Source organism: Myroides odoratimimus (assembly GCF_004337635.1).
In the GTDB taxonomy this organism is placed as follows: Bacteria; Bacteroidota; Bacteroidia; order Flavobacteriales; family Flavobacteriaceae; genus Flavobacterium; species Flavobacterium odoratimimum.
In genome coordinates, this window is the sequence record NZ_CP037427.1 from 760857 (window position 1) to 818527 (window position 57671).

Below are 57671 nucleotides of genomic sequence, written 5' to 3' on the forward strand. Positions count from 1 at the left end.
AGTGGTATATATCTTCTTACAGGATTTCCGTTCTACGTTAATTCCTTTAATTGCTGTACCAGTTGCAATTATAGGTACGTTCTTTTTCTTAAGTGTATTCGGGTTCTCAATTAACTTGTTAACACTGTTTGCACTTGTACTGGCCATCGGTATTGTGGTGGATGATGCCATCGTGGTAGTAGAGGCTGTGCATGCGAAGATGGAAGAGACAGGCCAAGATGCTAAAGAAGCGAGTTTAAACACCATGAGTGAGATTTCAGGTGCTATTATCTCGATTACATTAGTAATGTCTGCTGTATTTATACCTGTAACCTTTATTCCAGGTCCTACAGGAGTATTCTATAAGCAGTTCGGTATTACACTTATTGTTGCGATTTTAATTTCGGCTGTTAACGCCTTGACCTTGAGTCCTGCATTATGTGCACTGTTCTTAACTCAACATGGAGCTCATGGAGAAGGAAAGAAAAGAAACTTTGTTCAACGCTTCTTTGATGCATTCAACGTTGCATTCAACAAATTAACTCACAAATACGGTAACTCATTTAAGTTCTTATTAAAACATAAATGGACTACGTTTGCCATCTTACTTGCGTGTTTAGGTATTACATATTATGCTGCTAAAACAATGCCTAGTGGATTCGTACCAAACGAAGACCGTGGATTCATCATGGGTAATATCGAGTTACCTGCTGGTGCTTCTCAAGACCGTGTAACGAGTTTACAACAACAGTTCTCTAAAGTAGTACAGCAAATCCCAGGAGTAGAAGGGGTAACTATCGTATCAGGATTCTCATTCATCAACGGACAAGGTTCTAACTACGGTATGGCGATGATTAAGCTAGACGACTTTAAAGATAGAACTACACCTGAGTTAGCAACTGATGCGATCATTGGTAAACTGTTTGGTATCGCTGCTACACAGTTCCAAGATGCTAGAATGATTTTCTTCCAACCGCCAAGTATACCAGGTTTCGGTATGTCTTCAGGTTTTGAGATGAAATTATTAGATAAAACTGGAGGTGCACTTACTGACTTCGACCAAAAATCAAAAGAGTACTTAGCTGCATTAATGGATCGTCCTGAAATCTTGTATGCTCAGTCATCATTTAATACAAACTATGCTCAGTATGAATTAGATCTTAATATTCCTCGTGCAAAAGAATCAGGAGTATTAGTAAGTGATATTTTCTCTGCTCTTCAAGGGTATATCGGAGGTATCTATGCAGCTGACTTTACTCGTTTTGGTAAACAATACCGTGTAATGGTACAGTCTTTACCTGAGTACAGATCAGACAAAAATAGCTTAAACGAGATTTATGTAAGAACTGCTTCAGGAGAAATGACACCAGTAACTCAGTTCGTTGATTTGAAAAAAGTATATGGTCCACAGTCAGTGAACCGCTATAACTTATTTACATCTTCGAATATCACAGGAGCTCCTAAACCAGGATACAGTTCTGGAGACGCAATTAAAGCGGTACAAGAAGTAGCTGCTCAAACCTTGAGCACTGATTACGGTATTGACTTTACAGGTCTATCTCGAGAGGAGATTAGCTCTGGTAACCAAACTGTGATGATCTTTGCTTTATGTATTATTTTCGTTTACTTCTTATTATCTGCTCAGTATGAAAGTTACTTATTACCACTAGCTGTAATCTTATCATTACCTACTGGTATCATGGGAGCGTTCATCGCACAGAAATATGCAGGATTAGAAAACAATATTTACTTCCAGATTGCACTGGTGATGCTGGTCGGGCTTCTTGCTAAGAATGCTATTCTTATTGTGGAGTTCGCTTTACAGAGACGTCAGCATGGAGAGTCTATAGCAGAGTCTGCAATCAACGGTGCTAAAGCTCGTCTAAGACCGATCTTAATGACCTCTTTTGCCTTCATCTTAGGTATGATGCCATTAGTATTCGCTAAAGGTGTTGGAGATGTGGGTAACAGATCTATCGGTACTGGTGCAGCATTTGGTCTATTGATTGGTACTATACTTGGGGTATTCGTAATTCCAGTACTTTACGCTATCTTCCAATACATACAAGAAAAAATTAAACCGATTAAATTCGTAGAGCACAAGTCAGAATAATATGAAAAAACAAACTTTATATAGAGCTTTACCTATTGCTGTTTTAGCTGTTACTATGCAGTCTTGTATCGTATCTAAAAATTACGAGAGACCTGAAGTAACTAACGAAGCGCAATTCCGTACTGATAACATATCTCAAGATACTCTTTCTATGGCAAATATGTCATGGAAAGAGCTATTCTCTGATCAAACGCTTATTCAATACATTGAACACGGATTAGAAAATAACTTAGATATCAGAATCGCATTAGAGAATATCAATGCTGCTCACGCTTATATGCAACAAGGTAAATGGGGATACGCTCCTACATTAAACCTAGGTGCTAACTATACTCACTCAGTATTATCTAAAAACGGACCTCAAGGAATCGCTTTCGGAGATACTAGAGTTAAAAATGATATGTATGATGTTACAGGACAGTTCTCTTGGGAACTAGATGTATGGGGTAAAATCAGAAGTGATAAAAGAGCTGCAGGTGCTAGTTACCTACAAACTCTTTCTGCTCACCAAGCTGTAAAAACTCAGTTAATCTCTACTATCGCTACAACGTATTTTCAATTAGTAGCTTTAGACGAGCAAAAACGTGTAACAGAACAAACTATCGTAAACAGAACTAACAGTTTAGAAACGATTGAAGCTTTAAAAGAATCTGGACAAGTGAATGAGGTAGCAGTTAAGCAAACTCAAGCACAGTTATTCAATGCAAAAGCTCTTTTAGTTGATCTTGAAAACAATATCAAACTAACAGAGAACGCATTCAGTATTCTATTAGGTAATAATCCTGGTACAATCACTAGAGGAGAACTTAAGAGTCAAAAACTTAATGCAGACCTTTCTGTTGGTGTACCACTTCAATTATTAAGCAATAGACCTGATGTAAGAGCTGCTGAGTATGGATTAATTAACGCTTTTGAAATGACTAATGTTTCTAGAGCGAACTTCTATCCATCTTTCAGACTTACAGCGAATGGTGGTTTACAGAGTTTAGATTTTGATAACTTATTCAATACAAGTTCTTTATTTGCAAACTTCATCGGTGGTTTAACTCAACCTTTATTAAATGGTAGAAAAGTTAGAACTGCACATGAGGTAGCTAAAGCAAAACAAGAATCTGCTTACCTAAGTTATAAACTATCTATTCTTAATGCGTCAAAAGAAGTTTCTGATGCATTATACACTTACCACAGTTCTTCAGATAAGTTAAAACTTAAAAAGCAAGAATACGAAGCATATAACCTAGCTACTGAATACTCAGAAGAGTTATTAGTACAAGGTATGGCTAACTACCTAGATGTATTGACAGCTAGAGAGAGTGCACTTGCTGCAGAATTAAGTTACATTAATACAGAATTAGCACAACTTACCTCTATCGTACAGCTTTATAGAGCTGTCGGAGGTGGTATAAAATAATTTTATAGTTAATTGTTATTCATTAAAAGAGAGTAGTTATTTAGTTAACTACTCTTTTTTTATACATTTGACTTATGAATATCTCTAGATTACTTCTTCCTCTTCTTTTTCCAAAATACACTTGGAAAAGGCCAAATACTCAAAAGCACATTTACTTAACTTTTGACGATGGCCCTATACCCGAAGTCACAGAATGGGTATTAGATATACTGAAGCAGTATCAAGTAAAAGCCACATTCTTCTGCATAGGTGATAATGTGAGAAAACACCCTGCTCTATTCAATAGAATCTTACAAGAAGGACATCAGATAGGCAATCATACTTTTAATCACTTAAATGGCTGGAAAAACGCAAATGAAGTATATATAAACAACTTCTGCTTATCAACGGAAGAAATGGCCAAACACACTAGCTTTGAGAACAGAACACGTCTATTCAGACCTCCTTATGGTAAAATAAAAAAGCAACAAGCTAAACAAGTAATATCAGAAGGATATGACATCATCATGTGGTCACATCTTACCAAAGATTATGATAAGAACACCACTCCTGAAGAATGTTATAAAAGAGCCATAACGAATATGGCTCCTGGAAGTATTATTGTATTTCATGATAGTATCAAGGCCAGTCATAATTTATACTATGCCTTACCTAAGACTATCGACTACTTATTATCTAAAGGGTATACCTTCTCTACGTTATAGTGTCTTAGTGACATTGATAAGAGAGTTTGCATCCATAACACCACTTTGGCGCCAGATCATACTACCTCTTTTATACAGCATCATAGTAGGCACTTGCTTTATTCTTAAAGCCTCTACTAGTTCACCATTTTTCTCAACATCTATTTTTACTATACGCAACCTATCCCCCATAGCAGCTGCTACATCGATTAAGACAGGATTCATAGTAGTACATGCTTCGTTCCACTGTGCATAAAAGTGGATTAAAACAGGAACATCTGCTGTTACTAACTCTCCGAATTTTGACATATAATATAAATTAACTTTACTATAAACTTCTTTTAATATACAAAAATATCACTTTTTAGCAATATTCTTTACTTTTTTCGCCTTAATTCTATCACTGTGATTTCTGGCCAGATACCTGTACGTCCTTGATAAGCGTGATATCCAAATCCTCTATTTACATAAATATACTTACCCATCTTCTCATAAAGCCCTGCCCACTGCTTATACACGTACTGTATAGGACTCCATTTTATAAATCCAGGTATCTCTATACCGAACTGACTACCATGCGTATGACCAGCTAGAGTCAATTGAAAGTTCTTTTCATGCTCTAATACTTTAGCTTCCCAGTGTGATGGATCATGGCTCATTAAGATCTTAAAGTCTTTAGAGCTCACTCCTTCTGTAGACTTATCTAAATCACCAAGTTTCTGAAAGTGTCCACGTACTCCCCAGTTCTCTACCCCTACTACCGCTATACGTTGACCATCTTTCTCAAACCACACATGCTCATTTCTCAATAATCTGAAACCTAACTTTGGACTGATATCACAGATTTCCTTAAAGTTCTTTTGTCTATCTTCCTCTGTATCCCAATGTGCATAATCCCCATAATCATGATTTCCTAATATAGAGTATTTACCATATTTATAATGGCGTATTTTATTGAACACATCATACCACGGAATCATCTCATCTGCTAGACTATTCACTAAGTCTCCCGTAAATAACAGTGCATCTGATTCTTGACTATTAATTAACTCTACCGCATATCTAATCTTCTCTTCATTGTCAAAACTCCCACTGTGTATATCAGAAATATGGGTAAACTTAAATCCATCAAACGCCTCGGGCAAATCCTCAAACTCTATGATACTCTTCCTAACTTCAAATTTATATCGCCCTATCGTGATACCGTGTAATACTGAGATAAAAGGTATAGACGCTATCCCAAAGGCAAGGTGAGATACAAACTTTCTTCGCCCTGGCACGAAAGATTCTTTATCCTCTTTCTTTACTTTAACGCCTTTACTATAATTCCAGATACCTCTACCTATTCTTACTACATCCTCAGTAATTAGTAATATAGTAATAATCGCTTTAGGCAAATAGAATAAGATAACTAAAGCTCCTGCTACTAGCGACTGATGATTCCTAGCGTGATTGCGATCAAACTGTGAAAAACCATATATGATATATATAATACCCAATAAAGAGACCACCACATAGCCCCATCTCATTAGCTTATTTTTAGTCACCTGACGAACAGCCTGAAAACAATAAAACTCTATTATAATAAATACTAACAGTAATACTATAAATCTCCCCATTTCAATAATCTATAAATAACAAATTTAATTTTTTCCAAATGCTTTCAAAGTATCTTTAACAATATTTAATGATATTTATCAAACATCTAAATCACAAAACTTTTGTTCTCTCCTAAGTCCTACTACAAATTCATTATCTTTGAACATATAAATAATTACCCTTAATAAAAAACCACATTATAGATGGCTAATAAAAATCGTCTTTTCTTACTAGATGCCTATGCTTTAATATTTAGAGGATACTACGCATTTATAAAAAATCCTAGAATTAACTCTAAAGGTCTTGATACCTCTGCTATTCTAGGGTTTATGAACTCACTAATAGACGTTATAAAAAGAGAATCTCCTGATCACCTAGCTGTTGCTTTTGACAGAGGTGGTAGTGATTTAAGACTAGAATTATTTCCAGAATACAAGGCTAATAGAGATGAGACTCCAGAGGCCATCAAAATAGCTGTTCCGTATATTAAGCAAATCTTAGAAGCCATGCATATCCCTATCGTAGAAGTGAGCGGGTATGAAGCTGATGACCTTATCGGAACATTGTCTAAACAGGCAGAGAAAGAAGGCTTCGAAGTATATATGGTGACTCCGGATAAGGATTATGCTCAGTTAGTATCTGAGAATATCTTTATGTATAGACCAGCTCGTATGGGGAATGGTATCGAAATATGGGGAGTAGACCAAGTAAAAGAGAAATTCGAAGTAGACTATCCAGAACAAGTGATAGACTTCTTAGGAATGATGGGGGATGCTGTGGATAATATCCCTGGACTACCTGGTGTAGGAGAAAAAACAGCGAAGAAATTTATCAAGCAATACGGTTCTATGGAAAACCTATTAGCCAATACACATGAGCTAAAAGGTAAAATGAAAGAGAATATAGAAGCAAATAAAGAGAAAGGATTACTTTCTAAAAAATTGGCTACTATCATCCTAGACTGTCCTGTACAATTCAATGAAAAAGACTATATACTAGAATGTCCTGATATCGAGAAATCAGAAGCTTTGTTTATTGAACTTGAGTTCAGAAGAATGAAAGAACAATTCGATAAACTATTCAATAAAGGAAAAGAGGCTATCCCTACTCCAACAGCTACTGCTACAACTACAAGTGGAGCTGATGAGCAATTCTCTCTTTTTGGAGATGATTCGAGTAATACCTCTTCTTCTACTGAAGCTTATTTTGGTAATCTAAATACAACTAATCACGTATACCAACTGTGTAATAGCGGTATGGCTATTCGTTTATTAATCCAAAACTTACTAAACCAAAAGTCAGTGTGCTTTGATACAGAGACGACAGGTTTAGACCCTTTTACTGCAGAATTAGTAGGTATAGCTTTCTCTTTTGAAAAAGGGACAGCATTCTATGTACCTTTCCCAGAGAACCAAGACGAGGCAAAGGCGCTTGCACAGCAATTCGCTCCTTTCTTTGAAGCAGAAAATATTGAGAAAATAGGACAAAACCTTAAATATGATATCAAGATTCTAAAACAATATGACATTGTAGTAAAAGGTCCTCTCTTTGACACGATGATTGCTCATTATTTAATCAATCCTGATATGCGCCATAATATGGACGTATTAGCAGAGACTTACCTTAAATATACACCGCAACCTATCGAAGAACTAATCGGTAAAAAAGGAAAGAATCAAAAGACTATGCGTGACATAGATGCCGAGATAGTCAAAGAATATGCAGGAGAAGATGCTGATATCACTTATCAACTAAAAGAAACTTTTGCGCCTCAATTAGTTGCTACACATACACAAGAGTTATTTGACAATATCGAAATACCTCTAGTAAATGTATTAGCAGATATGGAGACAGAAGGTATACGCTTAGATACTGAATATCTAAAGTCGCTATCTGACACCTTATCTACTGACATTAAGCTGTTAGAACAACGCATATTCTTAGAAGCAGGAGAAGAATTTAATCTTGCATCACCAAAACAATTAGGTGACATTCTATTCGAAAAACTTCAAATAGGAGGCTCTAAACCTAAGAAAACAAAAACAGGTCAATATGCTACTGGTGAAGAAATATTAAGTGACTTAGCACCTAAGCACGAGATAGTACGAGACATATTAGAATGGAGACAGTTAGTAAAACTACAAAATACTTATGTAGATGCACTACCTGACCAAGTGAATATAAAAACGAATAGAGTACACACAGAATATATGCAAGCTGTAGCTGCTACAGGTCGTCTTAGTTCTAACAACCCTAACTTACAGAATATTCCTATTCGTACAGAGAGAGGTCGTCAGGTAAGAAAAGCCTTTGTAGCTCGTGATGAGAACTACGTTCTACTAGCAGCCGATTACTCTCAGATAGAACTGCGCATCATAGCAGCACTGAGTCAAGAGCCTAATATGCTAGAATCGTTCCAACGTGGAGAGGATATTCACCGTTCTACTGCTGCTAAGGTATTCAATGTACCTTTAGAAGAAGTAACTAAAGAACAACGTAGTCATGCCAAGACTGTTAACTTCGGTATTATCTATGGAGTATCTGCCTTCGGACTAAGTAATCAGACTAATCTATCCCGCGCAGAGAGCAAGGAGCTAATCGATGCTTACTATGCTACCTATCCTAAACTGAAGAGTTATATCGCTACTCAGATAGATTTCGCTCGTGAGCATGGATATGTACAGACTATCTTAGGTCGTAGAAGATATCTAAAGGATATTCACTCTCATAATGCTGTCGTGAAAGGGGCAGCTGAGCGTAATGCTGTCAATGCTCCTATACAAGGTAGTGCGGCAGACATTATAAAGATAGCGATGATCAATATCAACAAGAAATTGACTGCTGAGAATTGGAAATCTAAGATGCTACTACAAGTACACGATGAGCTTGTCTTTGATGCTCATAAAGAAGAACTTGAAGCATTAAAGACAATGGTTAAATCTGAAATGGAAAACGCTTATAAACTAGATGTACCACTAATAGTAGACCTAGGTACTGGTGATAACTGGTTAGAAGCACATTAATTAAAACATATATAATATCCCCTTGAAGTTTAAATATCTTCAAGGGGATTTCTTTTGTTCATATTTAGAATCAACTTATTGCATAATGATGAACATCACTTCTATTTTTAACTACCTACTCCACTACTGATAATAACATTAGCATATTATTACAATAATCATGTAATATAGACCTAACTAAATTATTCTATATTTGCCTCAAATAATTATTAAGATAAACAAGATGAAAAAGTTACTAGGCAAAATAATGTTAGGAATCACGGGATGGAAGTACGCTCCTAATAACTTTGACCCAAAAAAAGAAAGGAAGACTGTACTAATCTGTGTTCCTCATACTTCTAACTGGGACTTCTACTACGCATTAGCCTGCTTCTGGATTATGGGGGTACCTATACGCATGTTTATAAAAGATTATTATACTAAGGCTTGGTTTGGTTTTTTCTTTAAAGCACTTGGGTGTATCGGTGTAGATAGAACCAAAAGACAAAATCTAGTAGAATACGCAGTCAATGTCATTAATACCACTGACGATATCGCTATCATTAATACTCCTGAAGGTACCCGTGGGTATTCTGATCAATGGAAACAAGGGTTTTACCATATCGCCAAATCTGCTAATGTACCTATCGTATTAGGATATGCAGATTATAAAAAGAAAGAATGTGGTATCATTAAGCTTGTACATGTAGAAGATAAAACATTCGAACAAGTACTTGACGAAATCGCCCCTCACTATAATGCAGAGATGGCAAAATATCCTGAGAACTACAATTCTAAATTATATTAAAGACTTATAAAGGAAGTATATGATTATCATAGATAGGCAAGTAAAACCTCTTTACTTACCTGTCTTCTAGCAATAAACCTTCTGTTTTATAGTAGATAGATTAGGTATATGACCTCCTTGCATAACTATTATGTCTATAGTGACTCCGATAAATTGTACAAAATAACGGACTCACTACGGACTCATAACGGACTCACTACGGACTCATTCAAAATTAAAGCGCACTCCTACTCTATCGAAACTAAGAGGTAATCGAAGCAAAATCGCCAATCAAATGAATCACATAACTACCGTACTAGATTATAAATTTGTCTTTGTATAACCACTTCACTCATCTAACTTCATAATTAGTCATTCGCCATACTAGAATGTATCGCTCAGATAAGTTACGCTATCACAAAAACATACCTTACTTATAAAAAACAAATATAATTATATACCGAAAGTACACACTTGTAATGCTACTTAATCACAAACTCTACTTCCTTAGTAAAGCTACCGATATCGTTACCTAATTGTTTTATGATTTTATAAGTTCCTTTATCATACTTAAATTCCTTAGTGAACAAATCGATATCAAAACCAACTCCCTCGCCTGGTTCGATAGGATGTATCATACGATCAAATCCTATTCCTTCCATATCCATTACTTCCCAAGAATCTCCTTTTAGAACACTTATAGAATAGTCAGAACCAGTATTGACTTCTGATGAAGATTGATTAGTTATCGTTAAATGAAGTACTTCAGGTGCTTTATCATAAGCCACTTGCTCTAATACCATAGTTACTTGGTTACTTATACTATCTAGAGACTCTTTCTCATTAGGCGTTTTAGTAACTACTTCTTCGATTACTTCTTCATGTGTTGCCGCTTCTTTCTTTTGTGGACATCCCGCCATTATTAGCGCTAATGTAGCCATTATAGGTAATGTGATCTTTTTCTTCATATCATTTATTTTTATTTACTAAATTACTCAAAACAAACATTTTATAATTACAAAAATCAATGAATTTAGTGTACATCGTATCTAGTAAAAAATACTAACCTAAATAGAGCAATTGATATTGGAAGTAGAGTAGCGATACAATTGTTAGTCAAACAATTGAGCGCCAATATTTTCTAAAAAAGGGAGTAGAAATTTGTAAAGTACAGAAATAATTGTACTTTTGCACTCCCTTAATTGGGAATGGAATGTTTAATTAAATACAAATTTATTGTGGAAAGTTTAAGCTACAAGACAGTATCGGCTAACAAAGCAACTGCTCAAAAAGAGTGGTTAATTGTTGACGCTGAAGGTCAAAATTTGGGACGTCTTGCTTCAAAAGTTGCAGTACTTTTAAGAGGTAAGCACAAAACAAATTATACACCGCACGTAGACTGTGGAGACAACGTAATCGTTATCAACGCAGAGAAAATCAACCTAACAGGTAACAAATTAGATGACAAGACTTACATCCGTCACACAGGTTACCCAGGAGGACAAAGATCATTAACTGCTAAAGTAATGCAACAAAAAAACCCTGCATTATTAATCGAGAAAGCAGTAAAAGGAATGTTGCCTAAAAACAAATTAGGAGCACAATTATTCCGTAATTTAAATGTTAATGTAGGTTCTGAGCACAAACATGAAGCTCAACAACCTAAGGCCGTTAATTTAAACGAAATTAAGTAATGGGAGTTATTCACAAAATCGGTAGAAGAAAAACCGCTGTTGCTCGTGTTTATGTTTCTGAAGGATCAGGTAACATCACAGTTAACAAAAAAGATTTTAAAACTTATTTCCCAACTGGTACATTACAGTACAAAGTATTACAGCCTCTTACAATGACTGAGAACGCTGAGAACTTTGACATAAAAGTAAATGTATACGGTGGAGGAACAACAGGTCAAGCTGAAGCAGTGCGTATGGCTATCGCTAGAGCAATGTGTGAACTTGATGTTGAGAACAGAGCAGTTCTTAAACCAGAAGGATTATTGACTCGTGACCCTCGTATGGTAGAGCGTAAGAAATTCGGTCAGAAGAAAGCTCGTAAGAGATTCCAATTCTCTAAACGTTAATATTTATTTATTATTAAAAATCTGGGTTTTTGTTGCCCCACTTACAACATGCTGTAAGAGGTAGTTTAGCATCTAAATAATTGAGACCAATTTATTGCTACTCGATTATTGCTAAAGTAACAGAACGTAAACTATTAGAAAATGGCAAACAAAGTAGAAGTAAAAGATTTACTAGAAGCAGGTGTTCATTTTGGACACATGACTAGAAAATGGGATCCAAACATGGCTCCTTATATCTATATGGAGCGTAATGGTATTCACATTATCAATCTATATAAAACTGCAGCTAAAATAGAAGAAGCTAATGAAGCTTTGAAAAAAATCGCTGCATCAGGAAGAAAAATCCTTTTCGTTGCAACTAAAAAGCAAGCGAAAGACATCGTAGCTGAAAAAGCAGCTGCTGCTAACATGCCTTACATCACTGAAAGATGGCCAGGTGGTATGTTAACAAACTTCGTTACTATTCGTAAAGCTGTTAAAAAAATGGCTTCAATCGATAGAATGAAAAAAGACGGTACATTTATGACTCTTTCTAAGAAAGAGCGTTTACAAGTTGAACGTCTTCGTGCAAAATTAGAGAAAAACTTAGGTTCTATTGCTGACATGACTCGTCTACCAGCAGCTCTATTTGTTGTAGATATTAAAGCTGAACACATTGCGATAAAAGAAGCTCAAAAATTAAACATTCCGATCTTCGCTATGGTTGATACAAACTCTGACCCACGTCAAGTAGATTTTGTTATTCCAGCAAACGATGATGCTTCTAAATCAATCGATAAAATTTTATCATTAGTGACTTCTGCTATTATCGAAGGTAATGCAGAAAGAAAGTCTGAAAAAGAAGAAGCTACTAAAGTAGAAGCTCCTGCTGCTAAGGCATAATTTTTTAACAATATCATAAAGTCGTTATGCTGATAGTTGTCTACCTTTGTATACACTGTCGATAACGACTTTTTTTTATTAACTCATTAATACTCTTTTAAAATGGCAAATATTACTGCTGCAGAAGTAAATAAACTAAGACAACAAACAGGTGCCGGAATGATGGACTGTAAAAAAGCTTTAGTTGAAGCTGAAGGAGATTTCGATAAAGCTATCGAAGTTTTACGTAAAAAAGGACAAAAAGTTGCTGCTAACCGTTCTGACCGTGAGTCAAGCGAGGGTGCTGCTGTAGCTTTAGTTAATGCAGACAAAACTAGAGGTGTAGTTATCACATTAAACTGTGAGACTGACTTCGTAGGTAAAAACGAAGGATTCCAAGCTTTAGCAAAAGAATTAGCTGAGAAAGCTATCAACTTTAACACTAAAGAAGAATTCTTAGCTTCTCCATTCGACGCTACAATGACTGTTGCTGAAAAATGTGTTGAGCAAACAGGAGTTATCGGTGAGAAAATCGAGATCGGTTCTTTCGAAGTATTAGAAGGTGCTTTCATCGGTTCTTACGTTCACGGAAACAAAATCGCTGCTATCACTGCTTTATCTGAAGCTGTTGCTAAAGCTGACGAGATTGCTAAAGACGTATCTATGCAAGTTGCTTCAATGGGTGCTGAAACATTATCTTACAAAGATTTTGACGCAGAATTCGTTGCTAAAGAAACTGAGGCTCGTATCGCTGTTATCGTAAAAGAAAACGAAGAATTAGTACGTTTAGGGAAAACTCTTAAAAATGTACCTCAATATATTTCTTACGCTCAACTTACTGAAGAAGTATTAAAACAAGCGGAAGAAGATGCTAAAGCTGAATTAAAAGCTGAAGGTAAACCAGAAAACATTTGGGATAGAATCTTACCAGGTAAAATCCAACGTTTCATCAGTGACAACACTACTTTAGACCAAGAGAAAGCATTATTAGACCAAAACTTCATTAAAGATGAGTCTAAAAAAGTTGCTGACTATGTAAAAGGTTTCAACGTAGAAATCACTGGATTCAAAAGAGCTTCTTTAGGTTAATCAATAACCTTTTAGCAATATTTAGAAAAGCCTCAGTTAATTCTGAGGCTTTTTTTTATTACTTTTACCTGACACAACTAATTTTATTATGAAATTATTAAAGAACAATCTGCTAGTGCAGATCATTATCGCTATCGCATTAGGTAGTGTGTTAGGAAACTATCTACCAGAATCAATAGGTAGAATATTCAGTACTTTTAACAGTATATTCGGAGGCTTTCTAGGCTTCTCTATCCCGCTTATCATTTTAGGGCTAATCGTTCCTGCGATTGGTAACATTGGTAAAAATGCAGGTAAATTACTTATCATTACCACAGCTATTGCTTATGGTTCTACCCTATTCGCAGGTTTTATATCTTATGGAGTGAGTATATCGACATTCCCAAGTATACTAGCGACAGAACAAATGGGAGATATTACAGAATCAACTAAAAACTTAGCTCCTTACTTTAATATCGAGATGCCTCCGATGTTTGATGTCATGAGTGCACTAATCATATCATTTATATTAGGGATAGGAATCTCTAAAGGTAATTTCAAATACTTAGAGGGTGTTTTTAACGACTTTCAGAGTATTATCATGTCATTGATCAATAAGGCTATTATTCCTTTCTTACCGCTCTTTATTTTTGGTATATTTTTGAATATGACTTATAACGGACAAGTATTCATTGTACTAGACACCTTTATAAAAATCATAGGAGTAATCTTCTTACTACACATCTTCGTCTTACTATTCCAATATGTAATAGCAGGTACAATAAGTAAGCAGAACCCTATCAAGCTAATGAAAAATATGTTGCCAGCGTACTTTACAGCTCTAGGGACACAATCTTCTGCAGCAACAATACCTGTGACATTAGAACAAACATTAAAGAATAATGTAGATCCTAAAATAGCTGGATTTGCTATACCTTTGTGTGCGACAATACACTTAGCAGGTAGTACATTAAAAATTGTAGCGTGTGCTGTTGCATTAATGTTAGTACAAGGACAAGCTGTAGACTTTACATTAATGGTTGGTTTTATCTGTATGTTAGGAGTTGCGATGGTAGCAGCGCCTGGTGTACCTGGAGGTGCTATTATGGCTTCTTTAGGAGTACTAAGTTCTATCTTAGGATTTGATACAGAACAACAAAGTTTAATGATTGCACTATATATCGCTATGGACAGCTTCGGTACAGCTTGTAACGTTATGGGTGATGGAGCTATCGCTATTATAGTAAACAGAATATCTAAAAACACAGCTATAACAGAAGCATAATGTTCTAGCGAATTCACAATTATGTACGAGAAAACATATCCGAGTAAGAGATTTAAAAAGACAATGGAGTTTGTCAATAAGCACATTTCAAAAGACTCACAAATACTAGATCTAGGAGTAGTTAACCCACTAGCCAAAATAATGAAAGAAGATGGCTATAAAGTAATCAATACTTCTGGCGAGGACTTAGACGAAGATCAAAGTGTACTTTTAAATACTGATTATGATGTGCTAACAGCTTTTGAAATTGTAGAGCATTTACTAAATCCTTATACGGTATTAAAGTCATGTAAAGCTTCTAAAATAATGATTTCTGTTCCTTTGCGCTTGTGGTTTAGTACTGCATATAGAAGTAAAACAGATATGCTAGACAGGCATTATCACGAATTCGAAGCTTGGCAATTAGACTGGCTAGTAGAGAAAGCAGGGTATAAAATCATAGATAGAGATATGTGGACACACCCTATCAAAAAACTAGGGATACGTCCGATCTTTAGATGGTTTACTCCTAGATACTATATCGTTTATGCTGAAAAAATATAAGTATACAAACGCTGAGGAATTCCCTCAGCGTTTTTTTATTATACCATGTTATCCCTACACCTAATTTGCACAGTTCAAAAAAAGACCTATATTTGCCTCAAGCTTTAGGGGTGTCTACAAGACTTTGTAGGCTGAGACTTCACCCTTGGAACCTGATCTAGTTAATACTAGCGTAGGGAAAAGTAAGATGACTTCATTAGATAGGTACGTTCGTACCCTATTGTAGCCATTCCTAAAGTTATATATCAAAACGAAAAGGAATGGAACTAAAAATCAACAATCAACAAGTACTATTTGACACGGATACATTAAGTATTCAGGCTATGTTGGATATTTATTATCCACTGAAACAAAAAGGGATAGCGGTAGCTGTGAACCAAACTGTTATTGCTAAACCCCTATGGTCTACTTATCACTTATCTACTAGTGATGATATCTTAATTATAACTGCAACTCAAGGTGGTTGATTCCATTCGTTAAAAGAACAAAATAACTCATAAAACTAAAAGACAATGGAACAACACAGTATCTCGCAAACCCCTTTCCCTAACTCAAAAAAAGTATACATCAAGGGAGAGCTCTTCCCAATAGAAGTAGCGATGAGAGAGATATCTCTTAGCAACACTAAACTATCTAATGGTGGTACAGAAGAGAATCCTCCTGTAACCGTATATGACACATCAGGCCCTTATACTGATCCAAATATTACCATAGACATACGCAAAGGTATTCCACGTCTACGCGAAGAATGGATACTAAATAGAGAGGATGTAAATACATTATCTTCTATCACATCAGAATATGGTAAAGCTAGACTAGCTGATGAAAAGTTAGATCACTTGCGCTTTGAATTTAGACATAACCCAAAGGTTGCTAAAGAAGGAGCTAATGTTACTCAACTACATTATGCTAAAAAAGGTATAATAACTCCTGAAATGGAATACGTAGCCATCAGAGAAAACCAAAGAATAGAACAGCTGAATAACGCAACCTCAGCCATGAAGCAACAGCATCAAGGCAATAGCTTCGGTGCCAATACTCCTAAAAACTTTATTACACCAGAGTTCGTCAGAGAAGAGATTGCTAGTGGACGTGCTATCATTCCTAATAATATCAACCACCCTGAAAGCGAACCTATGATTATCGGGCGTAACTTCTTAGTGAAGATCAACGCTAATATTGGAAATAGTGCTGTGACCTCATCAATAGAAGAAGAAGTAGAAAAAGCGGTATGGGCATGTCGCTGGGGAGCTGATACGATTATGGACTTATCAACAGGTAAAAATATTCACGAGACAAGAGAGTGGATTATACGCAACTCTCCAGTACCTATAGGAACAGTACCTATCTACCAAGCATTAGAAAAAGTAAAAGGAATAGCCGAAGATTTGACATGGGAGATATTTAGAGATACCCTAATTGAACAAGCAGAACAGGGAGTTTCTTATTTTACCATACACGCGGGAGTACTACTACGTTATATTCACTTGACTGCTAATCGAGTGACAGGTATTGTATCTCGTGGAGGGTCTATTATGGCGAAGTGGTGTCTATTCCATCACAAAGAAAACTTCTTATATACTCACTTTGAAGAAATATGTGAAATAATGAAGCAATACGATATAGCGTTCTCTTTAGGTGATGGACTAAGACCTGGCTCTATTGCAGATGCAAATGATGCAGCTCAATTTGCAGAGTTAGAAACACTAGGTGAACTAACTAAAATCGCGTGGAAACACGATGTACAGGTCATGATAGAAGGACCGGGACATGTACCTATGCACATGATTAAGGAGAATATGGAAAAGCAACTTCGCGACTGTGGAGAAGCCCCTTTCTATACATTAGGCCCACTAACTACAGATATAGCGCCTGGTTATGATCATATCACTTCAGCTATCGGAGCAGCTATGATAGGGTGGTACGGAACGGCTATGCTATGTTATGTAACACCAAAAGAACATCTAGGTTTACCAAATAAGAAAGATGTTAAGGATGGAGTGATTACCTATAAACTAGCTGCTCATGCAGCAGACTTAGCGAAAGGACATCCTGGAGCACAATACAGAGATAATGCACTGAGTAAAGCCCGCTTTGAATTTAGATGGGAAGATCAGTTCAACCTTTCACTAGATCCTGATACAGCAAGAGAGTTTCACGATGAAACACTACCTGCTGATGGCGCTAAAGTAGCTCACTTCTGTTCTATGTGTGGACCTAAATTCTGTTCTATGAAAATATCACAAGAAATTAGAGATACAGCAGAACAAGGAATGCGCGAGAAGTCAGAAGAGTTTATAGAATTAGGAAAAGAAATATATCTATAAAAGAGAACAGAGATGGTGGTCATAACCTACCCTACTTCTATAGAAAATGAGACAAGCCTTATCAACAAAATGTTTGAGAAAGGCTTGCCTCTACTTCATGTTCGCAAACCGAATATGTCCTATGAAGAGTTAGTAAAATGGGTGAATAATATCGACAATTACTACCATCAGTACTTAGTTATACACATACCTTCAATAGTTATTAACAACAATGAACACGTTTTTAAACAATATAAAGCACTTATCAACAAGATAAACAGTACTTATACACACTTATCAACAGCTGATTGTTTATATGTTAATAACTATAGTGTAGAACTGCCTAAGTTATCAACATCTGTTCACTGTATAAGTGAGGTTAATAAGTTATCAACAAACATAGACAGAGCATTCATCAGTCCTATCTATCCTAGTATATCTAAGAGAGGGTATATTCCAACTATTGATTGGACAGAAGAATTAAAGCAAAGAACTAATAACAGAGTAACCTTAGTTGCCCTTGGAGGTATCACTCCTTTTCACATCGAATCCATTCATACAATGGGATTTGATGATTATGCCTTATTAGGAACAATATGGGAAGCTGAGCAACCCTTAAAACAATTTGAATTATGTCAATATTACGACCAATTGCATTGGCAATAGCTGGCTTTGACCCTACTAGTGGTGCTGGGGTTATGGCAGATATCAAAACATTTGAACATCATCAAGTATACCCTATGGCAGTGCTATCTGCTAATACGATACAGACAGAAGATAACTTTATCCATGTAAGATGGGAAGAAGAATATACTATCCGTCAATTATCTGTTATACTTGAGAGCTATACTATAGCAGCAGTAAAAATAGGTATTGTCAAAGATCTAGACACATTGAAGCTATATGTGGATACTATCAAAAGTTTATCTCCAACGACCAAAATTATTTGGGACCCTGTATTGCGTTCATCTAGTGGTTTTGACTTTCAGACTATTGAACTAATAGATTCTTTAACTATTGTATTACAACAGATAGATCTGATCACACCAAACTACCTAGAGATACATCAATTAGTCACTACGAATGACGATGCTCTTCAAAAAGCGCAGCGATTAAGTCAATACTGTGATGTACTGCTAAAAGGAGGACATAATCCTAATGCATTGGGCTTTGACTACTATGTGAGTAAAGAGGTGATACAAACTATACCTCCAACTCAGCTATATGACTATCCCAAACATGGTTCTGGCTGCGTATTATCCTCTGCGACAACAGCTAATATTGCAAAAGGAGATCACACATTGACAGCTATTCAGAAGGCTAAAACCTACATAGAAACATTCTTCAACTCTAATCATACCTTACTCGGATATCATGCTAAATAAAATACAATACATCAGTCATGGAGATACTCCACAAGAACAGCTATATCATATAGAAACTGTATTAGGAGCAGGACAACAGTGGATACAGTATCGCTTCAAAAATACGACGAATACTACCCTGTGGCAAACAGCAGAACAAGTCAAAAAACTATGCGAACAATATCAGGCTACTCTGATCATTAATGATCATGTGGACTTAGCTAAAGCCATAGAGGCTGATGGAGTTCACTTAGGACTTACTGATCTAAACATCACACAAGCCAAAACTTATTTGCCTAACAAAATCATAGGAGGTACAGCTAATACAATAGAAGATATCCAACTTAGACATGCAGAAGGTTGTGATTATATCGGTCTAGGCCCTTATCGATTTACTACTACTAAACAGAAGCTGAGTCCTATACTTGGTCTAGCAGGTTATCAACAGCTCCTAAAACAGATGCAAGAACTAGATATCAACATCCCCGTAGTAGCTATAGGAGGAATACAACTAGAAGATGTAGAAGACTTAAAACAAGCAGGATTACATGGCATAGCGATATCTGGTTTACTTCAAAACAGCACTGATAAAAAAACATTACTACAACAACTAAACTATATACTCAAATGAATACACAACCACTTACAATAGCGGATAAGACCTTTCAGTCACGCTTATTCTTAGGAACGGGTAAATACGGTTCTAACGCAGATATGGAAATCGCTACATTAGCATCCGAAAGCGAACTAGTTACAGTCGCTCTGAAGCGAATAGACACGACCACTGACACCAATGCTATACTCACTCATCTACAGTACCCACATATCCACCTTCTACCTAATACATCAGGAGCAAGAAATGCTAAAGAAGCAGTCTTCGCAGCACAACTAGCTAGAGAAGCACTAGAGACAAACTGGCTTAAACTAGAAATACACCCAGACCCTAAATACCTACTTCCCGATCCTATCGAAACCCTAAAAGCGACAGAAGAACTAGCCAAACTAGGGTTTGTTGTCTTGCCATACATACACTCAGACCCTGTATTGTGTAAACGACTAGAAGAAGTAGGTACAGCAGCTGTCATGCCTTTAGGAGCCCCTATAGGTACCAATAAAGGGTTAAAAACAATGGACTTCTTAGAAATTATCATAGAGAATAGTAAAGTTCCTGTTATTGTAGACGCTGGTATCGGAGCGCCTTCGGACGCAGCTAAGGCTATGGAGATAGGCGCTGATGCTGTACTTGTCAATACTGCTATAGCAGTAGCTGGTAACCCTGAACAAATGGCTACTGCCTTTAAACTCGCTGTCAGAGCTGGTCGCCTAGCGTATGAGGCTAAGCTAGCTACTGTAGTAAATCACGCTCAAGCTTCTAGTCCACTAACAGCATTTCTAACAGAATAAACTATGTCTTTTATACAAACTTATGAACAATACGACTGGGAAGAGATTAAGAGAACAATCTATGAGACAACCTCTGTACAAGTAGAACAGATCTTAGCTAAGAATAAGAAGACCCTCACAGACTTTATCCATCTTATCTCTCCTGCTGCTACACCCTATCTAGAAGAGATGGCTCAGCAGAGTCAACAGCTTACTCAAAAGAGATTTGGCAAAACGATATCACTATATGCGCCGATGTATCTTAGTAATGAGTGCAATAATATCTGTACCTACTGTGGCTTCAGCTTAGATAACAACATTCGTAGAAAGACTCTCTCTCCAAAAGAAATAGAACAAGAAGTCAAAGTAATCAAAGCACAGGGGTATGATCATATATTACTCGTAACAGGAGAGGCTAATCACATAGTCAATATCAATTACTTCAAACAGAGTATAGAACAGATACAGCAGTCTTTTTCTACCATTTCTATAGAGGTACAACCCCTAAAACAAGATGAGTATGAACAGTTAGCTGATCTAGGTGTGTATGCTGTACTGGTATATCAAGAGACCTATCATAAAGAGGTATATAAACAATACCACCCTAAGGGGAAGAAATCTAACTTTGAATATAGATTAGATACTCCTGATAGAATAGGGAGAGCTGGCATACATAAGATAGGACTAGGTGTACTCCTTGGACTAGAAGACTGGCGAGTAGATAGCTTCTTTAATGCGCTACATATAGACTATTTACAAAAGACTTATTGGCAAACGAAATACTCTGTATCCTTCCCTAGACTAAGACCTGCAGAAGGCGTTATAGAACCTAACTTCATCATGGAAGATAGAGACCTCATACAGCTCTTATGTGCATACAGAATATGGAATGAAGACCTAGAGATATCTATCTCTACCCGTGAGAGTGAAATACTGAGAAACAATGTATTTAAACTAGGTGCTACTACGATGAGTGCCGGTTCAAAAACTAATCCTGGAGGATATAGTGTATCAGAAGACTCATTAGAACAATTTGAGATCTGTGATACTAGAAGTACATCAGAGATATACCAGCTGATAAAAGAAGCAGGATATGATCCTATATGGAAAGACTGGGATAAAGCCTATCAATAAATAAAGAACTATAATATGGATACAACAGATTTCTTGCGATATAACAGACAGATGAATCTACCTGAAGTAGGAATAGACGGTCAGATGAAGATAAAACAAGCTAAGGTATTAGTAATAGGTGCTGGAGGATTAGGTTCTCCAGTGCTAACTTACCTTGCTAGTTGTGGTGTAGGCACACTAGCGGTAATAGACTTTGATACTATCGAACATCACAACCTTCACAGACAAATACTATTTACAGAAGCTGACATCAACAAAAACAAGACTAGTATAGCCAAACAACGCATCGAACAAATAAACCCACATATCCACTTCACAATATACGATGAACAGTTAACCTCTGACAATGCAGTAGCTATTCTGAGTTCATTCGATATTATCGTAGATGGTAGTGATAATTTTAGCACACGTTATCTAGTGAATGACACATGTGTAGCATTAGATAAGACACTAGTCTATGGTACTATATTAGGTTTTGAAGGTCAGGTGAGTGTCTTTAATCATCATAACAATGCCAACCTCCGTGATCTCTTCCCAGAGCCTCCTGCTCCAGAAGATGTCCCTAACTGTAGTCTTAATGGGGTACTTGGTACATTCCCTGGTATAATAGGAACTATTATGGCTCATGAGACACTGAAAGTCATCTTAGACCTTCCCTCCCTTTCTGGTCAACTTCTTATCCTCAACACGTTGACCTGGGAAATAAACAAACTGAAGTATGGTAGCGTTACCTCTTAGGTAAATATTCTAGAAATACCTCTCTAGGTATCTCATAAGCACCTAAAGAACTTAGATGATCATTATATACTTGACAGTCTAACAAAGTATACTTTTTGTCTCTTAAATACTCACAGAGGGAGATAAAGGCTACTTTACTAGCATTTGGTATGAGGGAGAACATACTCTCTCCGCAGAACACAGGTTTCATGTCTACGCCATACAGACCACCTACCAGTTCTCCATCTTGCCAAACCTCAACAGATTTAGCGATGCCTAAGTCATGTAGATTGCAGTATGCCTTGATCATATCATCTGTAATCCAAGTACCTAACTGCCCATCGCGCTTAGCGTTCTGGCAATTATTAATTACATCTGCAAAACAAGTATTAAAAGTAACTGTAAATATATTTTTCTTTAAGATACTACGCATACTCTTAGAGATATATACCTCATCAGGCTCTAGCACCATACGCATACTAGGAGACCACCATGTAATAGGCTCTCCATCTTCAAACCAAGGAAATATCCCAGACTTATACGCTAATATCAATCTATTAGCAGATAAATCACCACCGATGGCTAAAATACCTGACTCATGCGTATTATCTACTGCTGGAAAGTATAAGTAATTACTGTCTAAGAGTGTTATCATAGGCATAAAAAAGTCCCTAAGAATAATCTTAGGGACATCTTAAAAGAATATTTTTAGAATGGTAAATCATCGTGATCTTCCTCCATATAGCTTGAAGCAGGAGGAAACTGTTGTCCCATATTACTTTGTCCTTGGTTAAAACCTTGTTGGTTTTGGTTTTGATTGAACCCTCCCATTTGTTGAGATTGAGTATTCTGAGCAAAACCTTGTTGTTGGTTTTGGTTAAATCCTCCTTGTTGAGCTTGGTTATTTTGAGCGAAACCACCTTGTTGCCCTTGATTAAACCCACCCATTTGTTGAGCTTGATTGTTCTGAGCGAAACCTTGTTGTTGGTTAGATTGTTGTTGCATACCAGTATTTCCGTATTGAGACTGCATATTATCTTGTTGTCCCATATAAGGTTGTTGGTTTTGTCCCATGTTACCACCTTGTTGAACTGGCATCATGTGTTCTATTCTCCACCCTTGGATTGTATTAAAGTATCTGATTTCTCCTTGTGGACTTTGCCACTCTCTACCTCTCAAATTAATAGATACACGTACTTGCTCACCTACTTGATAAGAGTCTAATAAATTTACTTTATCTTGTGTAAACTCAATCATAATGTGCTGAGGATATTGCTCTTCCGTAGTTACTACTACTTCTCTCTTTCTGAATGATGAACTGATATCTTGTGTATGTCCAATTAATTTGATTCTTCCTGTAACTTCCATTTTAATCTCTTTTTTTAATTACAATCTATTTGGCTAAAATTGTTTTCCAAGCCAAAGGTACATTATTTTCTTCTAAATATTTTTTTGCTAATTTAAATTTATTGATTTGATTCTTAGCAACCAAAATTTCTTTTAACTCTTCATTTGCATTCACAAAAGAAGCAATCTCCTCTTCAGTAGGCAGCTGCTCTACATTACCTAATACTCCAAGGTCATTACCAGAGAACACTCCACTCTCCACTACTCCTTCTGGTAGAGCATCTACTCCTAGGCCTAGTGTAGTCAATGGTTTTTCTACTTCAAATATACCATCATTCGCACGAGTATACCAGTTCGCTCCCATACGTGCTACTAGATCTATCTTATGCTGATCTATCTGTCCGTTCTCATCTAATATTTCCTCATTGACATGTATTTTTACCACCTCACAGATTACTAGATTACCAGCACCTCCATCATTACCCAGTCCGATTACCTCCTGTACCACACATTCATACTGCACTGGACTTTCTTTGACTCTGAATGGCTTCACGATATCAGATGGCACCATCGTCAATCCTGATTTGACAAACTCATTCACCCCATCCTTATATTCTGTACTAGATAGAGAAGTCTGCTGTACCATATCATAAGTCACCACATTAATCACTACTTGTAGATTAGCTTGTACGTTAAATAAGGTATGTTTATTCGTATTATCTCTTACACGTCTAGACGGAGAGAAGACCAATATAGGCGGGTTAGTACTCACCATATTAAAGAAGCTAAACGGCGACAGGTTAGGTCTACCATCAGCATCTACGGTACTTGCTAGTGCTATAGGACGAGGTCCGATAGACGTCTGCATTAATCTCTGTAATTCTACTACAGATATATCTTTAGGTTCTATAGATTTCATATGTATATTTAATTGAAGAAAAGTAAAGTTACAAAAGCTTTTAGGAACCATAAAATTTTTAATACTTCATTAAACTAAATTCAATTCATTTATTTTAATTACTTTTAAATGTTCATAAAACCCATATCAGAACTTGAGAAGTAAAAAAGAAATATTTCGTTGGTCAGTCATTACTGCAGCCTTAATCACCTTATTAGTCATCCTATGGAACACCTATTCCTTTTTTCAAACCTATAAGACAGAAGAGAGAACCAAGATGAAAATATGGGCAGAAGCGCTGAATACACTTGATATAGCTACTTCTATAGAAGCTGACGTTTCTCTACCCTTTCTGATTATCATGGAGAATAAGACTATCCCTATTATCCAGACAGATGAGCATGATAAGATCATCTCTCTAAACAATATAGACGAACAAATAGTCAATACTCCTGAGAAAAAAGAAGCTCTACTGCGCAAACTGAAGTTTCAGAACCCTCCTATTATCCTAAAAGTAGGTAAGCAAACTCAGTATGTCTATTATGGTAACTCATCCTTACTGACCAAGCTAAAGTACTACCCTGTCACATTAGTACTTATATTCTTATTCTTCACAGTACTGCTATTCTACTTCTATAGAAGTAATAAGATCGCTACTCAGAACAAGCTATGGACAGGAATGGCGAAAGAAACAGCCCATCAGATAGGTACACCTCTATCCTCACTATTAGGTTGGGTAGAGATCATGAAGCTAGATAATGTAAGCCCTGAAATTACAGATGAAATAGAAAAAGATGTCAAAAAACTTCAGATAATAGCAGATCGTTTTTCTAAGATCGGGTCTATACCGAAGCTAACTAATGTAGATATCGTATCAGAGACGAGGAAGTCATTTGATTATTTCTCTCTGAGAAACTCTAAGCAGATTATCTTCACGCTAGACTGTCCTGACTACGAAATTAATATTCCTCTAAACAAGGAATTACATAGCTGGACTATAGAGAACCTAATCAAGAATGCTATCGATGCCATGAAAGGAAAAGGAAAACTAGCTATCCTGATACAGGATAGTGAGAAGACTGTCAATATCTATGTAACAGATACAGGAAGCGGGATACCGAAGAAGATGTTTAATAAAATATTCGAGCCTGGTTATACCACTAAAAAACGTGGATGGGGGCTAGGACTATCTCTAACGAAGAGAATCGTAGAAGAATTCCAAAACGGAAAGATTAAAGTAACGCAATCAGAAATAGGTAAAGGAACTACATTCTGTATCACATATCACAAAAAAAAGGCTGATCTATAATCTAGACAGCCTTTGTTACATTATCCATACAGTCTTATAAATGACTGTTAATAGCTTTAGCTACACTCTCGAACTCTTCTGGAGTTAGCTTTTCTTTCTTAATGAAACGCATATCATCCATTTCTTGAAGAGGGATTAAATGCACATGTACATGAGGTACTTCTAACCCTACTACAGCCATCCCTACTCTCTTACACGGTACAGCTAGCTCTAACGCCTTAGCCACCTTACGAGAGAATCTCATCAATTCCATATAATGATCCTCTTCCATATCAAAAATCTTATTGATTTCCTTTTTTGGAATACATAGTGTATGTCCCTTTGCATTCGGATTAATATCTAAGAATGCAAGGAAATTATCATCCTCTGCTACCTTATAGGCAGGAATCTCTCCAGTAATGATTTTAGTGAAAATAGAACTCATAATATACTTTTTAAAATTAGTCTCTAGTGATCTCAAGAATCTCAAACTTCATGATTCCATTAGGAACCTGGATCTCCGCTACATCTCCAACAGATTTGCCTAGAAGTCCTCTTCCAATAGGTGAAGTTACTGAAATTTTTGCAGCTTTTAAGTCTGCTTCACTTTCAGCTACTAATGTATAGGTAATCTCCATTCCATTAGCTTGATTCTTTATTTTCACTTTAGATAATACTAAAGCCTTAGACATATCTAACTGAGATTCGTCTATCAACCTAGCATTAGCTACTACTTCCTCTACTTTTGCTATTTTTAGTTCTAATAAACCTTGTGCTTCCTTAGCGGCATCATACTCTGCATTCTCAGATAAGTCTCCCTTATCTCTCGCATCTGCAATAGCTTGAGATGCCTTTGGACGCTCCACACTCTTCAACTGCTCTAACTCGTCTTTTAGTTTTTTAAGACCCTCCGCAGTATAATACGAAATCTTACTCATAATTAACACGTTTATATAAATAGAAAAAATCCCATAAAAACGGGATTCTTCGCTATAAAGATATTTTTATTTTTATCGTTAAATCAATAATTAACTGTTCTACTATATTTGTCAAAGTTAAATAATTAAATTTGTTTTTCAAATAGTTTATTAAAATGAAGAAATTATTTCTAATCCTATTTACTTTACTAATATCTATAGCATGTAGTAAAAGCGGTAGTGGGTATCACAACCCTTATCTACCCAATGTAAAAGTCAATCTTATGGTAAATCTGTACCAAGCAGATGCAGACTACCTAAGATATCAGAACGGTACTTATGTGAATTATAGTCAAGGCATTATAGGTGTAGCAATATTCAACGCTGGCTCACAATATTTCGCTTATGATCTAACCTGTCCTGACCATGCGTTTGACCCTGTTACCTCTAGATTAGTACAAAAAAAACCTAATGATCCGTATGTATACTGTACCAATAAACATCAACATAACGGAGAGGAACCTGCCTTCTATCTAGGTAATGGGCAGTCTATAAAACCAGGGTTAAAATACAACCAACTGAAGCCTTATCCAGTAAGAAAAAGTGGTGACAATATCTTCGTGACTTATTAATAAGTAAATCCTATCAATCTATATCAATACTCCTTCATCGGAGTATTTTTTTGTACCTTACTCTCTTGTGGAGATGGTTCGGGTAGAGATTTAGTACGGTTCGGTAAACATCCTCTCAACCCAAGTAAATACTGGTTATTACCGAATAGCTTCCGAACGACATAAAAATAAAAAAGAATAAATACCTATATTTCAATAATTTAAAACCAAAACACCTCTCCATTATAAGTCAAAAAGAGCAAATAGAGTCATTCTCTCCATATTAGCTCATTATGCCTTATAAAACCTACAGTATCTTACTAAAAGCAACATTACGATAAAACAAGGTCAAAAAAAACCACCATATCGCTATGGTGGTCTCTATAAATAATCTAGCCTATTAGATTGTTTATTAATATGGATTAGAACTTAATAGTCAGTCCTGCCAAGATATTAAACTCTGCCTGTGGATAATAAGCAGGTCCCCATTCTGGGTCATAATATCCATTAGACATATATTTTACATTGAATATATTATTTGCCAATACAGATACGCCTACTGATCGTACCCATCCTTTAATCGGGAACTCATAAGTAGCACTTAGATCGTTGATAAAGTATGAATCAAGCTTTGATTCCTTAGCATCTAAGTTGGCCATATATTGTTCTCCTACGAACTTCGTTAGAAGAGATACACTCATCCCCTCTACAGGTAAATACGTAATGGCATTAGAAGCAATAAAATCAGGAGAGAATGCGATATTCGTAGTACCTAGGTTTACAGGTAAATCAGCTACTGTAGTCATAAAGTTCTTATTCTTATTAGCACTAATAGTCATACTAGGAGCCCAATATAACTTATCTAATATTCTCACATTCGCATCGATCTCGATACCTGCTCTATAACTATCACCACTATTCGCTCTTAACATAGCTCCTACATCGTTTATTTCTCCTGTTAAGATAAGTTGGTTTCTATACTTCATATAGTACGCATTCACATTCACAGTAGCACGGTCTCCTTTAAATCTCCATCCTAGCTCATAGTCATCCATGCTCTCAGACTTAGGTTTTCCTTCGCCTTCGTAGTCCTTTCTATTCGGCTCTCTATTCCCTTTAGCATAAGAGAAATATAGTTGGTTCGAATCATTCAGTTGATAAGTAATACCTCCTTTTGGGTTAAAGAAGTTAAATTTATCATCTACTAACCCTGTCTCGATACCGTTAGCTTCATAAGTAACACGTCTATACTGCATATCTCCATATAAACTCCACTGATCAGCGAACTGCCAAGTAGCTTTCGCGTAAAAGTTAAGATCTGTCTTTACAGCATCGTCTCTGTAGTACTCATAGTTAGGTGCTATCTTCACAGGTTCTCTAGTCCACAACACATTACCGAAGTGGTCTCCTTCGTATTTATTAGCTCCTCCACCTAAGATTACATTAAGCTTATCTGTAGTGTAGTTCGTATTAAACACCATACCGTAGAAATGATTCGCTAAACTCTTCTGTCTGATAAGGTCTGTCTTATTTACCTCCTTACCGTCTACGATAATAGGTTGGAATCCATAAGTCTTAAACTTCTGGTTCGTCTTATAGTTCTCATAATATCCATCTCCCTTAGTATAGTGAAGTGATACGTTAGATGACCATGCTGGTGACCACTTCTCACTCCAATGTAGTTGATAGTGCGTCTGGATATAATTATCAGTCTCATTGTCATAGAACTGTGTATTGCCTTGATCATCCTTATACTTCCCTGCAGGATTATAACGACGACCATACTTATCTATGTCTGCCTGAGACACACCATTCCACGCCTGATACGTCTTCTGTTTTCCTCCGAATACGACAGCCTTCACTAATGACGTCTCACCTACATACACTCCCTGTAAGTAGTATGACTTCATTCTAGAAGAAGCTCGGTCTATATACCCGTCAGACTTCATATCTGATAGACGACCCGCAATCTCGAACTTATCATTGATCAATCCTGTACTAAACTTGACAGTAGACTTACGTGTATTATAACTTCCAAAAGAATTAGAGATTTCTCCATTCGCCTCATGTGAGAAGTCATCTGTCTTTAGATTAAGACTCGCACCGAATGCTGCTGATCCGTTAGTAGAAGTACCTACACCACGCTGTAACTGTAGATTCTGGACAGATGATGTAAAGTCTGGCATATTTACCCAAAACGAACCTTGTGACTCTCCATCGTTATATGGAATCCCATTTAAGGTCACGTTGACACGTGTAGCGTCTGATCCTCGTACCCTGAAGCTAGAGTACCCTATCCCATTACCGGCATCTGTAGTAGTCACTACTGAGGTCATATAAGACATGATGGTAGGGATATCTTGTCCGAGATTGCGCTTTCCGATCTCATTCTTAGACAAGTTAGCATAAGCGATAGGCGTCTTCTCATCTGCACGAACAGCTGATAATACGATCTCGTTAAGTGTTGATTGTTGAATAGAATCTTTAACCTGTTTCTCTTGTGCATAGGTCGAACTTGCACAAACAGCAGTTAACAATAAAGATTGAAGTAATGTTTTTTTCATTCGTAAAAAAAATATCTACAAATAAAAGGGGCAATTATTCTTATTAATTAATAATTACACTAGTCCACAACAGTTCTAGAATGAACTGTATATACTCCCTTGGCAGCATTACCCGCCCAGGTTCTATGGGTATGATCTCAGCCGTACGGCACCCCTTTGAGATTTATGGTACAAATATAGGCTGTTTTTCTAGAGAAAAACAACTATATCTAAGAAGAAGAGATGTTTAACACCTTTTTGATTAAAACACTCTCTTTCTCAAGGCTTTCTTTAAAGAATTCTGTTGTTTATTATCTTTTCTTTTTTGCAATACTCTACGAGGAGTTTTCGTCTCTCTACGTTCTTTCTCGATGTGTAGTCCTATCGCTAATAACTGAAAGAAACGATCAATAACAATCTCTTTATTCTTAACCTGACTACGTGTATTATCCGCGTCTAGAATAAGCACACCTTCTTTATTAAATCTATTCTTTAGTCGTTCTAATAGTAGTGTTCTCTCTTCTTCTGTTACTCCTTGAGAGTTTAGACAGTCCCAAGACAGAACCACTTTAGACGATACTTTATTTACATTCTGACCACCAGCTCCGCTACTGCGTACAGCCTTAAATGTCAGTTCTCTTTCTATTATTTCTCTAAGCATTTTTCTCTATTTATTGTTTTATACCACGATATATAAGCCATCGTAGCTAATACTGTAAAGATAGCAAATTGTACTGCTAATATCCCATATCCTCTATAAGCATATAACGGAACAGAGATAATATCTCCTATGATCCACAGTGTCCAGTTCTCTATCTTCTTTAGTGCCATATAGTACATTCCTGTGAAGAAGATACCTGATGTGATAATATCTATATAGTTCTCAGGTAGGATCTCTTTGCCAGAGAAGTGATATACGCCATAGATGATCACAAGAGTAACTGCGAATATGATAAGTCCTTTAATCTTCTCACTAGTGTTCGTACGACTAATCTTTAGAAGAGTATCCCCATCTTTCTGTCTAGACCAGTTATACCAACCATAAACACTCATGATAGAGTAATACCCATTCAAAATCATATCTCCATAATATCCTATCACATAGAGTAAGTAAACAGTGATAATCGTAGCGATAATACCTGTAGGGTAGACAAGGATGTTCTCCTTACCTGCATACCATACACTCATAATCCCAAAGATAAATACGATAGATTCTAACACTATCTGAAGCGTACTAGTCTCTCTATATGCTCCAAAAAAAAAGTCAATCATAACAAATACACTTAAAATAAAAAACCGCACTCTTCATGGAATGCGGTTCAAAAGTATAATATATCTTTCTAATTAGTTGTTTCTACTCATTACAATTCTCAGAATATACCAGAAAAGTAACATTAACGAAGCAAATAATGATAGAGCAGCTGGTACGTGTTGGTTAGCTGCGTATTCATTTTTAATCTGCCATGTAGAGTATAAGATCGATCCAGAAGCTAAAGCTACCATCGCTAAAGAGAACCATAACCCAAGGTTAAATCCGAAGATCATACCACAAATAATAGTACCTAAAGCTAAGAAGAATCCAATACTAAGGATAGATCTCATAAAAGAGAAGTTAGCATTAGAGCTAAATACTACTCCAGTCAATCCTCCAAATAAAGCCAATGTCATAATACCTGCCTGAGAAATCAGAGTAAGGTCATTAGTCATAGACATAGCGATATATAAAATAGGCACAAAGATAAATGCCTCTGCTAATACATATAGAAACAGTCCTGCATACTGCACCTTTCTATCTACTGAGTTATCAGCAAGTCTCTGTGCATACCAAGTGATCCCCATAAAGGCACCTAGCACGATCAACCATGAGAACTTACCCATCCCAATAATAGTAAACATCCCTTCTACAATGAAAGGAGTGTTCAACATAATAGCCTCTAATACAATAAAAGCTAATACTCCTGCTGCTAAAGTAGCATACGTCTTTTTATAAAACTGTGCTCTTACTACTTCAGATTCCATAGCTACAGGAAGCGTGTAATCAACATTTTCAAAATTGTTTTTCATCATCTATATTTTTCTCAAAAGTACTAATTATCTTTTTAAAATTACAATAGCATTAAGACTCTAATGCATAAACCAACACAAAATTATCTAATTCTATTGTTTTATATTCGAATTTTTGATTAAAAATTTCATTATTAACAAAACATTCTTTCGTTTTAAGTTCTACCTGCATATCACTTTTAAAACTTAGGCTACGTGACTCACACATCTTAAACATAGCTTCTTTCGCACACCATATCTCTGTCAATGTATCAATCTCATCCAAAGCATTGAAAGCTGTGTTTAGTTCTTCTTCATTGCAAAACTTATTTGCAATACGCTTTATCTTATCGCGCTTCTTCTCTACATCTATACCTACATTCTCCTTACCAATGATAATACTAGCATACTCAAATGAATGCGAAATAGAGATAAATGAACCATCACTAAGACTAGGTCTACCGTTTATATCATAACACAAGTCGTTATCACTATATCCTCCATAGTACAGCAACTGTCTCACTGCCATAAATCCCCTTTGGTGTACTTCAGATTTCATTCCTTTTAATCGCTCAGAAGAACGCTCCTGTAGAACAACACCATTCATCAGTTCCTCGAGATTCTCTTCTACTTTCCAAACTAACACCTTGTAGGTTATTCCTTTGATTTCTTTTACTAAAGGCATCTTATCTATTTAATTACGCAGACAAATATACTTGAATAATAAAAAATCTTAAAGAAACATTTTACTCAATGGTATATACAGCTTTTATAAGCTACAAAAAAAGCCGCTCGAATGAGCGGCTTTAACTAATCAATAATTTATATTTTTTTAGAAAGTCTTAGGCACTCCTACATCCCATGTAGAGAATGCTATACCTTCTTTACTTCCAATAAAAGTAACGACTGGATTAGAATACTGGATTTTAAAGTTCTCTTGTTTAACAAAAATATTCTCTTGCATTAAACCATGATTAAACTTCTGAAGTTCTTGAGGAACTCTTGCTGCTCCTCCATACCATTTACCTTCTGCAACCTTAACAGCTATATCTCCATCAAGATTCTTAAACTCATAATAATAATTTACTCCTTTATATCTATATCTGATGTAACTAGATTCTCCATTATCTTCTTTATCATTAAAGTTAAATATAATCAAATCTAAATTATATCCTCCTAATGCAGTTTTCCCTAAATCATTCAACATCTTTAAAAATAGAGGAGAATTACTTTTAGAGTTAATTAATGAAGTATTACTTTGAAACTGGAATAACCTATCTTGCTTAACCTCAGGCGTATTCAAAACTTTCTTATAGTCTGAGTAAGTATTAATTGGTGCAAAACTATATTGAATAGATGCAAAATTTCCGTTTGCATTATATTCAAAATCACCTGTTTTCGCATTATAATCAAACTGTGTAACCAAATCGCTTCCAACTTTAAGTGCAGGTGCTACTTTTATACCTTGAGGGTTAAAACTAATACCAAAAGCAGAGCCATCAACTACATTATCTCCCCCTTCGATCTCAATAAATCTAACAGAAGGAGAATATGCTAAATCGTATGCTTTCACTTCGCCAGTTGTCTTAATTTGTAAAGTTCTAAAATAGGGTTTATCTAAAGAAGACATTTTTCCAATCATTGATGGAATCGATTTAAAATTCTCCCAATCTTCTTTAGTCGCTTTTACAAAAACAACTTCTCTATCCTTCTTCGCTGTTCTAAAATGAATTTCATTCTCTGTATTACCAAAGTAACCAAATTGATATTCACCATAGTAACCTTGACCAGATTCATAAGGGGAATTTATTGGATCAGACAATTCATGGATTTTTGTACGGGTAGTAAATATTAAACTTGTTGTAGCTCTTTGTTGAATAGTGTATTCACTATTTTCAATTGTTTGTCCAGAAAGATCAAAATCAGATACCATTTCGACATTACGAGCATCTTTAAACCTCATTAAATATGTAAATCCTCCTAGTCCATCTGTATCAGTAAAATATACTACTCTCCACCCATATTCAGAAGAAAGTAATAGATCTTTTAGCTTTTTCTCTTGTTCAGAAAGTCTTTCTGCTACAGATTTATCAAAAACTCTATCTTCCTCTTTTTGACAAGAAACTACTCCAGCAAGAATTATTGTCGCTAAAAAAGCCTTTGCTATATATTTTTTCATAATTAAAAGTCTTTATAATATTATTCTTCTACCTCACCCGATACTACAGCATTAGTATTTCTCTCTGCAGCATCACGTAAAGCATAAAAGTCCATATCGAATTGCTCTTTAAAGTACTTTTCTACAATGTCAATCTTACGTTGAATAACAGCTCTACCTGGTTCTGGTACAGTTAACATAAATGCAGCCAATTCTGTTTTACTTTTTTCAAGTACAAAAGATGCAGTCTCAGCAAAATCTTCATCATAGTTGTTACGAGCATAAGGAGTAACAAAACCAAGAGCGTTACTTGCTTTTGCAGTTTGATTATACCAAGAAGAAGTATACCCTCCACCTTTTGCGACATCAGTCCAAGCTGTTAAGTCATAAGGCTTAGTTTGGTTTAAAATATGGATATACTCGTGTTGTATAGTATGTACAAACTGTTTTACATTATCTATGTTTTTTAAGTTTAAAAAATCAGTATTATACAATGTGATTTTGGCACCACCCCCAGCATCACCTAATACAATTGTACCATTGTGATTTAGGTTATAACTACCTATTAAGTGCAATTGTCTAGGAGCTATCTTTTTTACAAAATCTTCACCTCCTATTTCAGAGTAACTATCAATCCAAATCTTCTTAATAACTTGAAGAGCTGGTTTAACACTAGACACCTTTGGAGGATATAGCGTTTTATCAGCTTTACCCATTGCTTCGTCCCATAAATAGGTAGCAGCAATATTATAAGGTTTAGTATATTTAGCTTCAATCCACAGATCTAATTCTGTTTTTGGCTTTTCTGTTGTATCAAAAATAGATTCACTGCGCAATGAGTCATCTTTAGAACAAGCAGTCATTAATAGCGTCGTAGTAAACACAATACTTGCTCCTTTAACTATATTTTTAATTATCATAATTACTTGATTTTATTGTATTTATCTTGGATTAGCTGGTATTCCTCTATCTAAAGCAACCTGTGGTAACTGTAATTGATACCTCAAATCACCTTTTTGAAGTATATGTTCTGAACCACCCGTTAGTTTGTGTTTAACCTCTAAATTAAATCTTCTAATATCAAACCAACGATATCCTTCTTGGAATCCTTCTCTTCTTCTCATTTCCGATATTGCCTCAAGCATAACGGCCTGTTCTCTATTAATTTTTGTTATGGGCGAGTACTTTCCTTCCTCATAACCAATCAACTTTTCAATATCCTCATACTGTAAAATTCCTATTAAACTTTCAGGTTTAAACTGTGGAGGAAGCTCTGTTCTTAATAACACTAAATAAGTATACATTTTAATTGCTTCATCAATTCTATTCTCCATCACAAAAGCCTCCATACGATCTAAATACAACATATCATTTGAAAATAGTACAAAAGTAACATGAGGAATACCTGTCATATTAGTGAAGTCATTAATCTTAAAATATTCATTAAACTTAGGAACATAAAAAGCGTCATTATTACTATAGTTCGCATTAGGATAATTCCAATTCATTGGCGACTTAATAACTTCTGAAACTGGATTAGTACTTGAACTAAACAATCCTTTATCTCCCTTAGTTGCTTCTCCTTGAGTAAGTACAAATCTAGATGCATAAGTAGTTCTCTTCTTTCTAGAAGGAGATGTTACTACTAACAGGTTTGTGTCTAACTCTGTTCTCGAGAAGTGAATTTCATTTTGAGCAGTTGAAAAATCAGCAGTACCAGCAACATCTCTTAGCTTACCAATAGGTAAATCTCCTAACGTATTAGAATATTCAATTGACTTAGCAAACTCTCCTTTATATAGATAAAAACGAGCTGCAAAAGCCTTAGCAGAAGCTTCTGTAAAATGATACTTAGCTATATTTGCTGATTCATATTGAGCTCCTTTAATTCCAATAAGTCCTTCAAGTAAGTCTTGTTCAATTAACTTATATACCTCTGCAACACTAAGACGTTTATATTCTTTTAAAAGTACATTTTCTACTTCAGTAACATAAGGTATCCCTAGATCACTTTCAGCTGTAGCAGGATTATAGTGCTTAGCCCATAAGTTTACTAACATAAAGTGATTATAAGCACGAGCTAATAATGCCTCCGCTCTTAAATGAGTTAATCCATATTTAAAAGAAGGTTTATTTGCATATTCCTTTTCCATACTAGATAAAGCATCTAATGCTGCATTTGCATTTGCAATTGCCTCATAACAAGCCATCCAAAACGCTTTTGGTGTTTCATAACTTTCTTCCGTATTCACTACCCAAGTAAAGTTCTGCTCGCTTTGTAATGTTGATTGATTTAGTTTTCCGTTGTCAATAACGTTATCACTCATCTCTTCTGCAAACTCAACATGTGTAGCAGAAGGGTAAGCACCTACTAATAATTCACTAACTTTTTTAGGTGTATCTATTTGGGTTCTATTGTCTGGTACTTCCGAAAGAAAGTCACTACACCCTACTGTAGCTGTAGCCAAGAACAATAAACCAACTAATATCTTTACTCTCTTCATAATAATCTATAATTTAAAAACCAACATTAAGTGTCAATGTATATTGACTTGTTTGTGGCATTGCTACCCCTCCTGTTCTGTAGAACTCTGGATCCTCTCCATTTAACTTCTTATCAGCATAGATTAACCATGGATTAGTCGCATTAAAACGCAATGAGAAATTAGACATTTTCATAGATCGCTTAAAGTGATCAGGGAATTCATAAGTCAAAGAAACATTCTTTAATCTCACAAAACCTCCATCAGCTACACGCTCTGAAGAATAATTATACGTATTATATCCTCTTAAAATTGATGTAGCCCCTACTGTATTAGCTGTTGTTAAATCAGGAATTGTAGGAACATTTGTAAAGTTCTCATCTCCTGGGTTAATCCAACGGTCTTCAAATGTTTTACCAAATACATCCGTATCATTGTATCTACTTGCATAAGATGGATATAATCTGATCTTATTTCCTCCTGAAGCAACAATTAAGAAATTTAAGCTCCAGTTTTTGTAAGTGAATGTATTAGTTAATCCTAAAGTTTTATTTGGCTCAATAGATCCTTCATACTTTAAGTATCCTGTTGGATTAGTTGTATCTTGGAAATTTGCTCCCCCAATAACGTTTGTTTCACCAGGTGCTTGTGCAAATGTTGGTAATCCTAAGTGATTCAGTCCCGTGAATTGGTATGAATATAAAGAGTTACGAGGTTTTCCTACAACGTTACCTCCAAATCCTTGAACTAAATCAAGTACACGTGGAGTATTTTGTAAACTAGTAACTTCTTGATCATAATAAGAACCATTAACTGTAGTTGACCAACTAAACTCAGGTGTTTTAATATTAGTTGTAGTAATTCCAAACTCAACTCCTCTAGTACGCATATCTGCATTATTACCGAGTTTAATTTCCTGACCTCCAATACCTGAAGTTCTGATATAATCAATTAAATCAAATGCTTTTCTCTCGTAAACATCTGCCACTAATTGCACTCTATTATTCCATAATCCTAAATCAACACCTACGTTTAATTCGTGCTGTTTCTCCCAAGTTAAATCAGTATTTTGAAGATCTTTAATACTAATACCATTCTCTATATTACCTAAATTAGGTCTAGGAGTAACATAAGGTTTATAAATAGCTAAAGAATTCGTAGCTGGTCCTGATGTTGCAGTTAAACCATAAGAAGCGCGTAAAGCTAAATTACTCACCGTATGTGAGTTCTCCATAAACTTTTCACTAGAGATATTCCACTTTCCTGAAGCAGTCCATGTTGGTAACCATCTAGAAGAACCTGTATCCCCCTGTCTATTTGATCCATCATAGCGTCCTGTTAGAGCCACAGTATAACGTCTATCATAAGTATATGCCGCTCTAGCAAAAAAAGCAACTGTTCGCTCTCTCTCTTCTCCATAGTTAAAATACTCTCCTCCTTGTTCTAACAATTTACGCATTGCCAATAACTCTGGATAAGTAGTCATCCCTTTGTCAAATTGAACTCCTTGCGCTAAGAAATAATCCTTATTACGATTTACAACTCTCATCTCTGTTCCTCCGAATACATCTAATTCATGTACATCGTTAAACACGTTATCGTAAGTAAAACTATTTCTCAATAAGAAAGAAGTCATATCATTCGTATATGTTCTCTTTAATCCTGAATTTGTCATGATAGGTGTTGGAGGTAATGCAGCATTATTAGGATCTTTATATAAGAATATATTTTGATCACGTTCTACAGTAGACTCATCAGCATTATACGCTGCTATTACATTTGAATCTTGAGTTACGTTATGTACACGTTTAGTTGTAGCATAACGAGCTGACCCACTTAGATTATACGTTAAGTTAGGTAGTATTTTATAATCAATATCTGCTTGGAAACGAATATCTTTTACATCAATATCCATATAGTTATTGTCTAACTCATTCATGATATTGAATGGAGCCCAATTACTTCTGTAATACTCATAATTACCTTTATTATCATAAGGACGCAATGTTCTAGTTGTATTTAAAGCATAACTAAATGGATTAATGTCAAAATCACGTTTTACAGAGCCATTTACTACATCTTTCTCAGCATCATAAGCTCCAGGTGCTTTTTGATCACGTACAGAAGCAATTGATGATAATGAAATTTTTAATTTGTCATTAACAAAGAATGTATTTTTTAAGTTCATTGTTAAACGATGTACTTTATCAGCAATAGACCATCCCGAATCTGCTAAATAACCAACAGAAGCAAAATATGCACTATTCTTTCCTCCTCCGTTAAAACTTAATGAATGCTGTTGCACAATAGATGGTCTAAACAATTCTTTAAACCAATTTGTATTTGCTTTTTCATGTGTTTGTAGAAAGCTATTCTGTGCAGCCTGACTATTATACACTCCGTACTGATTATGTACAGGATCATATTGGTTCATAGCGCGATACATGATACCATAAGCCCCACTGTTACGCCCATATAACATAGAAGAGTAATCTAAATACCCTTTGCTTTGAAGCTCTCGATAAACCATCATATTATCTTGAGAGTTCATCACATCATATTGGCTATACTGAGGTATAGGACGCAATGTATTCTCCATACTATAACTGATACTCATAGGTGTTTCTCTTCTACCAGATTTAGTAGTGATCACCACTACCCCATTCATAGCACGAGAACCGTAGATAGCCGTTGCAGACGCGTCTTTAAGTACATCTATACTCAATACATCATCTGCATTAATTCCAGACAAAGCAGAACTCAATACAGATTCAGAGTTACCTGATGCCAATTGTTCAAAAGATACATTGATAATATCCTCTTGAACCACCCCGTCAATAACCCATAGTGGTTTAGTATCTCCCATAATAGAAGAAGCTCCACGAATAGTAATTTTAGGAGCAGCTCCGAAAGTACCTGAAGGGTTCTGTATAGTCACCCCTGCTACCTTACCTTCGATCATTCTACTCACATCCGCTACCCCATCTACCTTAAGATCTTTCGCTTCGATACGACTTACAGCTCCAGCCTCCTTACGTTTAGTAATAGTCTGATACCCTGTATTAATCACTACTTCGTCAATCATCTCCGTTGCTTCTCCTAAAGAAACATTGATAACTGCTAGCTCTCCGACTTTCTTCTCTGCTGAATTGAATCCCATGAATTCAAACACAAGAACGGCGTCCTTACCATTTACCTTAATAGAGTAATTTCCATCTATATCTGTCTGTACTCCCTCTTTAGTACCTTTGACAAATATAGTAGCGCCAGGCAATGATGAACCATCATCAGAAGCCACAACTCTTCCTTTAATTACCTTTTCTTGCGCATACACACTTCCAGTAACTGTAAGTGCTAATGAGAAGAAAAAGAATTTAAGTAAACCTTTCTTCATACTTGTTAACTATTAATTAATTTATCATTAACAAATAAATAACATAATATTATCAAAAACTAGAGGTAATGTGATTTTTATCAAATTATCATCATAATACACTATTTATTAAATAATATAAACTTTTAAATATATTTAATAAAAATTACACACTATAATTTATTTATATTAACTACTATGTCAGATAAGGTCAATAAAAAAGGGTATACATAAAGTATACCCTTTTTTATTATCACAAAGCGATTTTAAGAAACCACAGTCATAATATTATTGTTTCTTTAACAAATCTCTGATTTCTGCTAAAAGATCCTCTTGAGTTGGTGCTGGTGGTCCTGCAGGTGCTTCTGGTGCAGCCTCCTCTTTCTTTCTTAATGAGTTAACTCCTTTTACTAAAAGGAATACACATAGAGCTAACAATGTAAAGTTGATTACCTCTGTAATAAAGCTACCATAAGCAAATACAACATTACCATCTATTCCTCTTGCTGCTGCTAGAGGTGCCCCATCAGGTGCATCACCTTTTAACACTACATACATATTAGTGAAATCAGGTGTTCCGATAATAGCAGATACTAATGGCATAATAACATCGTTTACAACACTCGTTACAATTTTACCGAATGCTCCCCCGATGATTACCCCTACCGCTAGGTCCATTACATTGCCTTTGACAGCGAATTCTTTAAATTCTTTTACAAATCCCATAGTCTTTATTGTTTAAGTTTTGAATAGTTAAAAATATAACTTTTTTACTCTATAAAAAAAATTCTTTTAACGCGAAGTGCAATACTTGTTAAAATCTCATATGGTATTGTTTTTATTTTATCTGCTATAATAGTGACTGGCAAGTCTTTACCAAAAATAATAACTTCATCATTTTCTTGACATTTTATTTCTGTCACATTGATCATTAACATATCCATACAGATAGATCCTGTGATCTCTGCTTTTTGCCCATTTACTAAGACATAGCCCACAGGCCCCCATGAGCGATGTACTCCATCAGCATATCCTATTGGCACTGTAGCGATACGTGTTTTACCTTCTGCGCGAAATCTTCGACCGTATCCTACACTGTCTTTATCCTTAATTTCTTTGATTTGCATAATGCGAGTTTTAAGCGTACTAACATTAGCCAATTGTTGCATTTCTTCTCTATCATTACCAACTCCATACAATCCTATTCCCAATCGAACCATATCAAACTGATGTTCCGAAAAGTTAAAAATACCAGATGTATTCAGAATATGGCGTATCGGGTTAATCCCTAATTCTTGTATTAATTTATCTGAGTTATGTGTAAACATCTCTATCTGTCCAAGCGTAAAGTCTGTATATTCAGGCATATCACTTGATGATAGATGTGAGAATATAGATTTGACTTCGACTACATTAGTATGTCTAAGCACTTCTATTAACTCGTCTAGATCCTCTGTCAAGAAACCATGCCTATGCATACCCGTATCCAGCTTGATATGGATAGGATATTCATAGCAGTTGCGTTCTCTAGCTACTTTTAAGAATGCATTAAGCTCACGTACAGAGTACACCTCCGGCTCTAGATCATACGCTATCATCGCTGAGAATGCATTAATCTCAGGATTCATCACGATAACCTTAGTATTCACACCAGCCTTGCGCAATTCTATACCCTCATCTGCAAAAGCTACTCCTAGATAATCTACCTTCTCATGAGCTAATAATTTCGCTACTTCATAGCTACCATTCCCATATCCGAATGCCTTCACCATAACCATCACTTTAGTCTCTGGCTTTAGCTTTGAACGGTAGAAATTAAGGTTGTGACACATCGCAGTAAGATTAACTTCTAGTACAGTCTCATGTGTTTTCTTCTCTAGCATCGTGACGATTCTGTCAAAGCGGAATCCTCTAGCCCCTTTGACTAAGATATTCTCATCACTAAAATCCTCTACTGATACTTTCTGTAAGAACTCTTCAGTGTCTCTATATAGATAAGTATTCGTCGTCCCGATTAGATACTTACTTATATGCTCTCCTATACCGATCACACGAGTTATCTGATGTGTAGATAACAGCTCTTTTAACTGACCGTATATCTCCTCCTCCTCATACCCACTCTTAAATATATCTGATAGTATCACAGTCTTAGACGCACTCACCTTATGCTTCTCTAGAAAGTCAAGAGCGATAGATAGCGACTGATAATCTGCATTATAAGCATCATCTATTATGGTACAGTTATTCACTCCATTCTTTACCTGCATACGCAGTTCTACAGGATAGAGTCCATGGATACGCTGTGCTATCTTCTCTGAGTCATACCCTAAGCAAGACATCGTACTAATACAAGTCATTATATTACGCACAGAACTATCATCTGTGAATGGAAGTTCTACTGAGTACGAATCACCTTGATCAATAGATACAGTAAGACTAGAGGAATGAAGCTGTCCATAGACATTCGCTGACGTATCTGTCAGACTCCAAGTATATACAGAAGCAACAGAACTAAAATATTGTAATAACAACTCATTCTGCTCACAAATAACTACCTCAGCATCCTGGAATAGTTTAGCTTTCTCACTCACTTTTTCTTCTAATGAGCGAAAACCTTCTCCATGCTCTTCTGTAAGTGCTGTAAAAACACCTATAGTAGGCTTGACCACCTTAGCAAGTCTCTCCATTTCACCCACAGTAGATATTCCAACTTCGAAGATACCTAAGTTGTGCTTCTCCTCTATCCCAAATACAGATAGTGGCACACCCGTCTGAGAATTATAACTCTTAGGGCTCTTGATGATCTTATACTCTTCGCTCAGTAGATAGTTAAGCCATTCCTTTACTACCGTCTTTCCTTTACTACCTGTAATTCCGATAACTGGAAAATCAAAACGATCTCTATGAAAAATAGCCGCACCCTGAAGTGCAGCTAATGTATTATTTACTTTAAAGAAAAGTACTCCTTCTATAGGACGTACCTTAGTCTGGTCAGAGATGACGATATATCTGACTCCTTTATTTACCAATTCTTCGATATAATCATGACCATCATGATTACCTCCTTTTAATGCAAAAAATAAAGTGTGCTGATCATTCTGCAATGACCTACTGTCTACGGATATATTCGAAATATCTACATATTCACTCTTACTGTTTCCTATAATGTCTGCTCCAATGAATGAACAGAACGCATCCGTATTAAATTTCATTATTTTGCCTTATTTGATATACAAAGGTAAAGAGAGTCATACCACTCTCTATCTATACAAAATCTTAAAAATTACATTTTATATAAGACCAACCTTCTTCTTGTTTTTCGATGATATAAACTAATCCTGAAGGTACGAATCCTACATTCTCGATAATATCTGATTTCTCTATTTTGCGAGCATTGATTGTATTCTCACACGCAAAGAATTGTATACCTTTTTGCATCACTACCTTAAGAGGCTCTCCTACCATCGTCTTGCTTTTTCTAAGCATTCCGATACCAGGCCCATGCACGACTACTTGTATTGTTACATCCTCTTTCCAGTGATTTCTAACATTAGATACATAAGTCATTAGTGCATTCTGTTCGTTAATGTTGTCTGTGTTTAATTGAAATACAACGTTGTGCTTTGTATTTTTCATAAGTATATCTATTTTTAAGTTTTGGGTTCAATTTTTTAAGTTCTATAAAACTACTAAAAACCACTCATATCGACTAATAAACTCTCACAAACTTTTCCCACCATTCTGTTTAAAATTCTATTCAGATATAAATCTATTCTTTCAAAAAAAGAAAATACTTTTTTTTGTTTTCAGCATAAATAAGCTCCTATTTATACCCGAAATTCTCTTTCAACACCTTCTTTTTTAAAAAAATTACCTCAAAAACCATCTATAAGAACAATTTTTCTAAAAAAACAATTTACTTTTTTTACCACCAAAAAAACAACAATACACTAATTATCAATATAATAACCCAAAAACAGCCCTATACCTCCTCAATCACAATACCCCCCTTACACCTAGTAAAATAAGGCTTTACAGGCATTTCCTTCGACAATACATGGACAATACCCCGAGAATTATGGACGTAGAAGCACTTTTGTCCAACAATACACCTTTTATACACCCAGTATTCTCCTCTTATCTCAGTATTATTTAGTATTAATTTTCACTTACATTCCTATATCCAATCATCTTTCAATATAAATGGTGTACTAACAAAAAAGAAGTGCTGTGTATCCTAGGTTACATTTCTTCTCAATTTTAATCGTGAACTTTGTCTTATTAAATTAAATGTTATGGAATGGATATATGGCCCATGGCCTTGGTATGTAGGAGGATTATTCATCGCTACTACACTTATATTACTTTTATTAATGGGCAAATCTTTTGGGTTTTCCTCTAATCTACGCACCATGTGCTCGATGATGGGAGCAGGTAAGAGTTGTGATTTCTTCTGCTTTAACTGGAAAGCTCAGACGTGGAACTTACTTTTCTTAGTAGGTACTATCCTAGGAGGGTTCATCGCATACCACTTCTTGAGTGTAGAGCCAGCAGCGATACCACTAGCCGATCAGACGATAGAGAAGCTACATACACTAGGTATAGAAAGTGCTGGCAAGGCATATATACCGACAGAGCTATTCTCTAATGAAGTATTCGGTTCTATTAAATCTATCGGACTACTATTATTAGCAGGGTTCTTCGTAGGGTTTGGTTCTAGATATGCAGGAGGATGTACTTCAGGACATGCAATCAGTGGGTTGAGTAATCTACAATTGCCTTCCTTGATAGCTGTAATTGGTTTCTTTATAGGAGGGTTAATTATGGTACACCTACTGTTCCCTTTTATTTTCTAACACAAGTGATTAACAATATTTATATCAATAAGATACAATGAAAAAATTAGCCTATTTATTAGTCGGAATGCTTTTCGGGATAGGAATGTTTAAGTCTGGCGCGGCATCGTGGTTCAGAATATATGAAATGTTCCAATTCGACAGCTTCCACATGTACGGTATTATGGGAACTGCATTAACTATCGCTGTTATCGCAACCTATATTATCAAGAAAAAGAATATCAAAGACTTCTCTGGTAACCCAATAGAGTTCACCCCAAAAGAGAAGAGTGTACCACGCTATCTAATAGGAGGTATCTTTTTCGGGTTAGGATGGGCATTAGGAGGAGCTTGTCCTGGGCCTATGTTTGCCTTATTTGGAGCAGGTTTTTTACCTATTCTGGTTGCCATCATCGGAGCATTATTAGGGACTTGGTTCTATGGACTGATCAGAAAATGGCTTCCTCATTAATAATCAATATGGATTAAAGGAGCTAATACTTTTGATATATTGTCTCGATAAAGTAACTTAGAACCATTAATTCATTTGTTTATTCTTTTATGGAACATATCATACGAAACAAGTACCGCTCTATCTTTGAAGAGAAACTACTAGACGAGATTATAGAAGTCTCTACTATAAAAGACTTTAAAGAAGGAGAAAAACTAATGGAGATAGGAGAATACATCAAGAAGATTCCTCTACTCCTAGAAGGTGCTATCAAAATCATCAGAGAAGATCAGCGAGAGGGAGAGATAGTCCTATACTATATAGAAGAAGGAGATACCTGCGCGATGACACTGACCTGCTGCTTAGGTGAGACGAAGAGTCAGGTGCGCTCTATAGCAGAACGCGATGGTAGTGTAGTCTTAGTTCCTGTAGGAAAAATGGATGAATGGCTGGTAAAATATAAGAGTTGGCGAAACTTCGTACTCAACAGTTATAACAACCGTATGAACGAAATGCTAACTGCTATAGATAGTCTTGCCTTCATGAATATGGAAGAACGTCTATGTAACTTACTGAGAAGTAAAGCGAAGATATACAACAGTCGATTTATCAACAATACACATCAAGAATTAGCTGACGAACTAAATACCTCTAGAGTAGTAATCTCTAGAATACTAAAAACTTTAGAAAACGAAGGTATTATACAGCTCAATAGAAAATATATCGAGCTACTTAAGCCTTAAGTACAGATATGGATTATACAGCATTAATAGGGTATGCTCTAGCCTTACTTATCGGGATATCACTAGGTCTTATCGGTAGTGGTGGCTCTATACTCACCGTGCCTATCCTCGTGTATATCATGAAGGTAGAGCCCTTCGTAGCTACAGCATACTCACTATTCATAGTAGGATCTACTTCCCTAGTAGGAGGTATAAAAAACTATATAGACAAAAAAGTAGATCTAAAAACAGTATTGCTCTTCGGGATACCCTCTGTCATCACAGTATATATCACGAGAGCCTACTTACTGCCACTCGTACCAGATGTAATATCCATCGGTAGCTGGAGTATAGATAAGAATATTGTGCTGATGGTCTTATTTGCCTTAGTGATGTTCACTTCTGCAACTAAAATGATCAGACCAAAAAAAGAAATAGAGGCAATAGATACTAAGCCGGCCTTATCAGGGCTAGTATTACAAGGTATCTTGATCGGACTGCTAGCAGGTACAGTAGGTGCAGGTGGAGGATTCTTAATCATTCCTGCTTTAGTCTTATTTGCCAAGATGCCTATGAGACAAGCTGTCGGCACCTCATTATGCATTATCGCTATACAGTCCTTAATAGGATTCTTAGGCGATCTAGGTCATACCGCTATGGACTGGGCGATGCTACTTACTTTTAGCGGGATATCTATGGTAGGGATCTTCATCGGTATCTATTTAACAAAGTACGTTCCTGATAAAAATTTAAAAAAGTGCTTTGGTTATTTCGTACTAATCATGGCTATTTATATCCTAATTAAGGAAGTGTTTTTATAGTTTGTAACCTAAGTTACTGTCATTTTAAAAACATCTTCTTACTTTTACTACAAACAAAGAAATAAACTACAATATGAAAATAGAACAAATTTATACAGGATGTTTAGCTCAAGGAGCTTACTATATAGAGAGCAACGGAGAAGTTGCTATCATCGATCCACTAAGAGAGGTACAGCCTTACTTAGACAGAGCGGCTAAAGATAATGCGACGATTAAATATATCTTCGAAACACACTTCCATGCAGACTTCGTGAGTGGACACGTTACATTAGCTGAGAAAACAAATGCTCCTATCGTATACGGACCAAATGCTAACCCAACGTTTAAGGCACATATTGCTACAGATGGAGAGGTATTTAAAATAGGAAATATCACAATCACAGCATTACACACTCCGGGGCATACGATGGAGAGTACTACGTACTTACTAAAAGATGAGAATGGAAAAGATCACGCTATCTTCAGTGGAGATACGTTATTCTTAGGTGATGTAGGTCGTCCTGACTTAGCTCAGAAAGCGGCTGACTTGACTCAAGAGCAATTAGCAGCTACGCTATACAATAGCTTACGCACGAAGATTATGACGTTAGCAGATGATGTTATCGTATATCCTGCGCATGGTGCTGGGTCTGCTTGTGGAAAGAACTTAAGCAAAGAAACTGTTGGTACCCTAGGGGATCAAAAACAAACGAACTATGCACTACGTGCTGATATGACAGAAGCAGAGTTCGTAAAAGAAGTAACAGATGGTCTACTACCTCCTCCTGCATACTTCCCACTAAATGTGAAGTTAAATAAAGAAGGATATGAGAATGTAGAGACGATCATCAATAACAACAAAGCCCTTACTCCAAAAGAGTTCCAAGCTTTAGCAGAAGAGTCTGGTGCCTTATTATTAGACGTACGTTCTGCTTCAGACTTCGCTAGTGGACATATACCAGGAGCTATCTTTATCGGATTAGATGGTCAATTCGCTCCTTGGGTAGGTGCATTAATCACAGATATTAAACAACCTATCTTATTAATCACTCCAGAAGGACGTGAAGAAGAAGCTGTGATTCGTCTATCTCGTGTAGGATATGACAATACGTTAGGGTACTTAAAAGGAGGATTCTCTACTTGGAAAACAGAAGGTTTTGAATACGATACTGTACAACAAGTAACAGCAGAAGAACTAGCTGATAAAATAGTGAATGAAGATATCAAGGTAGTAGATGTACGTAAGCCAGGAGAGTACAATTCTGCTCATATCAACTATAAAAACTTGACTCATTCTCCATTAGATTATATCAATGATAATATCGCTGACTTCCCAACAGAAGGTAAATTCTTTATCCACTGTGCAGGAGGATACCGTTCATTGATCGCTGCTTCTATCCTAAAAGCTAGAGGATACCACAATATGATCGATGTAATCGGAGGTTTCGGCGCTATCAAGAACACCTCTATCCCATTACAAGAAGGAGGTAGCTGTACAGCAACATGTCCAACAACTAAACAATAATACAATGAGTAATTTTCAAGAGTTAATCGATAGAGATCAGTTAACTTTAGTTGATTTCTTCGCTACGTGGTGTGGTCCATGCCAGATGCTAGCTCCTGTGCTAGAAGAAGTAAAAAAAGAGCTACAGGATGATATCTCTATTATCAAAATAGATGTAGATAAGAATACGGCTCTTACCACACAGTACAGCACACAATACCAGATGAGAGGTGTACCTACACTAATGCTTTTTAGAAAAGGTAAACTTCTGTGGAAACAATCTGGATATATGGATAAACAGACATTATTAGGTCATATCGATCAGTATAAGCATAATTATTAAAAATAAGGCTACCTATCAAAGGTAGCCTTACTTTTTATAATACTATTCAAAGATTAAAACCCTGCTATATATCAGTTGTTCAATTTATTAGAATTAATATTATATATTTATGACAATTAACCTTAATTACTGACTTATGAAAAAAATAGTGTATACACTTATGTTTGCATTGACAATAAGTGCTGCAGATTACGCTCATGCTCAACAGAAGGAGAAACCAACTTTCGTAACCTCTGTTGAAGACATTAAAGAATACAAACTGTCTAATGGGCTAAAGGTACTCTTACTTCCTGATGCTACTCAGAATAATGTGATAGTTAATATCGTGTACAACGTAGGGTCTAAACATGAGGGATATGGAGAGAAAGGTATGGCTCACCTATTAGAGCACATGCTTTTTAAAAGCACTACTAAACTAGGCGATATCAAAAAAATGCTCTCTGACAAAGGTGGCCAAGCACAGGGGACTACTTGGTATGACCGTACAAACTACTATGAGATATTCGCTACTTCTGATGAGAATCTAGCATGGGCACTAGAGATGGAAGCAGATCGTATGATTAACGCTACTATACTTCAATCTGATTTAGACAAAGAGTTCTCTGTAGTGCGAAACGAATTTGAGATAGGAGAGAATAACCCTAGTAGAGTATTAATGGAAAGAACTATTAATACAGCTTACTTATGGCATAATTACGGGCTTAGTACCATCGGGTCAAAAGAGGATATCGAACGTGTTAAAGCTCCTCAATTAAGACGATTCTACGAAAAATACTATCAACCTGATAATGCTACTCTACTTATAGCTGGTAAGTTTGATGAGGCTAAAGCATTAAAATACGTAGAAGATTACTTCTCTGTGATTCCTAAACCTAAACGTGTATTAGATGAAATATTAACTGTAGAACCTGCTCAAGATGGTGAGAAATTTGTAGAAGTAAGACGTGCAGGTGATTCTAAGCATATACAGACCTTATACCACACTGCTTCATACGCAGATAAAGACTTTGCGGCACTTGTAGCACTACAATCTATACTGACTAATGACCCCTCTGGATATTTATATAAAGATTTAGTAGAGACTAAGAAGGTGTCATCACTATACTCTTTTAGCCCTACGGTAAGAGATGCAAGTTTTATCTTATTTAACTTTGATATTCCTCTTGATAAAGATCAAAATGAGACACTGAAAGATATCAAGACTGCTTTAGCTAAAATAGAAACTATCAAGTACACACAAGAAGACTTAGATAGAGCTAAAACAAGAATCTCAAAAGGTCTAGAAGATTTAAAGAACAATACTATCCGAACTGCTATTAACTTAACAGAGATTATCGGAGCTGGAGACTATCGCCTGGCTAATTTGTACAGAGATAATGTAGAGAACTTAAAACTAGAAGATATCAATAGGGTAGCTAAAAAGTACTTTAAAGATAATAACCGTACAGTAGGTATGTTTATCCCTTCTAAGGATGAAACAAGAGTGAAGCCAACTGAGTTCTTAGATAAAGACATTAAGGCGCTAGTAGAGAACTATAAAGGAAAAGAAGCATCAGAAGAGTTAAGACCATTCGAAGCATCTATTGCTAATTTACAGAAGAATTATTCTACTGCTAAACTTGGAAATGGGCTTAAATATGGTATTATAGATAAAGATATCAAAGGGGAGAAAGTACAAATAAGTATGACACTACCAGTAGGTAATCAAAAAGACTTATTAAACAAACAATACATAGGTTCTTTTGCAGCAAACCTATTGAATGCTGGGACTAAGACTATGACTAAACAACAGATAAAAGATAGGTTAGATCAATTAAAGTCAACTATATCTGTTAGATTTAATGGTCAAAATATTAGCATAGGAGTATCATCATACAGAAGTAGTATAGAAGAAACGATGGTTATTCTTAAAGATTTATTGACTAACCCTATCTACCCTGAAACAGAATTAGAGAAATTAAAAATAGACTATATTACTAATTTAGAGTCTCAACTAAGTGATCCTCAAGCTATCGCTTCCAACAAAATCTCTCAATTAACAGAGAAAGAAGAAAAAGGAAGTATCTTCTATACTCCATCAACTCAAGAGAACATTGATGGTATTAAAAAAGTTAAACTAGAGGAAATTAAGGACTTCCACAAGAATTTCTTTGGTGCCAATAACGGTATTGCTACAGTAATAGGTATGAAAGACAAAGAAGCTGTGGATAAGCTATTAGAGAACACGTTCGGTAACTTTAATAGTAAAGCTAAATATGAAAAAGCATATCCTAAGTTTATAGACACTAAACAAGTAAAAGAAATATTCGAAACTCCAGACAAAGAAAATGCTGTAGCTATAGGTAAACTAAACTTTGAGATGAATCAATCAAATCCTGACTATGCTGCATTAGTATTTGCAAACGAAGTAATGGGAGGTGGATTTATGACTGCGCGTATCCCTCAACGCTTACGCGAAAAAGAAGGAATTAGCTATGGTGCAGGTACCTCATTAAGTGTACCTAGTGATCCTAAAAACGTGAATGCTTCTTGGTCTATATACGCTTTTATGAACCCTACTAAACGCGTTGATGTAGAAAAAGCTTTGAATGAAGAGTTTAATAAATTAATTACTTCAGGTATTACTGAAGAAGAATTAACTGCTAACAAATCTTCATGGAAGAATGCAAAACAAGCAAATCTAGGTAGCGATGGATACTTAATATATTTATCTTCTTTATTCTTGTTATACGACACTCCATTTACAGAGCATGACAAATTAAATGCTGAGATAGACAAACTAACTGTCAAACAAGTGAACGACGCGGCTAAGAAATACCTACAGCCTGCTAAATTCACAACAGTTTACGCTGGTGATTTTACTAAAAAATAAAGCAAATAACCTTTAAACAAAAAGCCGATTGATTACTCAGTCGGCTTTTATATTTATATACACTAGTCCATTTACTAACAACTAAAGTCTACAGATATAGCTCCTGCTAAGTAGATAAAATGTTGAGCTCCTTTAGATAAATATACTTCTACAGACTGTATTTCATATTCAGGTGAAGCATCGAACACAAAATCTAAGTTGCCATCTCCGTCTAAATCCCCAACAAACAACAGCTGTACAAAGGTGTCATTAAAGCTTGGGATATCAAGGATTACTTGTTCTGCCTCTCCATTGACTGTAAGGTATAACTTATAATCTTTAAACTTCTTATATTTCTTAGTCTTACCACTATCATCTGTATAGTCATAAGAATCTACTTGCTCACCTTCTGCTCTCAAAATATACTGTTTCCCATTAAATAGATACTCCTGTGGAGCATCAGGCCATAAAGGTTGCTCTTTAATGTTTAGAGCAGTCTTAGCGCCTTTCTTGATCATTGCATTGGGACCTAAGAAAAAAATAGGTTCCACAGGGCCTGTAGAGAAGATTCCTAGTTGCTCACTTTCTGTACACTCATTCATCTCTTCACTGATGGCATAATCTGCTTTAATAACTTGAAAAAGTCCTTTCTTTTCTTCAAAAGCTAACCATTTATCATTGACCTTATTGAATTCTTCTTGGTGGAAATCCTTGTCGTAATATCTAGGAATAAGAATGTCTAGAATGATGTTTTCTTCCTTACCATATATTGTTAGAGCAGGTTTTTCTTCTTCTGTCGCAGTTACTACTTCTTCTGTAGAAGGTTTAACCTCAGGAATCACTTCTTTCTCTTTTGTTTCTTTACACCCTACCAATGCAAGTAGTGTGAATATGAACAAGGTTTTTTTCATATCGTATATTGGTCTGTTATATTTACATTTTAAATCAAAAAAAAAGACTACCAATGTTGATAGTCTTTTCATTAAATATTTTAAAAGCTGTATTTAGTCATTTAACTTTAATACAGCCATAAATGCTTCTTGTGGGATTTCTACGTTTCCTACTTGACGCATACGCTTTTTACCTGCTTTTTGTTTTTCAAGTAATTTACGTTTACGAGAGATATCCCCTCCATAACACTTAGCTGTTACGTCTTTACGAAGAGCTTTTACTGTTTCACGAGCAATTACTTTTACTCCGATAGCTGCCTGAATAGGAATATCGAACTGCTGACGTGGGATAAGTTCTTTTAATTTCTCACACATCTTCTTACCGATATGATAAGCGTTATCAGCGTGCATTAATGCTGATAATGCATCCACTACGTTAGCATTGAGCATTACGTCTACTTTCACTAAGTTAGAAGTACGCATTCCGATAGGAGAATAATCGAACGAAGCATATCCTTTAGATACAGTCTTCAATCTATCATAGAAGTCAAATACAATCTCTGCCAATGGCATATCAAACATTAACTCAACTCTATCTTCTGTAAGGTAAGTTTGGTTAGTGATAATACCACGCTTATCAATACAAAGACTCATTACTTGTCCAACGAAGTCAGCTTTAGTAATAATAGTCGCTTTAATATATGGTTCTTCTACTCTTTCTAATTTAGAAGGTTCTGGTAAGTCAGATGGGTTATTTACTATAATAGGTGTATCAGGTTCTTTCTTAGTATATGCTAAGTAAGAAACGTTAGGTACAGTAGTAATAACAGTCATGTTAAACTCACGCTCTAAGCGCTCTTGGATGATCTCCATGTGTAACATTCCTAAGAATCCACAACGGAAACCAAAACCTAAAGCGGCAGAACTCTCTGCTGCGAATACTAATGAAGCGTCGTTAAGTTGTAACTTCTCCATAGAGTTACGCAACTCTTCATAATCTTCTGTGTCTACAGGATAGATACCCGCAAATACCATTGGTTTTACGTTCTCAAACCCTTCGATCATATTTTGAGTAGGTTCTTTTGCATCAGTGATGGTATCTCCTACTTTTACTTCTCTTGCTTCTTTAATACCAGAGATTAAGTAACCTACGTCACCTGTTTTAATCTCTTGTTTAGCTACTTGATTTAATTTAAGTGTTCCAATCTCATCTGCGAAATACTCTTTATTAGTAGCCATGAACTTAATCCTCTGACCTTTCTTAATCGTACCATTAACCACACGAAAGATTACCTCAATTCCACGGAATGGGTTATATACAGAGTCAAATATTAAAGCTTGTAATGGCTCCTCAGGATTCCCTTTAGGTGCAGGAACTCTCTCGATAATAGCTTCCAAGATATCTTCTACCCCTAATCCTGTCTTACCTGATGCAGGAATAATCTCTTCATAGTCACATCCTAATAAATCAACGATATCATCGCTTACTTCTTCTGGATTAGCACTTGGTAAGTCAATCTTATTTAATACAGGAATAATCGTTAAATCATTCTCTAATGCTAAATACAAGTTAGAAATAGTCTGAGCCTGGATACTCTGAGCAGCATCAACAATCAATAACGCACCTTCACACGCTGCAATAGACCTAGAAACTTCATAAGAAAAGTCTACGTGTCCTGGGGTATCAATTAAGTTAAGTATATATTTCTCTCCTTTATGAGTATATTCCATTTGGATAGCGTGAGATTTAATAGTAATACCTCTTTCACGCTCTAAGTCCATACTGTCTAAAAGCTGAGCTTGTTGCTCACGAGCAGTTACAGTCTGTGTAGCGTCAAGTAATCTATCTGCTAACGTACTTTTACCATGGTCAATATGAGCAATAATACAAAAGTTTCTAATGTTCTTCATCTTCGTAATATCAAAGTTTATTGGATTATATGCCCATTAGAAGTATTGAAACCACTTTCAATAATCATATAATCTAGATTCTAAGGCTCTTACATTCTTTTAATTAAAGAATCTACCTAGCCTATATTTTGCAAATATACTTTAAAGTTTCAATTTTTAGTTATTTTTCTGTCTTACAATCTCCCTTTATTTAAAAGAAATTGGTTATAATATCTATTGCATTAGATTTAGTAGTCTATTCTATGTTTTATAAAGACACATTTAGTAACTTTATATTCATAAAAGAATACACTATGAAATCATTACTTACAATATCCTTATTCTCTTTAGCGACCTTAGTAAGTTGCGGACAAAAGAGTGATATCACAAAAGATCATATCATACTTCCGAATAACCTTAAAGAGGTATCAGGGCTATACTATGATGCTACTTCTAATTCATTCTGGGCACTACAAGATAGTGGCAATAAGAATGAGTTATATCAAATCAAAGCTGATGGTAAAATAAGCCATACTCTAAAAATAAAAGACCAAAAGAATATAGACTGGGAAGAATTAACTGCAGATAAAGAAGGCAATCTTTATATCGGAGACTTTGGAAATAATAAGAATACTAGAAAGGATCTACGCATCTTAAAGATAAACAAAGACGATTTGCAAAAAGATAAGACAGAGGTAGCTGCAGTAATCTCATTTGAATACCCTGAACAAAAAGCCTTCCCTCCTAAAGAGACTGAATTATTATATGACGCAGAAGCTTTTATCTTATACAATAATAACTTCTACATCTTCACTAAAAATAGAAGTAAAGGCTTCGATGGAACCTCTTTAGTATATAAAATACCTAATCAAGCAGGGCATCACAAAGCTGAACATGTACAAACATTCAATGGATGTAATATATACAAACACTGTGCTATCACAGGCGCTGCTATCAGTCCAGACGAGAAGACTTTTGTACTGCTATCTCATTCTAAACTTTGGATAATAGACGGTTTTAATCCCAACGCTATTATGGATGGAAAGATTAGTGAGCACAAACTACACCACGTCTCTCAAAAAGAGTCTGTGACTTTTGGAGACAACAATACTATCTATTTAGCTGACGAGGTAAAAGATAAAAAAGGTGGTAAAATTTATAAAGTGGATTTGGGTACATTAAAACCCAAACCCTAATCCAAATACAAAGCGACCTCCATCTACACTGTTAAAGAAAGAGCAGTGTAGAGTCGCTTGTTCTACAGCACTTATCCACAGTCCTGCCCCATAAGAGTTATGCCATTTAGTAGAAGACTCCCCTGGCTGCCATACTCTACCGTAATCGAAGCCTCCATAGAAACCATAACTCATAGGAAGAAACCCTGCTGTAAACTGACCTGCATTAAATCTTAAATCTGTTGTTTGTACAAAAGATGTCTTTCCTGTAAAACGCTCTGGTCTAAAACCTCTTAAGTTAGCATTACCCCCTATAGTGGCTGCGTGGTAAAAATCGTAGTTATCATTAAACCTTGTTTGGTATGTAAAATTAGTCGCAAGTACTAATCTTTCACCTCTATCAATATAGTGTAAGAAACTCGCTTTAAGGTCTAAATACGCAAAGTTCTGCTTAGTCTCCTCTAAATTCATTCTCCACCCAAGTTTTGAATTAAAACCAAAGCCAACTGTTGGATTAGCAGGATAATTATACTGCTCATAGTTATACTCTACCTTAAGACCTCCATACTGTTGAAAATCAAAAACCTTAGCATCTACACCATTTACATCATCGGTGATATATCTATCCGTTTGATGTTTTACCTTTAAGGCATCATATTCTAAGTTTGCTTCAAAACTAGCTCCCTGTTTTCCTTCATATCTATACCCAGGAGAAACAGAATAGCTCTCAATGCGTACTCTCTTATAATCTTTGCCTTTTTCTTTATCAAAATAATACGTTTCATTCCCCAGTCCGTAGTAATTAACTGCAAAGTTAGGACTAGTCGCTCTACCGCCTATCGTAAACATCCAGTCATTAGTCGCATTAGGGAAATACCCTTTATACTCTGCCTCTAACCCCTTTGTATTAAAAGAGTAGAAACCTTTCAACACATGCTTTGCTGTATAAGGATCTTGAATAAACTTAGAACGTGTAGAACTGTATAAAAAGCCAAGCTTAACACCATCTTCCGGATTAAAACCAATATTTGGCAATAACATATTCAAGTTAAGAGGTACTCGCTCATAATTAAAGTTATTAATGTCATACTTATTAGTCAGTATTGTTCTTCCATTAGAACCTTCCATCTTTACTTCATTCTTCTTATCCGCATAATCATACACGATTACTTTAGAAGCATTATCTACTAAGAAAGTGTCTTGATTCTTACCACCTATTAATCTAATCTTAATCTTCGCTTTCTCATCTCCACTTACTTTAAAAGTATCCTCATCGTTCAGTCCATATACCCAAATCTCTTTAGTCTCAGTAGCATTATATACCTTATCGAATACTAGTTCTTCTCCAGTCTTTTTAGCTCTATATTGTTTTACACGAACATTCCCTTCAGCCAATCTCTCAATATCAAACATCTCTTTCTTATCAGTTCCTGATAAGATGACATACTCGCGTAACTGTTTATAATATTTCGGCAAGAAAGCATCTATCTTACTACGTCTTGCTTTGAATATTCTTTTGATTTCTTCTACCTCTTTTGTTAGTACTTCTTGAGGCAATTTACTAAACGCCTCGTCTAAAGCCTCATCGTCTAACTTCTCTACAACATCCTTAGCCTCTCTCAACCAATCTTCTAAAGAAGTACCTTTTAACAAGTATTGATCTAATGGAAAAGCTGTTTTATTAATCCATCTAGGATTAGCGAAGTCTTCTGTATAATTCTGCATATGTCTAAGTGGTGGTAGCTTCTTTATCAATGATAACAAAGCACCATCTATCTTAGCAAAAGCCTGATCTCTATCTCTAGGTACTGGTCTATAGATAACTTTATCTCCTTCGGCAAACTCTGACCATCTCCACTGGTCACCATGTCTATCCCAGTCTCCAATAAGCATATCAAAGATTCTAGCACGCATATAAGCAGTCTGATCTACCTCATACTTCTCATCTTTTCTCAACTTCGCAATAACATCAGTTGTACTGATAATATTACTAACGTTCCCAAAGCTTACTTCATCCTCATATCCTGACGAAGGTCTCTCCTCAATCATATACAATTCGTCCCCATAGTTATCATTAAACCTACCTAAGACAGACTGCTTAGGTACATAATACAACTCTGGATTAGTGTGATACATCCCTATCTTATCTGCTAAACCATCAAGTATAAATGGTGTATATGGATGTGAAGTCGTATAGAAGTCATATATAAATCGCTCTGTCCAAGTATTGTCAA

The 57671-nt window shown here is 35.8% G+C and carries 51 protein-coding genes, 1 pseudogene and 1 riboswitch (2 of these 53 cut by a window edge); of the genes and pseudogenes, 29 read left to right on the forward strand and 23 right to left on the reverse strand.

Annotation, left to right across the window (positions count from 1 at the left end; all coding sequences use genetic code 11):
- From E0Z07_RS03605 to E0Z07_RS03615, 3 genes are all read left to right on the forward strand, one after another.
- A protein-coding gene (locus E0Z07_RS03605) for an efflux RND transporter permease subunit (protein ID WP_016650315.1) crosses the window boundary here: on the forward strand, positions 1-2092 show its 3' portion. 1052 nt of this gene lie to the left of the window's left edge; only the last 2092 of its 3144 coding nucleotides appear in the window; its start codon lies off the left edge, out of view; its stop codon occupies positions 2090-2092.
- 1 nt (position 2093) lies between these two features.
- Positions 2094-3503 carry an efflux transporter outer membrane subunit gene (locus E0Z07_RS03610; RefSeq protein ID WP_058699151.1) on the forward strand — a complete coding sequence of 470 codons (1410 nt, stop codon included), beginning with the start codon at positions 2094-2096 and terminating at the stop codon, positions 3501-3503.
- Positions 3504-3577: 74 nt separating this feature from the next.
- Positions 3578-4207 (forward strand): polysaccharide deacetylase family protein, encoded by a 630-nt coding sequence (locus E0Z07_RS03615; RefSeq protein WP_006259725.1) that lies wholly within the window; start codon positions 3578-3580, stop codon positions 4205-4207.
- Here E0Z07_RS03615 and E0Z07_RS03620 read toward each other — a convergent pair.
- On the reverse strand, positions 4202-4495 hold the full coding sequence (locus tag E0Z07_RS03620; RefSeq protein WP_006259726.1) for a thioredoxin family protein: 294 nt from the start codon (positions 4493-4495) through the stop codon (positions 4202-4204). The genes E0Z07_RS03615 and E0Z07_RS03620 overlap by 6 nt on opposite strands.
- A gap of 68 nt (positions 4496-4563) precedes the next feature.
- Entirely contained in the window at positions 4564-5805 is a 1242-nt protein-coding gene (locus tag E0Z07_RS03625; RefSeq protein WP_131540292.1) for a metallophosphoesterase, read from the reverse strand.
- Between the two features lie 183 nt (positions 5806-5988).
- Here E0Z07_RS03625 and polA point away from each other — a divergent pair, with 183 nt between their 5' ends.
- Together polA and E0Z07_RS03635 are read left to right on the forward strand one after the other, a co-directional pair.
- Positions 5989-8808, forward strand: coding sequence for a DNA polymerase I (gene polA / locus E0Z07_RS03630; RefSeq protein WP_131540293.1), 2820 nt, complete (start codon positions 5989-5991; stop codon positions 8806-8808).
- Between the two features lie 223 nt (positions 8809-9031).
- A complete protein-coding gene (locus tag E0Z07_RS03635; protein WP_025124597.1) occupies positions 9032-9595 on the forward strand; it encodes a 1-acyl-sn-glycerol-3-phosphate acyltransferase in 564 nt (187 codons plus the stop codon).
- Positions 9596-10056: 461 nt separating this feature from the next.
- On the opposite strand, the gene E0Z07_RS03640 is transcribed toward E0Z07_RS03635, so the two are convergent.
- Positions 10057-10542 carry an immunoglobulin-like domain-containing protein gene (locus tag E0Z07_RS03640; protein WP_131540294.1) on the reverse strand — a complete coding sequence of 162 codons (486 nt, stop codon included), beginning with the start codon at positions 10540-10542 and terminating at the stop codon, positions 10057-10059.
- Between the two features lie 270 nt (positions 10543-10812).
- Here E0Z07_RS03640 and rplM point away from each other — a divergent pair, with 270 nt between their 5' ends.
- The 14 genes from rplM (at position 10813) to E0Z07_RS03710 (ending at position 22336) form a co-directional block, all read left to right on the forward strand.
- The gene (gene rplM / locus E0Z07_RS03645) at positions 10813-11268 is read left to right on the forward strand and encodes a 50S ribosomal protein L13 (protein ID WP_025124595.1); all 456 of its coding nucleotides are present in this window, start codon (positions 10813-10815) and stop codon (positions 11266-11268) included.
- Positions 11268-11654: a 30S ribosomal protein S9 gene (gene rpsI / locus E0Z07_RS03650; RefSeq protein ID WP_006259732.1), complete on the forward strand. Its 387-nt coding sequence runs from the start codon at positions 11268-11270 to the stop codon at positions 11652-11654. The genes rplM and rpsI overlap by 1 nt, the downstream gene beginning before the upstream one ends.
- A gap of 141 nt (positions 11655-11795) precedes the next feature.
- Positions 11796-12536 (forward strand): 30S ribosomal protein S2, encoded by a 741-nt coding sequence (gene rpsB / locus E0Z07_RS03655; RefSeq protein ID WP_006259733.1) that lies wholly within the window; start codon positions 11796-11798, stop codon positions 12534-12536.
- Between the two features lie 102 nt (positions 12537-12638).
- Complete coding sequence (gene tsf, locus E0Z07_RS03660; RefSeq protein WP_006259734.1) at positions 12639-13604, forward strand: translation elongation factor Ts; 966 nt, start codon at positions 12639-12641, stop codon at positions 13602-13604.
- Between the two features lie 88 nt (positions 13605-13692).
- Positions 13693-14868 (forward strand): dicarboxylate/amino acid:cation symporter, encoded by a 1176-nt coding sequence (locus E0Z07_RS03665; RefSeq protein ID WP_131540295.1) that lies wholly within the window; start codon positions 13693-13695, stop codon positions 14866-14868.
- 63 nt (positions 14869-14931) lie between these two features.
- The gene (locus E0Z07_RS03670; RefSeq protein WP_131541076.1) at positions 14932-15411 is read left to right on the forward strand and encodes a class I SAM-dependent methyltransferase; all 480 of its coding nucleotides are present in this window, start codon (positions 14932-14934) and stop codon (positions 15409-15411) included.
- 96 nt (positions 15412-15507) lie between these two features.
- Positions 15508-15607: riboswitch (TPP riboswitch) on the forward strand.
- Between the two features lie 64 nt (positions 15608-15671).
- Positions 15672-15878 carry a sulfur carrier protein ThiS gene (thiS, locus tag E0Z07_RS03675; protein WP_006266784.1) on the forward strand — a complete coding sequence of 69 codons (207 nt, stop codon included), beginning with the start codon at positions 15672-15674 and terminating at the stop codon, positions 15876-15878.
- A gap of 45 nt (positions 15879-15923) precedes the next feature.
- Positions 15924-17738: a phosphomethylpyrimidine synthase ThiC gene (gene thiC / locus E0Z07_RS03680; protein ID WP_006266783.1), complete on the forward strand. Its 1815-nt coding sequence runs from the start codon at positions 15924-15926 to the stop codon at positions 17736-17738.
- A 12-nt stretch (positions 17739-17750) separates the two neighbouring features.
- On the forward strand, positions 17751-18383 hold the full coding sequence (locus E0Z07_RS03685; protein WP_131540296.1) for a thiamine phosphate synthase: 633 nt from the start codon (positions 17751-17753) through the stop codon (positions 18381-18383).
- A complete protein-coding gene (locus E0Z07_RS03690) occupies positions 18350-19102 on the forward strand; it encodes a hydroxymethylpyrimidine/phosphomethylpyrimidine kinase (RefSeq protein WP_131540297.1) in 753 nt (250 codons plus the stop codon). The genes E0Z07_RS03685 and E0Z07_RS03690 overlap by 34 nt, the downstream gene beginning before the upstream one ends.
- Positions 19092-19712 (forward strand): thiamine phosphate synthase, encoded by a 621-nt coding sequence (locus tag E0Z07_RS03695; protein ID WP_071306922.1) that lies wholly within the window; start codon positions 19092-19094, stop codon positions 19710-19712. Before E0Z07_RS03690 ends, E0Z07_RS03695 begins: the two co-directional genes overlap by 11 nt.
- Positions 19709-20485: a thiazole synthase gene (locus E0Z07_RS03700; protein WP_131540298.1), complete on the forward strand. Its 777-nt coding sequence runs from the start codon at positions 19709-19711 to the stop codon at positions 20483-20485. The genes E0Z07_RS03695 and E0Z07_RS03700 overlap by 4 nt, the downstream gene beginning before the upstream one ends.
- Before the next feature lie 3 nt (positions 20486-20488).
- Complete coding sequence (thiH, locus tag E0Z07_RS03705; protein ID WP_131540299.1) at positions 20489-21598, forward strand: 2-iminoacetate synthase ThiH; 1110 nt, start codon at positions 20489-20491, stop codon at positions 21596-21598.
- A 15-nt stretch (positions 21599-21613) separates the two neighbouring features.
- Positions 21614-22336, forward strand: a complete 723-nt coding sequence (locus E0Z07_RS03710) for a HesA/MoeB/ThiF family protein (RefSeq protein ID WP_006259745.1) — start codon at positions 21614-21616, stop codon at positions 22334-22336.
- Here the strand turns inward: E0Z07_RS03710 and aat are convergent.
- From aat to E0Z07_RS03725, 3 genes are read right to left on the reverse strand one after another with little or no spacing between them, the layout of a single operon-like run.
- A complete protein-coding gene (gene aat / locus E0Z07_RS03715; RefSeq protein WP_025124583.1) occupies positions 22326-22976 on the reverse strand; it encodes a leucyl/phenylalanyl-tRNA--protein transferase in 651 nt (216 codons plus the stop codon). The two genes, E0Z07_RS03710 and aat, sit on opposite strands and share 11 nt — an antisense overlap.
- A gap of 47 nt (positions 22977-23023) precedes the next feature.
- Positions 23024-23683, reverse strand: coding sequence for a DUF3127 domain-containing protein (locus E0Z07_RS18425; RefSeq protein ID WP_058699158.1), 660 nt, complete (start codon positions 23681-23683; stop codon positions 23024-23026).
- A gap of 25 nt (positions 23684-23708) precedes the next feature.
- Positions 23709-24581, reverse strand: a complete 873-nt coding sequence (locus tag E0Z07_RS03725) for a flavin reductase family protein (protein WP_058699159.1) — start codon at positions 24579-24581, stop codon at positions 23709-23711.
- Positions 24582-24714: 133 nt separating this feature from the next.
- Between E0Z07_RS03725 and E0Z07_RS03730 the strand changes: the two genes are divergently transcribed.
- Positions 24715-25869, forward strand: coding sequence for a sensor histidine kinase (locus tag E0Z07_RS03730; protein ID WP_006259749.1), 1155 nt, complete (start codon positions 24715-24717; stop codon positions 25867-25869).
- Positions 25870-25903: 34 nt separating this feature from the next.
- On the opposite strand, the gene E0Z07_RS03735 is transcribed toward E0Z07_RS03730, so the two are convergent.
- Positions 25904-26293, reverse strand: coding sequence for an HIT family protein (locus E0Z07_RS03735; RefSeq protein WP_006259750.1), 390 nt, complete (start codon positions 26291-26293; stop codon positions 25904-25906).
- A gap of 16 nt (positions 26294-26309) precedes the next feature.
- On the reverse strand, positions 26310-26786 hold the full coding sequence (gene greA, locus E0Z07_RS03740) for a transcription elongation factor GreA (RefSeq protein WP_006259751.1): 477 nt from the start codon (positions 26784-26786) through the stop codon (positions 26310-26312).
- 155 nt (positions 26787-26941) lie between these two features.
- On the opposite strand from greA, the gene E0Z07_RS03745 reads away from it, so the two are divergent.
- On the forward strand, positions 26942-27397 hold the full coding sequence (locus tag E0Z07_RS03745) for a Rieske (2Fe-2S) protein (protein WP_006259752.1): 456 nt from the start codon (positions 26942-26944) through the stop codon (positions 27395-27397).
- 401 nt (positions 27398-27798) lie between these two features.
- Here the strand turns inward: E0Z07_RS03745 and E0Z07_RS03750 are convergent, their stop codons facing one another.
- From E0Z07_RS03750 to E0Z07_RS03805, 12 genes are all read right to left on the reverse strand, one after another.
- Complete coding sequence (locus tag E0Z07_RS03750; RefSeq protein ID WP_131540300.1) at positions 27799-29940, reverse strand: TonB-dependent receptor; 2142 nt, start codon at positions 29938-29940, stop codon at positions 27799-27801.
- Between the two features lie 241 nt (positions 29941-30181).
- Positions 30182-30580 carry an alternative ribosome rescue aminoacyl-tRNA hydrolase ArfB gene (gene arfB / locus E0Z07_RS03755; RefSeq protein ID WP_006259754.1) on the reverse strand — a complete coding sequence of 133 codons (399 nt, stop codon included), beginning with the start codon at positions 30578-30580 and terminating at the stop codon, positions 30182-30184.
- The gene (gene pnuC, locus E0Z07_RS03760; protein WP_006259755.1) at positions 30565-31191 is read right to left on the reverse strand and encodes a nicotinamide riboside transporter PnuC; all 627 of its coding nucleotides are present in this window, start codon (positions 31189-31191) and stop codon (positions 30565-30567) included. Before pnuC ends, arfB begins: the two co-directional genes overlap by 16 nt.
- Before the next feature lie 72 nt (positions 31192-31263).
- The gene (locus E0Z07_RS03765) at positions 31264-31986 is read right to left on the reverse strand and encodes a Bax inhibitor-1/YccA family protein (protein ID WP_006264586.1); all 723 of its coding nucleotides are present in this window, start codon (positions 31984-31986) and stop codon (positions 31264-31266) included.
- Between the two features lie 49 nt (positions 31987-32035).
- Positions 32036-32647: a 4'-phosphopantetheinyl transferase family protein gene (locus tag E0Z07_RS03770; RefSeq protein ID WP_131540301.1), complete on the reverse strand. Its 612-nt coding sequence runs from the start codon at positions 32645-32647 to the stop codon at positions 32036-32038.
- A 147-nt stretch (positions 32648-32794) separates the two neighbouring features.
- Complete coding sequence (locus tag E0Z07_RS03775) at positions 32795-34141, reverse strand: DUF4302 domain-containing protein (RefSeq protein WP_006262293.1); 1347 nt, start codon at positions 34139-34141, stop codon at positions 32795-32797.
- 20 nt (positions 34142-34161) lie between these two features.
- Positions 34162-35040 carry a zinc-binding metallopeptidase gene (locus tag E0Z07_RS03780; RefSeq protein WP_006266768.1) on the reverse strand — a complete coding sequence of 293 codons (879 nt, stop codon included), beginning with the start codon at positions 35038-35040 and terminating at the stop codon, positions 34162-34164.
- Positions 35041-35061: 21 nt separating this feature from the next.
- Positions 35062-36624, reverse strand: a complete 1563-nt coding sequence (locus E0Z07_RS03785; RefSeq protein ID WP_006262295.1) for a RagB/SusD family nutrient uptake outer membrane protein — start codon at positions 36622-36624, stop codon at positions 35062-35064.
- Between the two features lie 13 nt (positions 36625-36637).
- A complete protein-coding gene (locus E0Z07_RS03790) occupies positions 36638-39997 on the reverse strand; it encodes a SusC/RagA family TonB-linked outer membrane protein (protein ID WP_006262296.1) in 3360 nt (1119 codons plus the stop codon).
- Positions 39998-40264: 267 nt separating this feature from the next.
- Positions 40265-40702 carry a large conductance mechanosensitive channel protein MscL gene (gene mscL, locus E0Z07_RS03795; RefSeq protein ID WP_006259762.1) on the reverse strand — a complete coding sequence of 146 codons (438 nt, stop codon included), beginning with the start codon at positions 40700-40702 and terminating at the stop codon, positions 40265-40267.
- A 44-nt stretch (positions 40703-40746) separates the two neighbouring features.
- The gene (locus tag E0Z07_RS03800; RefSeq protein WP_131540302.1) at positions 40747-43188 is read right to left on the reverse strand and encodes a bifunctional UDP-N-acetylmuramoyl-tripeptide:D-alanyl-D-alanine ligase/alanine racemase; all 2442 of its coding nucleotides are present in this window, start codon (positions 43186-43188) and stop codon (positions 40747-40749) included.
- Between the two features lie 64 nt (positions 43189-43252).
- On the reverse strand, positions 43253-43612 hold the full coding sequence (locus E0Z07_RS03805) for a DsrE family protein (protein ID WP_073028915.1): 360 nt from the start codon (positions 43610-43612) through the stop codon (positions 43253-43255).
- Positions 43613-44271: 659 nt separating this feature from the next.
- Between E0Z07_RS03805 and E0Z07_RS03810 the strand changes: the two genes are divergently transcribed.
- From E0Z07_RS03810 to E0Z07_RS03840, 7 genes and pseudogenes are all read left to right on the forward strand, one after another.
- Positions 44272-44832 (forward strand): YeeE/YedE family protein, encoded by a 561-nt coding sequence (locus tag E0Z07_RS03810; protein WP_006259765.1) that lies wholly within the window; start codon positions 44272-44274, stop codon positions 44830-44832.
- Between the two features lie 37 nt (positions 44833-44869).
- Entirely contained in the window at positions 44870-45283 is a 414-nt protein-coding gene (locus E0Z07_RS03815; RefSeq protein WP_131540303.1) for a YeeE/YedE family protein, read from the forward strand.
- An 89-nt stretch (positions 45284-45372) separates the two neighbouring features.
- Positions 45373-46005: a Crp/Fnr family transcriptional regulator gene (locus E0Z07_RS03820; RefSeq protein WP_131540304.1), complete on the forward strand. Its 633-nt coding sequence runs from the start codon at positions 45373-45375 to the stop codon at positions 46003-46005.
- 8 nt (positions 46006-46013) lie between these two features.
- Entirely contained in the window at positions 46014-46805 is a 792-nt protein-coding gene (locus E0Z07_RS03825) for a sulfite exporter TauE/SafE family protein (protein ID WP_131540305.1), read from the forward strand.
- Positions 46806-46878: 73 nt separating this feature from the next.
- The gene (locus E0Z07_RS03830; protein ID WP_131540306.1) at positions 46879-48309 is read left to right on the forward strand and encodes an MBL fold metallo-hydrolase; all 1431 of its coding nucleotides are present in this window, start codon (positions 46879-46881) and stop codon (positions 48307-48309) included.
- Positions 48305-48631: pseudogene (gene trxA, locus E0Z07_RS03835) on the forward strand (thioredoxin); the annotation flags it as partial. The gene E0Z07_RS03830 and the pseudogene trxA, both read left to right, overlap by 5 nt.
- Before the next feature lie 136 nt (positions 48632-48767).
- Positions 48768-51503: a M16 family metallopeptidase gene (locus E0Z07_RS03840; protein ID WP_131540307.1), complete on the forward strand. Its 2736-nt coding sequence runs from the start codon at positions 48768-48770 to the stop codon at positions 51501-51503.
- Positions 51504-51577: 74 nt separating this feature from the next.
- Here E0Z07_RS03840 and E0Z07_RS03845 read toward each other — a convergent pair whose 3' ends face one another.
- Complete coding sequence (locus E0Z07_RS03845) at positions 51578-52393, reverse strand: hypothetical protein (RefSeq protein WP_225581970.1); 816 nt, start codon at positions 52391-52393, stop codon at positions 51578-51580.
- 93 nt (positions 52394-52486) lie between these two features.
- Positions 52487-54283, reverse strand: coding sequence for a translation elongation factor 4 (gene lepA, locus E0Z07_RS03850; RefSeq protein WP_006259773.1), 1797 nt, complete (start codon positions 54281-54283; stop codon positions 52487-52489).
- Positions 54284-54576: 293 nt separating this feature from the next.
- On the opposite strand from lepA, the gene E0Z07_RS03855 reads away from it, so the two are divergent.
- The gene (locus E0Z07_RS03855; protein ID WP_006259774.1) at positions 54577-55458 is read left to right on the forward strand and encodes an esterase-like activity of phytase family protein; all 882 of its coding nucleotides are present in this window, start codon (positions 54577-54579) and stop codon (positions 55456-55458) included.
- Here E0Z07_RS03855 and E0Z07_RS03860 read toward each other — a convergent pair.
- Positions 55441-57671, reverse strand: the 3' portion of a protein-coding gene (locus E0Z07_RS03860; RefSeq protein ID WP_131540308.1) for a BamA/TamA family outer membrane protein. It continues 1510 nt past the right edge of the window; 2231 of the gene's 3741 nt are visible here — the last part of the coding sequence; the start codon falls outside the window, past its right edge; it ends in the stop codon at positions 55441-55443. The genes E0Z07_RS03855 and E0Z07_RS03860 overlap by 18 nt on opposite strands.

What these genes read in the sequence shown, in the direction of transcription:
- E0Z07_RS03695 (WP_071306922.1), top strand. Translation starts at nt 19,092, where the DNA reads ATGCTAAATAAAATACAATACATCAGTCATGGAGATACTCCACAAGAA.
- E0Z07_RS03770 (WP_131540301.1), bottom strand. Translation starts at nt 32,647, where the DNA reads ATGCCTTTAGTAAAAGAAATCAAAGGAATAACCTACAAGGTGTTAGTT.
- E0Z07_RS03635 (WP_025124597.1), top strand. Translation starts at nt 9,032, where the DNA reads ATGAAAAAGTTACTAGGCAAAATAATGTTAGGAATCACGGGATGGAAG.
- arfB (WP_006259754.1), bottom strand. Translation starts at nt 30,580, where the DNA reads ATGCTTAGAGAAATAATAGAAAGAGAACTGACATTTAAGGCTGTACGC.
- E0Z07_RS03690 (WP_131540297.1), top strand. Translation starts at nt 18,350, where the DNA reads ATGTCAATATTACGACCAATTGCATTGGCAATAGCTGGCTTTGACCCT.
- thiH (WP_131540299.1), top strand. Translation starts at nt 20,489, where the DNA reads ATGTCTTTTATACAAACTTATGAACAATACGACTGGGAAGAGATTAAG.
- pnuC (WP_006259755.1), bottom strand. Translation starts at nt 31,191, where the DNA reads ATGATTGACTTTTTTTTTGGAGCATATAGAGAGACTAGTACGCTTCAG.
- E0Z07_RS03625 (WP_131540292.1), bottom strand. Translation starts at nt 5,805, where the DNA reads ATGGGGAGATTTATAGTATTACTGTTAGTATTTATTATAATAGAGTTT.
- E0Z07_RS03610 (WP_058699151.1), top strand. Translation starts at nt 2,094, where the DNA reads ATGAAAAAACAAACTTTATATAGAGCTTTACCTATTGCTGTTTTAGCT.
- mscL (WP_006259762.1), bottom strand. Translation starts at nt 40,702, where the DNA reads ATGGGATTTGTAAAAGAATTTAAAGAATTCGCTGTCAAAGGCAATGTA.
- tsf (WP_006259734.1), top strand. Translation starts at nt 12,639, where the DNA reads ATGGCAAATATTACTGCTGCAGAAGTAAATAAACTAAGACAACAAACA.
- E0Z07_RS03710 (WP_006259745.1), top strand. Translation starts at nt 21,614, where the DNA reads ATGGATACAACAGATTTCTTGCGATATAACAGACAGATGAATCTACCT.
- E0Z07_RS03780 (WP_006266768.1), bottom strand. Translation starts at nt 35,040, where the DNA reads ATGATAATTAAAAATATAGTTAAAGGAGCAAGTATTGTGTTTACTACG.
- E0Z07_RS03700 (WP_131540298.1), top strand. Translation starts at nt 19,709, where the DNA reads ATGAATACACAACCACTTACAATAGCGGATAAGACCTTTCAGTCACGC.
- E0Z07_RS03615 (WP_006259725.1), top strand. Translation starts at nt 3,578, where the DNA reads ATGAATATCTCTAGATTACTTCTTCCTCTTCTTTTTCCAAAATACACT.
- lepA (WP_006259773.1), bottom strand. Translation starts at nt 54,283, where the DNA reads ATGAAGAACATTAGAAACTTTTGTATTATTGCTCATATTGACCATGGT.
- E0Z07_RS03815 (WP_131540303.1), top strand. Translation starts at nt 44,870, where the DNA reads ATGAAAAAATTAGCCTATTTATTAGTCGGAATGCTTTTCGGGATAGGA.
- E0Z07_RS03765 (WP_006264586.1), bottom strand. Translation starts at nt 31,986, where the DNA reads ATGATGAAAAACAATTTTGAAAATGTTGATTACACGCTTCCTGTAGCT.
- E0Z07_RS03620 (WP_006259726.1), bottom strand. Translation starts at nt 4,495, where the DNA reads ATGTCAAAATTCGGAGAGTTAGTAACAGCAGATGTTCCTGTTTTAATC.
- E0Z07_RS03640 (WP_131540294.1), bottom strand. Translation starts at nt 10,542, where the DNA reads ATGAAGAAAAAGATCACATTACCTATAATGGCTACATTAGCGCTAATA.
- E0Z07_RS03820 (WP_131540304.1), top strand. Translation starts at nt 45,373, where the DNA reads ATGGAACATATCATACGAAACAAGTACCGCTCTATCTTTGAAGAGAAA.
- E0Z07_RS03685 (WP_131540296.1), top strand. Translation starts at nt 17,751, where the DNA reads ATGGTGGTCATAACCTACCCTACTTCTATAGAAAATGAGACAAGCCTT.
- E0Z07_RS03750 (WP_131540300.1), bottom strand. Translation starts at nt 29,940, where the DNA reads ATGAAAAAAACATTACTTCAATCTTTATTGTTAACTGCTGTTTGTGCA.
- polA (WP_131540293.1), top strand. Translation starts at nt 5,989, where the DNA reads ATGGCTAATAAAAATCGTCTTTTCTTACTAGATGCCTATGCTTTAATA.
- E0Z07_RS03845 (WP_225581970.1), bottom strand. Translation starts at nt 52,393, where the DNA reads ATGAAAAAAACCTTGTTCATATTCACACTACTTGCATTGGTAGGGTGT.
- greA (WP_006259751.1), bottom strand. Translation starts at nt 26,786, where the DNA reads ATGAGTAAGATTTCGTATTATACTGCGGAGGGTCTTAAAAAACTAAAA.
- E0Z07_RS03665 (WP_131540295.1), top strand. Translation starts at nt 13,693, where the DNA reads ATGAAATTATTAAAGAACAATCTGCTAGTGCAGATCATTATCGCTATC.
- E0Z07_RS03790 (WP_006262296.1), bottom strand. Translation starts at nt 39,997, where the DNA reads ATGAAGAAAGGTTTACTTAAATTCTTTTTCTTCTCATTAGCACTTACA.
- E0Z07_RS03785 (WP_006262295.1), bottom strand. Translation starts at nt 36,624, where the DNA reads ATGAAGAGAGTAAAGATATTAGTTGGTTTATTGTTCTTGGCTACAGCT.
- rpsB (WP_006259733.1), top strand. Translation starts at nt 11,796, where the DNA reads ATGGCAAACAAAGTAGAAGTAAAAGATTTACTAGAAGCAGGTGTTCAT.
- E0Z07_RS03775 (WP_006262293.1), bottom strand. Translation starts at nt 34,141, where the DNA reads ATGAAAAAATATATAGCAAAGGCTTTTTTAGCGACAATAATTCTTGCT.
- E0Z07_RS03670 (WP_131541076.1), top strand. Translation starts at nt 14,932, where the DNA reads ATGGAGTTTGTCAATAAGCACATTTCAAAAGACTCACAAATACTAGAT.
- E0Z07_RS18425 (WP_058699158.1), bottom strand. Translation starts at nt 23,683, where the DNA reads ATGGAAGTTACAGGAAGAATCAAATTAATTGGACATACACAAGATATC.
- rpsI (WP_006259732.1), top strand. Translation starts at nt 11,268, where the DNA reads ATGGGAGTTATTCACAAAATCGGTAGAAGAAAAACCGCTGTTGCTCGT.
- E0Z07_RS03830 (WP_131540306.1), top strand. Translation starts at nt 46,879, where the DNA reads ATGAAAATAGAACAAATTTATACAGGATGTTTAGCTCAAGGAGCTTAC.
- thiC (WP_006266783.1), top strand. Translation starts at nt 15,924, where the DNA reads ATGGAACAACACAGTATCTCGCAAACCCCTTTCCCTAACTCAAAAAAA.
- E0Z07_RS03735 (WP_006259750.1), bottom strand. Translation starts at nt 26,293, where the DNA reads ATGAGTTCTATTTTCACTAAAATCATTACTGGAGAGATTCCTGCCTAT.
- E0Z07_RS03825 (WP_131540305.1), top strand. Translation starts at nt 46,014, where the DNA reads ATGGATTATACAGCATTAATAGGGTATGCTCTAGCCTTACTTATCGGG.
- E0Z07_RS03810 (WP_006259765.1), top strand. Translation starts at nt 44,272, where the DNA reads ATGGAATGGATATATGGCCCATGGCCTTGGTATGTAGGAGGATTATTC.
- E0Z07_RS03745 (WP_006259752.1), top strand. Translation starts at nt 26,942, where the DNA reads ATGAAGAAATTATTTCTAATCCTATTTACTTTACTAATATCTATAGCA.
- E0Z07_RS03725 (WP_058699159.1), bottom strand. Translation starts at nt 24,581, where the DNA reads ATGAAATCTATAGAACCTAAAGATATATCTGTAGTAGAATTACAGAGA.
- E0Z07_RS03805 (WP_073028915.1), bottom strand. Translation starts at nt 43,612, where the DNA reads ATGAAAAATACAAAGCACAACGTTGTATTTCAATTAAACACAGACAAC.
- E0Z07_RS03840 (WP_131540307.1), top strand. Translation starts at nt 48,768, where the DNA reads ATGAAAAAAATAGTGTATACACTTATGTTTGCATTGACAATAAGTGCT.
- E0Z07_RS03855 (WP_006259774.1), top strand. Translation starts at nt 54,577, where the DNA reads ATGAAATCATTACTTACAATATCCTTATTCTCTTTAGCGACCTTAGTA.
- aat (WP_025124583.1), bottom strand. Translation starts at nt 22,976, where the DNA reads ATGCCTATGATAACACTCTTAGACAGTAATTACTTATACTTTCCAGCA.
- E0Z07_RS03800 (WP_131540302.1), bottom strand. Translation starts at nt 43,188, where the DNA reads ATGAAATTTAATACGGATGCGTTCTGTTCATTCATTGGAGCAGACATT.
- thiS (WP_006266784.1), top strand. Translation starts at nt 15,672, where the DNA reads ATGGAACTAAAAATCAACAATCAACAAGTACTATTTGACACGGATACA.